The 57,671-nt window shown below is 35.8% G+C and carries 50 protein-coding genes and 2 pseudogenes; 4 read left to right on the forward strand and 48 right to left on the reverse strand.

Annotated features, from left to right (window positions below; all coding sequences use genetic code 11):
- Positions 1-186, reverse strand: a 186-nt coding sequence (tnpA, locus tag BMX21_RS19535; protein ID WP_242952891.1) for an IS66 family insertion sequence element accessory protein TnpA, incomplete at its 3' end; no start/stop codon positions are given.
- A 654-nt stretch (positions 187-840) separates the two neighbouring features.
- Between tnpA (BMX21_RS19535) and tnpA (BMX21_RS07445) the strand changes: the two genes are divergently transcribed.
- Positions 841-1,227 (forward strand): IS66 family insertion sequence element accessory protein TnpA, encoded by a 387-nt coding sequence (gene tnpA, locus BMX21_RS07445; protein WP_092042950.1) that lies wholly within the window; start codon positions 841-843, stop codon positions 1,225-1,227.
- Between the two features lie 139 nt (positions 1,228-1,366).
- Here tnpA (BMX21_RS07445) and BMX21_RS07450 read toward each other — a convergent pair whose 3' ends face one another.
- Positions 1,367-1,624 carry a tyrosine-type recombinase/integrase gene (locus BMX21_RS07450; protein ID WP_092042953.1) on the reverse strand — a complete coding sequence of 86 codons (258 nt, stop codon included), beginning with the start codon at positions 1,622-1,624 and terminating at the stop codon, positions 1,367-1,369.
- Between the two features lie 158 nt (positions 1,625-1,782).
- Between BMX21_RS07450 and BMX21_RS07455 the strand changes: the two genes are divergently transcribed.
- The gene (locus BMX21_RS07455) at positions 1,783-2,409 is read left to right on the forward strand and encodes an IS66 family transposase (protein WP_177173963.1); all 627 of its coding nucleotides are present in this window, start codon (positions 1,783-1,785) and stop codon (positions 2,407-2,409) included.
- An 80-nt stretch (positions 2,410-2,489) separates the two neighbouring features.
- Here BMX21_RS07455 and BMX21_RS07460 read toward each other — a convergent pair whose 3' ends face one another.
- From BMX21_RS07460 to BMX21_RS07545, 19 genes and pseudogenes are all read right to left on the reverse strand, one after another.
- Entirely contained in the window at positions 2,490-2,711 is a 222-nt protein-coding gene (locus tag BMX21_RS07460; RefSeq protein ID WP_092042959.1) for a hypothetical protein, read from the reverse strand.
- Positions 2,712-3,004: 293 nt separating this feature from the next.
- Positions 3,005-3,841, reverse strand: coding sequence for an FkbM family methyltransferase (locus BMX21_RS07465; protein WP_092042962.1), 837 nt, complete (start codon positions 3,839-3,841; stop codon positions 3,005-3,007).
- A 29-nt stretch (positions 3,842-3,870) separates the two neighbouring features.
- Positions 3,871-5,205: a glycosyltransferase gene (locus tag BMX21_RS07470; RefSeq protein ID WP_092042964.1), complete on the reverse strand. Its 1,335-nt coding sequence runs from the start codon at positions 5,203-5,205 to the stop codon at positions 3,871-3,873.
- Between the two features lie 178 nt (positions 5,206-5,383).
- On the reverse strand, positions 5,384-6,364 hold the full coding sequence (locus tag BMX21_RS07475) for a WlaTC/HtrL family glycosyltransferase (protein WP_177173964.1): 981 nt from the start codon (positions 6,362-6,364) through the stop codon (positions 5,384-5,386).
- A 199-nt stretch (positions 6,365-6,563) separates the two neighbouring features.
- Positions 6,564-7,436, reverse strand: a complete 873-nt coding sequence (locus BMX21_RS07480; RefSeq protein WP_092042970.1) for a glycosyltransferase — start codon at positions 7,434-7,436, stop codon at positions 6,564-6,566.
- Positions 7,423-9,228, reverse strand: coding sequence for an ABC transporter ATP-binding protein (locus BMX21_RS07485; RefSeq protein WP_092042973.1), 1,806 nt, complete (start codon positions 9,226-9,228; stop codon positions 7,423-7,425). Before BMX21_RS07485 ends, BMX21_RS07480 begins: the two co-directional genes overlap by 14 nt.
- 128 nt (positions 9,229-9,356) lie before the next feature.
- Positions 9,357-9,692 (reverse strand): annotated as a pseudogene (locus BMX21_RS07490) (glycosyltransferase); the annotation flags it as partial.
- Between the two features lie 68 nt (positions 9,693-9,760).
- Entirely contained in the window at positions 9,761-10,291 is a 531-nt protein-coding gene (locus tag BMX21_RS20035; RefSeq protein WP_242952896.1) for an IS3 family transposase, read from the reverse strand.
- Between the two features lie 95 nt (positions 10,292-10,386).
- Positions 10,387-10,494: pseudogene (locus tag BMX21_RS20040) on the reverse strand (IS3 family transposase); the annotation flags it as partial.
- Between the two features lie 167 nt (positions 10,495-10,661).
- On the reverse strand, positions 10,662-10,829 hold the full coding sequence (locus tag BMX21_RS19670) for a hypothetical protein (RefSeq protein ID WP_242952892.1): 168 nt from the start codon (positions 10,827-10,829) through the stop codon (positions 10,662-10,664).
- A 243-nt stretch (positions 10,830-11,072) separates the two neighbouring features.
- Complete coding sequence (locus BMX21_RS07505; RefSeq protein ID WP_177173965.1) at positions 11,073-12,197, reverse strand: glycosyltransferase family 8 protein; 1,125 nt, start codon at positions 12,195-12,197, stop codon at positions 11,073-11,075.
- Positions 12,198-12,299: 102 nt separating this feature from the next.
- Complete coding sequence (locus BMX21_RS07510) at positions 12,300-13,457, reverse strand: glycosyltransferase family 4 protein (RefSeq protein WP_092042977.1); 1,158 nt, start codon at positions 13,455-13,457, stop codon at positions 12,300-12,302.
- A gap of 108 nt (positions 13,458-13,565) precedes the next feature.
- The gene (locus BMX21_RS07515) at positions 13,566-14,555 is read right to left on the reverse strand and encodes a hypothetical protein (RefSeq protein WP_092042978.1); all 990 of its coding nucleotides are present in this window, start codon (positions 14,553-14,555) and stop codon (positions 13,566-13,568) included.
- Between the two features lies 1 nt (position 14,556).
- The gene (locus tag BMX21_RS07520; protein WP_092042979.1) at positions 14,557-15,288 is read right to left on the reverse strand and encodes a glycosyltransferase family 2 protein; all 732 of its coding nucleotides are present in this window, start codon (positions 15,286-15,288) and stop codon (positions 14,557-14,559) included.
- On the reverse strand, positions 15,285-15,836 hold the full coding sequence (locus BMX21_RS07525) for an acyltransferase (protein ID WP_092042982.1): 552 nt from the start codon (positions 15,834-15,836) through the stop codon (positions 15,285-15,287). Before BMX21_RS07525 ends, BMX21_RS07520 begins: the two co-directional genes overlap by 4 nt.
- Before the next feature lie 41 nt (positions 15,837-15,877).
- Complete coding sequence (locus BMX21_RS07530) at positions 15,878-17,116, reverse strand: glycosyltransferase (RefSeq protein ID WP_177173966.1); 1,239 nt, start codon at positions 17,114-17,116, stop codon at positions 15,878-15,880.
- A 310-nt stretch (positions 17,117-17,426) separates the two neighbouring features.
- Positions 17,427-18,491, reverse strand: coding sequence for a glycosyltransferase family 2 protein (locus BMX21_RS07535; protein WP_092042987.1), 1,065 nt, complete (start codon positions 18,489-18,491; stop codon positions 17,427-17,429).
- A 250-nt stretch (positions 18,492-18,741) separates the two neighbouring features.
- Positions 18,742-20,031 (reverse strand): DUF6056 family protein, encoded by a 1,290-nt coding sequence (locus BMX21_RS07540; RefSeq protein ID WP_092042990.1) that lies wholly within the window; start codon positions 20,029-20,031, stop codon positions 18,742-18,744.
- Complete coding sequence (locus BMX21_RS07545; RefSeq protein WP_092042992.1) at positions 20,012-20,554, reverse strand: hypothetical protein; 543 nt, start codon at positions 20,552-20,554, stop codon at positions 20,012-20,014. Before BMX21_RS07545 ends, BMX21_RS07540 begins: the two co-directional genes overlap by 20 nt.
- Before the next feature lie 360 nt (positions 20,555-20,914).
- On the opposite strand from BMX21_RS07545, the gene BMX21_RS07550 reads away from it, so the two are divergent.
- The gene (locus BMX21_RS07550; protein WP_092042995.1) at positions 20,915-21,976 is read left to right on the forward strand and encodes an acyltransferase family protein; all 1,062 of its coding nucleotides are present in this window, start codon (positions 20,915-20,917) and stop codon (positions 21,974-21,976) included.
- A gap of 59 nt (positions 21,977-22,035) precedes the next feature.
- Positions 22,036-24,324, forward strand: coding sequence for a hypothetical protein (locus tag BMX21_RS07555; protein WP_092042998.1), 2,289 nt, complete (start codon positions 22,036-22,038; stop codon positions 24,322-24,324).
- Positions 24,325-24,371: 47 nt separating this feature from the next.
- On the opposite strand, the gene BMX21_RS07560 is transcribed toward BMX21_RS07555, so the two are convergent.
- The 27 genes from BMX21_RS07560 to BMX21_RS07695 form a co-directional block, all read right to left on the reverse strand.
- A complete protein-coding gene (locus BMX21_RS07560) occupies positions 24,372-26,891 on the reverse strand; it encodes a YfhO family protein (RefSeq protein WP_177173967.1) in 2,520 nt (839 codons plus the stop codon).
- Positions 26,892-26,905: 14 nt separating this feature from the next.
- Positions 26,906-27,964 (reverse strand): acyltransferase, encoded by a 1,059-nt coding sequence (locus BMX21_RS07565; protein ID WP_177173968.1) that lies wholly within the window; start codon positions 27,962-27,964, stop codon positions 26,906-26,908.
- A gap of 509 nt (positions 27,965-28,473) precedes the next feature.
- Complete coding sequence (locus tag BMX21_RS07575; protein ID WP_092043006.1) at positions 28,474-31,173, reverse strand: YfhO family protein; 2,700 nt, start codon at positions 31,171-31,173, stop codon at positions 28,474-28,476.
- A 52-nt stretch (positions 31,174-31,225) separates the two neighbouring features.
- Positions 31,226-31,894: a flavin reductase gene (locus BMX21_RS07580; RefSeq protein ID WP_092043191.1), complete on the reverse strand. Its 669-nt coding sequence runs from the start codon at positions 31,892-31,894 to the stop codon at positions 31,226-31,228.
- A gap of 229 nt (positions 31,895-32,123) precedes the next feature.
- On the reverse strand, positions 32,124-33,719 hold the full coding sequence (locus tag BMX21_RS07585) for an AAA family ATPase (RefSeq protein WP_092043008.1): 1,596 nt from the start codon (positions 33,717-33,719) through the stop codon (positions 32,124-32,126).
- An 84-nt stretch (positions 33,720-33,803) separates the two neighbouring features.
- Complete coding sequence (locus BMX21_RS07590) at positions 33,804-34,778, reverse strand: translation initiation factor 2 (protein WP_092043011.1); 975 nt, start codon at positions 34,776-34,778, stop codon at positions 33,804-33,806.
- 9 nt (positions 34,779-34,787) lie between these two features.
- The gene (locus BMX21_RS07595; RefSeq protein ID WP_092043014.1) at positions 34,788-35,234 is read right to left on the reverse strand and encodes a DUF4869 domain-containing protein; all 447 of its coding nucleotides are present in this window, start codon (positions 35,232-35,234) and stop codon (positions 34,788-34,790) included.
- Between the two features lie 132 nt (positions 35,235-35,366).
- Positions 35,367-35,741, reverse strand: a complete 375-nt coding sequence (locus BMX21_RS07600) for a hypothetical protein (protein ID WP_092043016.1) — start codon at positions 35,739-35,741, stop codon at positions 35,367-35,369.
- Between the two features lie 509 nt (positions 35,742-36,250).
- Positions 36,251-37,045 carry a hypothetical protein gene (locus BMX21_RS07605; protein WP_092043018.1) on the reverse strand — a complete coding sequence of 265 codons (795 nt, stop codon included), beginning with the start codon at positions 37,043-37,045 and terminating at the stop codon, positions 36,251-36,253.
- Positions 37,046-37,160: 115 nt separating this feature from the next.
- A complete protein-coding gene (locus tag BMX21_RS07610; RefSeq protein WP_092043021.1) occupies positions 37,161-37,559 on the reverse strand; it encodes a hypothetical protein in 399 nt (132 codons plus the stop codon).
- Positions 37,560-37,644: 85 nt separating this feature from the next.
- Positions 37,645-39,420 carry an LIC_10190 family membrane protein gene (locus tag BMX21_RS07615; protein ID WP_143057221.1) on the reverse strand — a complete coding sequence of 592 codons (1,776 nt, stop codon included), beginning with the start codon at positions 39,418-39,420 and terminating at the stop codon, positions 37,645-37,647.
- Positions 39,421-39,446: 26 nt separating this feature from the next.
- Positions 39,447-40,478, reverse strand: coding sequence for a glycosyltransferase (locus BMX21_RS07620; RefSeq protein ID WP_092043027.1), 1,032 nt, complete (start codon positions 40,476-40,478; stop codon positions 39,447-39,449).
- A 142-nt stretch (positions 40,479-40,620) separates the two neighbouring features.
- Positions 40,621-41,058, reverse strand: coding sequence for a hypothetical protein (locus BMX21_RS07625; RefSeq protein ID WP_092043030.1), 438 nt, complete (start codon positions 41,056-41,058; stop codon positions 40,621-40,623).
- 64 nt (positions 41,059-41,122) lie between these two features.
- Entirely contained in the window at positions 41,123-41,929 is an 807-nt protein-coding gene (locus BMX21_RS07630; protein WP_092043033.1) for a glycosyltransferase family 2 protein, read from the reverse strand.
- A gap of 46 nt (positions 41,930-41,975) precedes the next feature.
- The gene (locus BMX21_RS07635) at positions 41,976-43,148 is read right to left on the reverse strand and encodes a radical SAM protein (RefSeq protein ID WP_092043036.1); all 1,173 of its coding nucleotides are present in this window, start codon (positions 43,146-43,148) and stop codon (positions 41,976-41,978) included.
- 33 nt (positions 43,149-43,181) lie between these two features.
- On the reverse strand, positions 43,182-44,102 hold the full coding sequence (locus BMX21_RS07640) for an alpha-1,2-fucosyltransferase (RefSeq protein WP_092043040.1): 921 nt from the start codon (positions 44,100-44,102) through the stop codon (positions 43,182-43,184).
- Positions 44,103-44,121: 19 nt separating this feature from the next.
- A complete protein-coding gene (locus tag BMX21_RS07645) occupies positions 44,122-45,657 on the reverse strand; it encodes a lipopolysaccharide biosynthesis protein (protein ID WP_092043043.1) in 1,536 nt (511 codons plus the stop codon).
- Positions 45,658-45,726: 69 nt separating this feature from the next.
- Positions 45,727-47,190, reverse strand: coding sequence for a DUF3329 domain-containing protein (locus BMX21_RS07650; RefSeq protein WP_143057222.1), 1,464 nt, complete (start codon positions 47,188-47,190; stop codon positions 45,727-45,729).
- 28 nt (positions 47,191-47,218) lie between these two features.
- Entirely contained in the window at positions 47,219-48,253 is a 1,035-nt protein-coding gene (locus BMX21_RS07655; RefSeq protein WP_092043050.1) for a glycosyltransferase family 2 protein, read from the reverse strand.
- Between the two features lie 120 nt (positions 48,254-48,373).
- On the reverse strand, positions 48,374-48,940 hold the full coding sequence (locus BMX21_RS07660) for a glycosyltransferase family protein (RefSeq protein WP_027203342.1): 567 nt from the start codon (positions 48,938-48,940) through the stop codon (positions 48,374-48,376).
- A complete protein-coding gene (locus tag BMX21_RS07665) occupies positions 48,937-50,346 on the reverse strand; it encodes a sugar transferase (protein ID WP_092043053.1) in 1,410 nt (469 codons plus the stop codon). The genes BMX21_RS07660 and BMX21_RS07665 overlap by 4 nt, the downstream gene beginning before the upstream one ends.
- Positions 50,333-51,628 carry a hypothetical protein gene (locus BMX21_RS07670; protein ID WP_143057223.1) on the reverse strand — a complete coding sequence of 432 codons (1,296 nt, stop codon included), beginning with the start codon at positions 51,626-51,628 and terminating at the stop codon, positions 50,333-50,335. The genes BMX21_RS07665 and BMX21_RS07670 overlap by 14 nt, the downstream gene beginning before the upstream one ends.
- Complete coding sequence (locus BMX21_RS07675) at positions 51,609-53,132, reverse strand: B12-binding domain-containing radical SAM protein (RefSeq protein WP_092043059.1); 1,524 nt, start codon at positions 53,130-53,132, stop codon at positions 51,609-51,611. The genes BMX21_RS07670 and BMX21_RS07675 overlap by 20 nt, the downstream gene beginning before the upstream one ends.
- Before the next feature lie 105 nt (positions 53,133-53,237).
- Complete coding sequence (locus tag BMX21_RS07680; RefSeq protein ID WP_092043061.1) at positions 53,238-54,008, reverse strand: glycosyltransferase family 2 protein; 771 nt, start codon at positions 54,006-54,008, stop codon at positions 53,238-53,240.
- Complete coding sequence (locus BMX21_RS07685) at positions 54,009-54,761, reverse strand: DUF5672 family protein (RefSeq protein WP_034489109.1); 753 nt, start codon at positions 54,759-54,761, stop codon at positions 54,009-54,011.
- Positions 54,762-54,778: 17 nt separating this feature from the next.
- Positions 54,779-55,732 carry a glycosyltransferase family 17 protein gene (locus tag BMX21_RS07690; RefSeq protein WP_092043064.1) on the reverse strand — a complete coding sequence of 318 codons (954 nt, stop codon included), beginning with the start codon at positions 55,730-55,732 and terminating at the stop codon, positions 54,779-54,781.
- Positions 55,733-55,765: 33 nt separating this feature from the next.
- A complete protein-coding gene (locus BMX21_RS07695; protein ID WP_092043067.1) occupies positions 55,766-57,598 on the reverse strand; it encodes an ABC transporter ATP-binding protein in 1,833 nt (610 codons plus the stop codon).
- Positions 57,599-57,671 lie beyond the last annotated feature (73 nt).

Below are 57,671 nucleotides of genomic sequence, written 5' to 3' on the forward strand. Positions count from 1 at the left end.
AGTGACTTCAGGAATCGCGAAAGATTTCTTGCGTAGACGTTTGACAGCAGTAGAAAACGAAGAATTAGGAATTCCATTTGCTTGACAAAACTGAGAATCGGATAGCCCGCTCTTTCTGCAGTCCATAATGAGTCTGTACCATTCCTCATCTGTTCTGCGAGGTTGTGGTTTCTTTGGATTCGACATAACAGCTCCTTCCAAGTCGTAGTGAAATGTTCATCATTCGACTTTAAACATAGTAAAATGTACGTTATTCGAATCCATTATGAACCTAATTAATTGCGGTAGCGATCCACCTAATTTTTTCGCGCTTACTTATAAAGTCTATAAAACCCGTTTTTACATATTTTTTAGAAGCGCCAGTTCAAGATTTGGATAATAAAATCAAAAAGCATTCTTCATCAAGCTTATCCCCAAGCGAATAATCAAAAGCTATAGCATATGATTATTGTTCCAAGCCATTATACTTAGAAAGCCTATATAAATTCTACGCTAAACATATACGGAATATTTCAACACTAACCCCTCTAGATTTTGATATATTTTTGCTGATTCTTAGCTGTTTTTCCATCCTTCCCACTTATCTTTTTAATAGTGGTCTTACCTAATTCTGATTCTGAATATTCGAACACTAACTCTCCTAACCTCATCCTTCTTTTGAGAGGTATATGTTTCCAATCAATATTCCTAAACAAGTCCTTTACCCGAAAAACGTAAATCCTCAATAACACGTACCTGTCTATTGTAACAAATTTATGAGAAGATTTCTCCAAACATCTTTGCTCGAATCGAATCGTGCGATTTGTGCAATTCGCGCTATCACAATTAGGAGATATTCTCATGAATGCAAAGCAAAAAATCTATCAGGCCACTATGACTAAGTGGGCGGCTCTGATCAAGGATCAAAAGGACAGTGGTCTCACTATCAGGCAATGGTGTGACCAAAAGAATGTATCCTTTCACGCCTACAACTACTGGAAGCATATCCTCAAAAAATCAGTTGTCGATTCAGTAATGCCAGATATCGTTCTCATATCTCAGCCCCTTGTCCAATCCTCAAACTGCGAAATGATTTTGCCCGAATCGGGCGAATCGCACAATTCGCGCATTTTACCAGACACTACAACACCTGTTTCCATATCACTTGGTGATGTTCACATTGAGATCGGAGCATCTGCGTCTGATGATGTCATAGCAAACATCATAAAGGCGGTGCGCCATACTTAAAGACGCCAACTTCAATTACTTCCCGGCAGTCTACGTAGTCTGCGGTTATACGGATTATCCGAGAAGAATCATTATTCGAGAAGTTTTGGGAAAACGCTGATAATCCCTTCATTTTCAATAATTCTTCTCAGATAACAAACTACTTCTTTTTCAGAAAATCCGGAATATCCATTTTGGATTCCTTCATCTCAATCTTGTTTCCAAACCAGGCATCATTCCATTCTTTCAGTTTCTTGTCTACAGAATCCTGCGACATTTCTGCATAAATTTGGGTGGTCTGAACAGACACATGACCTAATATATTTCTTATCGTGACGATATCGACTCCCGCTTCCAGCAGATGGCATGCTGTACTATGTCTCATGGAATGAGGAGGATAGCTGTCCTGCAGGAACAAATCATGATGTTTCTTCTTCGCAATGGTAACATACTTTTTATATATGCCTTCGACTCAAGATATTGTCATCAGTTCATGTGTCTGACTTGAAAAAACATGCCTTCCCGGATATCTTTCTATACGCCTATGCCTTATGTATTTTTGTACAGTCCCTGCTAGTGTGTACCTTATCTCAGAACTGGAATAAGATCCACGCTCGCAGGCCATATGCCTGGTTCATAAAGTCGGTGGGTGTATCAGCCGCCAAAGCCTTAGTTGCAGCAGAAGCTTACTCGATGATAACTGAAATGATACATATCGATAACGAGTTTGATGACCTATCAAACACTGATCGTAAAAAGCAGCGTCAGCTTGTTCTGCAAGAGAAAGTTGATGCTTATTTCGAGTGGGTAAAAGCTAAATACAATCAGGTTACTCACAACAGCGTTATCGGCAGAGCTCTTGCTTACAGCATTAACCAGGAAGAATACCTTCGTATGTTCCTTACTGATGGCAGAATCCCAATGGACAATAACTATGCAGAGCAAGCTATAAGACCATTTACTATTACCAGAAAGAACTTTGTTCTCATTGAGTCTTCAAATGGCGCAAAAGCTAGTGCTATGATTTTCAGCATGACCGAAACAGCCAAAGCCAATGGCATAAACACCTTCGACTATCTCGAGATGCTACTGACCGAGGTTCCCAAACATCAAAATGATAAAAATCTTGGCTTCTTGGATAAACTTCTTCCATGGTCGAAAGATGTTCAGAAAAAATGTCCAAGCAGATTTAAAAAATCTTAATTAACTTATCAAGGTACTAATCTATGAAATCGCCAGTAAATTGGCGGTTTCTTTTTTATTTGGTACTCATGAATGAGGGTTTACGGTTCATCTTTGAATTGCTTACGGCCAAAAGAGTCTGGATATATCAGCTCATTGATTCGCTCAGGAGAAAGCTTTACAGCTTCTTCATAAGTGAGTCCACAGTCCTTGCATCTGTTGAGGATTTCGCCAACAGTAGTTTTTGAACAGTCTACGGCTGATGCGATATCGCGTAGATTAATAGCCATTTCCCTCAGGCGAAGGATTTCGGTAACTTTCATAGTATTAAGACACCTCATTTCATACCCTTAGAATGTAATTAATTACATTCTAAGAAGTTCAATCTGAGATGTCATTTGTCCGAATATTTCAGGAACAGTTGTCCGCATGTTTCAAGAATGCATGTCCGGATAATAAAAGATTACGTGTCCGGATAATTCAAGAATCCTGTCCGGATGTTACAAGAATCATCACTCACTTTATCATTCTTATAACGGTCATCATAATCTCTCAATAGCAAAAACACCACTCTTTTTTGAAATACTTCAACTTACTTATACCATCATCACATCTTTTATGGAATTGCATATAACACCGTCTCTGAGGTGTTATTATACGCATACTGGCGTACAAAAAAATGATATTCAGGAACAAGTTCATGGAGATATGGCTGAATTCTCACAAAGTCCTCATTAGAATGATAAATGCAAACAGCCAGAATTGGATGATTACGTTTTATTGTATTTTCAGCTCCATGCAATGCTTTCCATTCGGATCCTTCTAAATCCATTTTAATAAAGGAGGCATCCTTACATTCTGGGCATTGATCTATACTTGTTACTGCTATTTTTATAGTCTTTGAATTCATTTTCCCTGAATTCTCTACCACAGTAGAACTCCCATTACTCAACATATCAAATTCCAAAGTTGCATCTTTATCCCATACGCCTTTTTGATTTATAACGACATCATGAAAGCTCTCCAAATTTCTGTGAAGCCTTTCTTGGAGACCTTCGTCAGGCTCAAAGACTACTATCCCCACATATTCACCATTTACAAGCTTTATAAATTCCGTTGTCGTATCTCCATCGAAGCCTCCACAATCAATAAAGGTCATATCATTTGTAAATGCGTCTTTTACAACTTTAGGAAAATACTGGTCATCATCGCACCCTGGAAAATCCTCGTCTTTTCTTGTCATTCTATACTTAATCATTCCAGAATATATCTTTTTTGATTCTTCATCGTATAGCTGCGCCATATTCTTAGCTATTACTTCTTGATTCTTATCAAAGAAACCTGTACTTTCTTTACATTCTTTTCTTTCCTGCCTTTTTCTAAAAAACTCTCCATACCACTTCATTTTACCGAACATCTTATCGGCTACCACATGTACACCACGAAAAAACATAGTGCCTCCTCTCTCCAATCTGATAATTATCAATCACTGAGTTTTCTAAAAATATCCATAACAAAATGTCCAACACTAAAAAAAAGAGCCTCATAATCCGCTGCTGTTGGTAAAAATGTCAATCCTAAGTTTTTCCTAAAAAACCTATTAATTACTTTGAACCACTTAAAATCATTAAAATAGTTACCATTCAATTTTCTTTGTTCACACTTATAACCAAACCTTAATTCCTGTAGTTTCTCATCCCAATCTTTGGTTTTCTTTTTCCAATCAAAATTTCTTGCGAAAAAATAAGCATTATCACCCAATTTCTTATTTAGTTCATTATCTAGCATCAATCTGATAAGTGCCTTCCTAAATCCAATATTTGTCAAAAAAGTTATACCCGTGACCCTATTAATAACTGTGGATAATAATCCATGTTTTCCGCAAGTTACAACTGGTATTCCATAAGAAGCAAAATCAATAGCGCTCGTGCAAAATGTCTCAGTTAATGCTATTGGATTAACGACTCCAACCGATATATTACTCATTGCTTCGCTATAGCCACCCATAATAAGGCCACAAAAAGTAACAGAAGATAGTATATTACCGTCCGAATCACACAAATACTTCATAAAACTTGCTTCAAACTTTTCCTCTGCAATTCCATATTTGCCCAATTTGGCATTTGAATCATATAACTGTCCTGAACCAATAACATATAAATGAGCATCTGGTATCTTTTTTACAACTTTAGTCCATATTTTTGCTAACCTCGCAAACCCTTTTTGAGGAACAATCGAGCCAATATATGCTACATTGTGAGATGAAATTGCTTTTTGATTTCTTCTTTGAACAGATATTCCGATATCATACTCTTCACACTCAGAAAAACATATAGAATTTTCTATACAAATAGTTTTCTCTAAAATATCCTCATCATAGTAATAATCGTATTCTTCGGACGAAATAGTTATTACTCGAACAACTTGTGGTGTATTTCTTATGCATTTCAATTCATCGTAGTTAAAATAGCACCCAGCCCTAACCAATACATTAGTATCTTTTGTCCTTAAACAACTATACCATTCATTAGACTTATTACAATTAACAATAAGTGCGTCTATTTTTTCTTTTTCTGCCTTTTCTAATAAGTCTACATTATCATCGCACAGTATATCCCGTGCACCAACAGGGTATATGTTAGAAGAATTATAGTGAAAAAAAACAATTTCATATTTATCACCAAAAAACTTGAGTAAAGAATCACCCATAAGTAGCATCTGATAATAAATTCCACCTATTCCAGGATTCCCTTTTTCCAAATGTGTAAAATCTTTATTGTCATTATAGTTATCACATATTTCTATGCCTATTTTCATTTTATTATTCCTTACTTTTATGCTTCTAGAATTACTTAATTGTCATTTTTCATAGTATGAGTCTTTCCTCTCAATATAATCTATTTTTTTATCAGCACGAGGACAAAATCCTGACGTATATTATATAAACAATTATTTCAACTTATGATAATAACCTAAGTCATATCTAGGCAATCTTCTAGACCTTATCTCGTGAGGCATTTTTAGAAGTCCAAGTCGAATTCGAATTAAAAATCATATCCATTTCTCTATTATTCCCTAAGACCACTTCAAACCATTCTGGATGTTCTGAAAACATGAGTGTTAATATTCCCTGTTCATAACAAATAAGACCTGTCGACATTATCCTCTTTAGATATTTATTATATTTTTTTTCAAAATCCTCACATGCTGACTTCTGAATAAACTCTACCCCCCCAAGAATCTGTGGAACTGGACCTATTTCTCGTCCGATAAGGGATAAAAAATAGCGTATTGAAAAAGATATCGGTCGTCTACAATACACTGCGTCTTCTAGTCTTGTTCTCTGAATATCTTTAACTGTGCTTATTAAATCTTTATTACTGCTACAGACAAACCTTACTCTGCCATCTTGTGGAACCTTTTCTATCTTTCCATTCCACCCATCCCAAAACTTTTGATGGTCATCAGTGAGTAGACCAGCATCAATCCAGCAAAGATACTCAGTGTCAACACCATTTAATTTTGCAGCCCGTGTTAATATATGTTGTTTACTAAGTACTACTATTGAATACAAAGCTCTATCCCAGTACTGCTCTTCTGTTGCTTTTTTATTCACATGAACATTTTGACTGAATTTCATTCTTTCTGCGGTGAGCTTAAATAACTTCCTTATCTGTTCTATTTCAGAATAAAGCGGTAGTTCTTCCAACTTCATTACAATAACTCTTGCGTTTGGCGCTTTAAGATTATCTGCACACTCTTTATCGCAAAACACAATAATATCTTTGAATTTATCACATATCTTTTCTAGGCTTTTCACATAATAACCGATATAATCTTTTTCCAAGTGTCTGTCTTCGCCCTTTGAAGAAAAATGATACTTACTCTCTTTTGAATCTACAAGATTGAATAACATTGTCACAAAAGTTATATTTTTGTATGATTTATTCAAATCTGATGTCAGATAATTATTCATAACATGTCTCCTTACTTTGCCTAACATCGATTTATTCTATTATCAAGTCTTTTCAAAATCACTTTCCAATTGAAATGATTGAGTGCTTACTGTATATTTAACTTTTCATATTCTCCTAAAACATTTTCTATTCGACTGCAAAATCTTTACACAAAACAAAAGAAAAAACATTGTAATAGTATACTTTTAAATTCAATTATTATTTCCTGTTTTTTACTTTTATATACTCTTTCTTTTTAAAACAAAATCTATATAATCTAATAATTCTCTTGGATATCCGTTTTGTTAAATTATCTTTTGTTTTAAAAGGATCAGGAACTATATCAGGCCTATTAACATAAAATATTTCCGGATATTTATAATCCTTTGGAAACTTATGGTCCCAATCATCAAATATTTTTTTTCTACGATAACTAATTGACTCATCTCCCCATGATGCTGATGAACGTCTAAGTTTGGTACAATGAAAATAAAAATGATCTAAAACAGCGGCATCATAAGCATCAATATTTCCCTCAAAATCCGAATATCCTTCTACTCCATAATCACCACTACAATGAAGACCTTGTATAGACATAGATAAAACTCTTCCATTTATACTTCCATGAATATCATTATAAGCATCATAATACAATTCTCTTGAAAAATCTCTATAGTGATACATATCAACACAAGGACAGATGAATTTAACATTTACTCTAGATGGTTCTTTATTATCAAGCACTTCTCTTAATTCTTTAATTCCGTCTCTCCACCAAATTTCGTCACCATCTACCAGTAATATGTAATCAGTATCTGTCATATCAAGCTGACGTTGTCTTACTTTAGGAAACTCTTCTATAGAAACAGCACCTACTTCTTCGAAATATACTTTATCCCTATATTCAGGTTTATCAATTATTGTATGAATCACTTCAACTGTCTTATCAATTGAACCTGTGTCAAAAATAAGCATTTTATCCACATAATCAATTACAGACATAATAGAAAACCATATCCATTGATCTTCGTTTTTTACAACCATATGTGCAGTTAAAGTTTTATTATATTTCACACTATCAATGTTTGACACTAACAAGAACCTCTTTCTTATCTCTATTTACCGCTTTTCCATTCTTTATTTCATAAATTTCATCACACCCAGCTATAGTTGATAGCCTATGAGCAACAATTATAAGAGTTTTATGTCCATGCAGAGCATCTATTGCTTCCATAACAGCTTCTTCTGTTTCATTGTCAAGAGCACTAGTTGCCTCATCAAGTATTAGTATATCAGGATCATTATATAAAGCTCTAGCAATAGCAATCCTCTGTCTTTGTCCGCCAGAAAGCCTTATTCCACGTTCACCAACAAAAGTATCCAAACCATCCGATAAAGATTTTATATAAGAATCCAATTGTGCTTTAGACAGTGCTTCCCATACTTTCTCCTCGGATATATCTTTGCAATCTATTCCAAAAGCAATGTTTTCTCTTATCGAAGCATCAAGTAAATAGACAGACTGCGGTACATATCCGACAATTCGGTTCCACTTAGATGGGATTGTAAATATATCTATCCCATCCATATATATTGAACCTTCTTGTGGCATCAAAAGTCCTAATAAAATATCTGATAGTGTAGACTTACCGGCCCCAGATTCTCCTATCAAAGCTATAGATGTACCTTTTTTGATAGTCAAGTCTAGCTTTTTAAGAACATTATCTGATAAACTATTATATGCAAAGTCAATTTTATCTACTGTTATTTTATCTTCAAATCTTTTATCCTTAACTTTTTGTTCTGCGGATGCATGTTGCTTTATATAAGCAATTCGCTCTTTCTCATCCCGTCTAGCTCCAACGATATTATTATAAGAAGCTTCAAGAGATGGCTGATAATAAATTAAACTAGTCATATTAGAAGATAATTTGTTAATGGATGGCAATAACCTGTACCCTGCTACTGCAAATGCTGACAAAGTAACTATTGAAGATTCTACATCCATCCCCCATCTTACACGGAATACAAGAACAAGTATTATTCCACTAATAAATAAAGTTTCTACAACACGTTCGGGAACTAAATTTAGAAAATTACCTACAATTTGTGCATCCCTGAACTTTTTTCTATTTGCGTCGAATTTATTAATAAAAAACTTGCCCCTCCCTGTAACATCTATCTCTTTAATTCCACCTACTGCCTGCATGGCATCTTGGTACATTTTGTTGTAGGAGTCTCTATACTTAATTCCTGATTCAGTTGATAATCTTTTAAAACCAAATACTATAATAAATACACAACTAATAGCTAAAATAACCAGTCCAACAGCCATAACAGGATCAGTAATAAAAATAAACACTGCAATCATAAACACTGTTATACTCTCACTAACAAGTGTCAAAAATGCTCCGATTATGTTATACACATTGTTTACATCATTAAAAATATTGGTTAACAGTTCAGAACTATTAACCCCTAGAAAGAATGAATATGGACGCATGGTACAATGTTCAAGCATTTCCGTAGACATTGCACTTTGTATGCTACATTGAAAAATATTCTGATAATTTCTTGATATTAGTAGTACAATATTTTTTAATATATAAACGCCTACTACTACAAGTCCCATCATTAACAAAAGTCCGTAAAACTCAGTTATTCCAAATGCTTTCACAAGAAACTTTACATACCACTTATCCATTAAAGCATCCGTATCTGTTAATGTGGTCATAAATGGCATAACAACTGCTATTCCCAACATTTCAAGCACAGATGAAACAATCATAGCTAAAAATAATAACGGTATTCTTTTTTTATATTTCTTCGGAATTATTACATTTAATTTCTGCAGCATCTGCAGAATTATTTTAAATTTGGTCATATGATTACCTTATCTTTTTATTTTTCTAACCCATGCCATTACTCTATGTCCAACATTAAAATACATCTCTTTATAATCTATAGATGATGGTAAATTTTTAATTTTACATTTATGTCTAAAGTAAGCATTTAAATATTTAAACCATTTAAATAATCACGTTTAGAAAATTTGGCATATGTTTTTATATTCTCTTCTATATCATTAAAAACATTCAACCACTGATCTATAACATTTCTGTAGTCAAACTCTTCAGTAACAAAAATCCTGGCCTGCTGACTATATTCTTTATTGACTTTTCCGTTCTTTAACAATTTTATAAGACTAGTCTTAAAATCATTTCTGGTATTAAATAAATATCCAGTTTTTCCATTAATGACAGTAGATAGTAATCCGTGTTTTTTCCTAGTAACTACAGGTATGCCACAGGCTTGCATTTCTACACCACTTATACAAAATGTCTCCGTAAGTGCGCTAGGATTCGCTTAGTCCTATGTCAATAAAAAGTACAAATTAAAATGAGAGGTTTACCTGCTTATGCAGCAGGTGCAACCATAACCCTCTCATATAGTTCTTCAAATTCGTTAGGAGACATATAGTCACAATGGCTGTGGATCCTAACGGTGTTATAAAAGTTTTCGATATACTCGAATACAAGCCTATATGCGTGCTTGTAGTTGATAATAGAAAAGCAGTTAAGCCATTCCCTTTTAATCAAGGAATGGAAGAATTCTATGCAGGCATTATCGTATGGATAACCGCTATGGGAATAGCTACACTGCATCTTTTCAGTAGCCTCACGCCAAGCGCTTGAAACGTATTGGCTTCCACAATCTGAATGGATTATCAAAGGCAGATCTGTGTTGCGGCAGGCTTTTGCCTTATTTATGGTTTCAATTACTGTAGATACCTCCATGGTATCTGCAAGAGTCCAGGCAATGATTTTCCTGGCAAATAAGTCCATGACGCAGTTGAGATATACAAAGCCGTCCTGAGTCCAAAGATATGTGATATCAGTACACCAGACTGCGTTAGGACGCTCTGGATTAAACTGTTCATCAAGAATGTTGTGAAGTTCATTGCTAAAATCAGGATCTCTGGTTGTGGTAGTCTAAGGTTTGATTCATTGAGCTTTAATACCCTTTTCGCGCATGTACTTGCCTACTGTGCGCTCGAAATTGTCTCACCGGATTTGCGTAGCTCCTGAGTTATTTTAGATGCTCCGTAATTCTGTTTAGAATCATCATAGATCTGCTGGATTTCCTTTTTGACAGTTTCTTTTCGCTATTTTGAAGGAGAGACTTTCCGATTGAGGAAAGCTCTATATCCAGAGCGAGATACGCCAAGAAATTTCAGCATTCCAGAGATAGAGATGCGGCGTTTTGTAACTTTAGATGCCTCTACCTTAGCAGTAACCTCGGTATATATGGCTTCTGTTAGTCGTTTCCCAAAATGCTGATGGCTTTTTTTAACACATCAAGTGCATCCTGAGCATCACGTAATTCACGTTTAAGACGAGCTATTTCCTTTGCTTCGTCAGATGAGTAGTTACCTGATCCTCTGGTAGGGATATCACCATCATTATCTTTGAACTGGGCTTCCAACCTTGCTAAGGTGCTGGTACCTATTCCGAGATTCTTGGCACATTCAACCTATGTGAGATCAGGATGTTCCTTGCGATAGTTGACAGCATCCAACTTGAACTGCTTTGTGTGTTGTTTGTTTTTTCTTGACATAATGAGTTTCTCCTCTTGTATTATATGCTATCTAAGGGATTAACTCATTTTAAAATGTACTAATTAGATGCTAACACTATATATTATGCCAATAAGATTAATAATACTAACTCACCTAATAAAACTATAATAACTTTTATGCAAAATCGGATTTGTACGTTTTGTTACTAAGTTTATCCCACCCAAAATCAAGCTAACATTAACTATTCCTTTAACACAATCTTGGCTAATTTTATACCTTATAGGTCCAAATTTTTCATATGAGATAAGACCACAAGGAGATAAGGAGATGCTAGTTTCACTTTTAAAACTTTCATAACCTAAATCTTTATAAAAAGGTGACTCTTTGTATAAACTAATCCATTTTAACAAAATATAACTAATCACGCCATCATATATATTGGGAATAGTAATTTTATCAATTGCTTTCCATTGGCTATCTGATAGTTTTAATCTCCATGGTCTATAATGAATCATGTGAATAACAGCTACGTCCTCAATCATTTTTTTTCTGTCCTCATATGGACAATCAGTATATTTCTTAAATCCGTTCATATCCTCGTTCATCAAGAAACTTGTTGTATAAAAATTATATCTACAGGATAATAGTTTCACCTTTCCTCTGCACACTTCATTATACGTATCTTGATCTGCCAATCCAAATTCAGGCCTTGACATCTTGGTATCAATCAATTTTCTAGAAAGATTTACTTCTCTCATAAAATCAAGATTCAAAAGCAAACATCCTGTATTAAAATATTCTCCTTCCATATTCATTCTCTTCTCATGGCCAATATTGTCATAAAATGTATCTCTAACTGCCCCTACATAATTGCTTTCAAGATCTATGTTATAAAGATAAGACAAATCTTTCCTTATTATCATATCACCGTCCAAATATATAACTTTATGAACGTTTAATGGCAAAATATCGCACAACAACAACTTATACAATACCGCTGGAGCCCACGATTTTAAAATGTCATCTGGAATTTTACCAGAAAAATCTTTAGTACTGTCTACATCTAAAAATATTAATTCGCATGAATGATATCCTTCCAAAACCGATAACATTTTTTGCTTATCTAAATCAGAAAGTCCGTCAGAAATAATATATATATCTGTATTTGTATTGGTGTTCTGAGATTCAATCAAAGAACGAACTGCTACCCATGTTTGAATCAAATAATTCTTGTCAGTTATAAAAACAAGAGATATTCTGTTTTTATTTTCCATTTTTCTCCTTTTGAAATCTGATTGAATTCCCATCGTCATTAGTAAGCATCATTATTCTTTTACGGCTTTCCTCGTGCCAATAATATATATTTTATTAATTCTTTATATTCCAATAGTCTTTTTATTCTTATCATTATTTTCTTTAATAGTATCTGCTAATTTTTGAGTTATATTCTTCCAATTAAAATTACTTTTTCCATAATTAGATGCATCTATATAATCATATCCACTACTTAACTTTATTATTGCATTATCAATTGCATCAGCCCATGCATCTATATTATCTGCAGGTACTGTAATACCATACTTTCCATGATTCGTATATTCTTCACAAGGTGGCACGCCTTCAGATAATATCAAATAGTTTCCTTCAGAAAGAGCTTCAACCGCTGCTATTTCTGATCCGCCCCAACGAGATGGCAAAGCAAATATACTTGATTTTCCCATCAGATTGTATAATTCATTTTTATCAGTTATATTTCCTGTAAAAATCACTTTGTCTTTTATATTAGGATTATTATCATAAAATTTTTGCAGCCATTCTTTTAGCTCTTTAGTTACGGGTCCTGCTAATACTAATCTCCAATTATTAACATTTTGAGCTTTAGCAAATGCCTCTAATAAAACTTCTGTTGCTTTCTGTTTTGTTCCTAATCTGCCTGCTGTTATTATTATTTTTTCTTTGGATATTTTTTTCGCAAGATTTAAAGCATCTGGTTCTACTTGAATATCTGCAAAGCCTGAAGGAATATAAATAGGCTTAATTCCAAAAATATCATCATACTTTTCACAAGCAATACTGCTTTCGGCAGATATTATATCTACCCCTTGATGCAAAAATGCTATTATTTTCTTCTTCCATTTAGCAAGCTTCGAATGACCGTCTAACCCCTGATAATCGATATCCAATTTTAAATAACTAATCCCTCTAGGATTCAATATTTTATATATGCAAAGACATATTAAATGTTCAACACTCATATGATACATATTAAGAACATCAATTTTCTTTGCATTTACAAATAGGAATCTGACTTCATCAAAAAACTCGCTATTTTCACTTCTCTTTTTTAGATATTTAACCTTAATTCCAGGAGTATATTCATCTATCCACTTCTGATAATCATCATTATTGTAAGTTACAAGATAGGAATTATATCCATGATATTTATACATTGAATATGGAATTTGTCCAACATCTTTTGTTATGCCCAATGCATTACAATTAACCATCATTGTAACAAACAATCGTTTTTCCATTTATATATACACTCCAGTGAAACTATATGATTCTATTACTAATCAAAAGCATAAAACAAACTACACGTTTTTATATTCCATTAATATAACCCAAGTTTAAATAAATAATTATTTATAAACCCCAAGATCAAAATAAAACTCGTTTTTATAATAATCAGACATTAATTTAGCAGCTAGTGTTGCTCCGCATTTTCCTGCTATTATGCTATCGCAATGTGAAACCACCCAAACATTAGTTAAATAATCCAGTCCATGCTGAAAACCTCCAATATTTTTACTAATCATTTGTGGAATATTCCCTTTTGTCACATCTTCGTCATCCAATCGGAAAACACTAATACTTGTGAAGCTATATTTTGATTTACTCTTGAACAAATTATATATTTGTGCATCCTCTGTAGTAATAAAAAAGTTATCATAATCCCATTTTTTAATCAATTCATTAACTGTCTCAATCGCCTGATCAGGAGTTGGTTGAATAGGATGTCCTATCGGTTTATTCCGTATATAATCTGTACCTCTTATAATTACACCGCAACTATAGTTATATCCAATCTCTTTAGCTTTATTCTGAATATAATCCATTGTTTGTTTATTGATTCTAATATATTTTTTCCATGCATTTTTCCAATATATAATCTTGCTATTATCTGCTTCCTCTAGGACTGAAACATTAGGGCAATCCCAGGTTGGTATTCCCGGCGAAAGAATAACATGATTTGCATGCTCTATATCTTCTAATCTATATTTGCACGGTTGTTCAAAGAAATACTCCCATGCATTTATATCCCCTAAATTTTCATCAGAATATGGATTAGGATAGTTTTTCATGTCTATGATTGGAATATATCCTCTATCCAAAGCATACATTATTCCACCTAATGCACTTATAACATAAGAAAAGAGACCAACATTAGAATCATTTCTTCTAATTACAAAGAATATTTTATCTGGAAAATCATTCCCTCGTGATTCTTCCCTCAAAGGCATTCTTTTAAGTTCTCTCTTTTTATATGTTATCTCACAATATTTTCTCTCAATATTATTAATTAATAAGCCTATTAAAGGTATCCTTCTAATAAATCGTATTATCGTCATACTATTTTCTAATCCTTGTAGCTACTATGTTTTTAAGAAAATATATTATTTTTTTTATCTTATTTCCATATGCTGAAGTTATTAACAAATTATACCAAGCATTACGGTATCCATTATTAGATATTCCATCTTTTAAATACTTTTCAATTATTATATTGCTATAGTGAAATTCAAACCCTAATTTAAACAATTTATAAATAAAGTCCCAATCAAGTGCATACCCTATTTTTTTATTTGTTAAATCAAATAAAAAACTTTTTTGTATATCACTTCTGACGAAAGAAGATCCATGCCTATAGATGGGGCCATACTCCATAATAGAAAAATCAGCTGTTCTTATTACTTTTTCCCTATCCTCTGACACCTCTATACTATCACCATAAATAACATCTTTTCTTTCACACAAATTCATGAATATAGTAGAAAAAACTTTACTATCAGCATATTCATCGCCTGAATTTAAAAATCCAATATAGTCTCCATTAGATATTGATATTCCCTTATTCATGGCATCATATATTCCATTATCAGGTTCAGATATAAGATAATCTATTTTACTTCTATATTTTTCTAATATCTCTAGGGTACCATCCGTACTAGCACCATCAATCACTATATATTCAATATTAGGATAATCCTGTACAAATAGACTATTTAAAGTCGACTCAATATGCTCTTTGTCATTTCTTACTACTGTTATGACACTCACTTTAGGAAGTTTACTATCACTCATATCATTAAACTATTTCTTTTCAAAGTATATTTCTTAACAAGTTTTCTTTCATTAACTATTGCAGCAGGATTTCCTGCATACACATATCCTTTTTCACTCTTCCCTTTAAAAACAGATCCAGCGCTTATTACACATTCATCTTCAATGCTAGAATCATCTAGGATTATTGCACCTATTCCTATCCAAACGTTTTGACCAATATGTGTCTTATTGGAATGATACTCAAATGTTTCAGAAGACTTGCTATGGCTAGCTGTTACAATTTTAGAATAAATTGAAATAGATGTATTATCGCCTATATCTAGTCCACCTCTACCATCCAGATAACAATCTTCGTTAATTATAACGCCTGTTCCAATTTTTATGTTTTTGGGATAGATAATTGTTGTTCTAATGCCTATTCTGGAATTCCTTCCTATCTTCATGCCGCACATAATATAAAACAACCATCTAATGGGCCAAAACGGTATTTTATTAACGATTCCATTAAGCCAAAGCCATCGCAAATCTCCATATAACTGAACAAAAAGTCTAAATAATTTATTCATTCTATAATTCCTTATTATTGTTATCTAGCTTTATTGAACCTTTAATGTACAAGATATATGGCTACCAATATCAATTCGTTCATTAAAGCAATAAATCTATCAGCACTTTTTTCAAGATTAAATCGTCCTTTGATAAACAACTTTTCATTTGATGATATATAATCTCTCAATTTACTATTACTTGCAAGTTCATCTATCCTGTAGGCAAATTCCTCTGCAGTAATACAATGCAAGTACTCTTTACCATCTTCAGCCGGAATCCCTTCTATTCCTACGTCTGTAGTCAATACAGGTATTCCAGTGGACATTGCTTCAAAGATTTTTATCTTAACACCAGCGCCCTGACGGAGAGGTGCAGCAAGGCAGATGGCATCCTTGAAATAATCCCCTATGCTTTCCACAAATCCAAGTACATGAACTCTGTCACTCTCTAATGCTTTTATCTGCTCCGTTGGATGTGAACCTATGATAAGTACTTCAACTTCTGTATCTTTTACAAGCGGTAATACATCCGTAACCAGCCATGTGGCAGCCTCAACATTTTCCATGCGCCCCATTGCTCCATAGAATATCACTTGCTTTTTATTCCCTTCATAAGGAATATCTATGAAACTATCAAAATATGGTTGCCACTCTGTTAGTTTTGTAGAATCGATGCCATTGTCCTTTAACAGCTTTAGATCTTTAGGATTGTTAAGAATTACTTTATCGCATTTTGAACAAGCTTCAAGTTCTATCTTTTTTAGCCTCTTATATCTTACATTTAGGTATAAGCTTTTTACCACATTATTACTTCTATTACTGATCTGTCTTTCAAAATTCAAAAATTTAACATCTTCTTCAATTCCAATATACTTAGCGCAAGGAAAGTACTTCTTAACAATATCAATCAGCACTACCATTTCTGTCCACTGCAAAATCACGATATCCGGCTGATATCCACTTGCAGCAAACTTTTTTAGCTTTTTATCAAACTCAATAATAGTGTAGTTTTGATCTATTCCTGCATATCTGTTCCAAGGATTAAGCACAGATTCAACATTGATAAGAATATCAGGAAGATGCCAGATTCGTCTTTCAATCAATTCATGATCTATATCATATTTATCCAGATCAATTTTATCTTTTTCATTTGCCCAATAAAAAGTAAGTAATTTAATATCAAAATCGCTATTTGCTTTGAGATATTTCAAATAATAATTATGAATCTTACCTCCAGCATGACCAACTCTATCATATGGAACACAGGCTGATATCCATAATATTCTTTTTTTGTCCATTTTACCTTGCCTCATTATATTCCATGCTTAAAATGTAGGTTTCCTATAATAAATATTCAACTCATATTGCTTACATTAAACTGAAGATCTAGTAGGTTCCAGATCTTTCATTTTATAAGATCATAATCTATATTATATGTTCGAAAATCCATATAAGCTTTTTCTTTTTTAAAAGAATGTTAGCAATTTAATATTATAAACGCTATTCGCCTTTTAATGTTTAAAGTAATAATTATGAATATTACCTCTTGCATGCCCAACTGTATCGTATAAATTGCAAGCTGTATCCATAATATATTTTTTTATCCATTTACTGCAAGCTACGCTTTATTATTTTCCTGATCAGCATTGCTATCGGAACCTCGATATGCAATTTGGAAGAGCAATATATCAGCAGTATCAATACTTGCATGCTTTTTTTATCTTTACAGTACTTGTTGAACTGATGTATGTATTTCAAGCTACCTCTGTTGGTAGATAGTCTAATTATTAATCCAGCCTTTTTTACTGCCTCCTTGGCAGTCGCATTATCACTTCCTGTAGAGAGAATATAGCATAGCAGAGCCATTTCATCGCATATCAGTGCCTTTAGGTATTGGCTAGATCTTAATAAGGTGGCACTAGTGGTATTATTGGTTATAGCCTTTAGTAAATGACTTATTTGATCAAAAGGCATCTGATTCAGCTTCAGTGCGTGAAAATCCTTTGAATGTGAGGTAGAGGACTGCCTGATGACATTTCTGTACAACGCTTCTTTGACTACTGCAATTTTTGCTGCAAAGAAATTACACTGCATAAGGAACACTATGTCTTCTGTTACACATCCATCTGGGAAGTGGATGTTGTACTGCTGTATAAAATCACGCCTATATATTCTATTCCATATTGAGCATATTGACCAGGGATACCACGCAGATTCTGTATCCATATCGCCTTTGGGGAATGTGTCTATGATGTTTCCATTTTCATCAATAGAATAGAAGCCACACATTGCTATGTCTGCTTCTTTTAAAGTTATTGCCTCAACCAATTTTATCACATAATTAGGATCGTAATAGTCATCCTGATCAAGGAAGCAGATATAATCACCGGTCGATTCTTCTATTCCCTTGTTTCTTGATGAGGAAATGCCTATTTTTTCGTCATTATTGTAGAATTTAATAACTCTTTGATACCCTTTTTCTGAACTTATGATATTTAGTTCACTGTAAACAGTTAACTGATCTATTGTTTCTTCTTTGAAGCTTTTGTCGTTTATTAATATCAGCTCTATATTGCCGTAGGTCTGGTTTATTACAGAGTTTATACTCGCTTCTAGCTGGGACTTGGTGGCATTATAGACTGGAATTATTATTGATACTTTTTTGGTAGACATCTATTATTTCCTTATTTCTCTTCTAGGATATACTTGTGTCGCTCATCCTTACCATATTCTAGATACTTTAGTTTTTTACATTTTAGTACTCGTTAACTGTTCATCTATATATAAAACTATTCTTATATTTTCCAAACTATATCGGTGAGCTGGTATATAATTATTGCCATGAATTCCATAATAACAATCATCAGTGATAATCATTCTAACTGATTGTGATGTTGCATATATAAAAACGAGATTACTAAGTTCATGAAATATGGGATTCGTATACTTTACAGTTACAATAAAAATAAACTACCAAGTCTGTCAAAACCAAAACAAGTGCAAAACACCCAATAAACATGGGTCTTTGTCCGCTGGCATAAATTGTTGGAGACCATCCCATCATCATCATCGTTCCTATTCCACCAAGATAAAACAAAAACGGGACAACATTCAAACTTCCCTTTTTATATAAGATTATCTCACATCCCAATATAGCAAACGCCATTACATTGATTATCTCTTTGATTGATGCAACTAATGGAATATTAAAATCAGTAGTTTCTACAGAGTATAATTCAAATATCTTGCCTAAAAGATATTTATCTCCACTATACTGTGTCCCAACTCTATGTACACAATTTAGTGAAAAGAAAATGAACACTAACATTGATGTCACTTTTAAAAAATGTCCGCAACCACTTTTCTTAATATAATAAAACAATGATCCTGATATAATTAACATCAAAATAGGAATGCACATTTCCATTCCACTGACTACATAATTCATACCAAGAAGAAACTTGTCCAGATTCGAGTACATCCCCCATCCTTGATAAAAGCGTAATATTTCCGCATTATATCTCGTCCTGTTACCAGGCATCAATATAAAAAATGCACTCAGAATAAAACATATAACTGTAAACGATAGAAGTGTAAAATTCACCTTTTTTCTCAGCACAATATCTATCCCTAAAGTACACAGAAGAATGAAGCACATAAATACTGCAATCTGCTCAAAACTGGATGAATATAGAATACACAAAAAAACAGCCACCTTTTGCAGCCGTGACATTCTCCTATTATTTAACTCGCTAATAAATGCATGAATAACCACAAGAGCGCAAGCCGTTCCCCATAAATACAATACATTTGCGCATTTCCAAAATAGGGTACTCTCTATAATTCCACCAGGGATAAAAACAAATATAGCAACTACAATAAAAGAAAAAAGAAAAATAGTGTTACATTTTCTATCAAAATCAAATATCTTAACGCTATATGTTACCAATACCATCCACATAACAGCGTTGATAACTGCAAATACTGTCTCTGGAATCTGAAGAAGCAAAACCAGACATCCCTGCGGAATAACTCTTCCTCCCCAATTATTCGAAAAAAAGTCACCCCATCCAATAATACTTCCATACCGTTCTATCCCGGATGCAAATACAAGATCATCCATTCTTGCGGTGATATATAAGCTCAATATAAAAAAGACACAAAAACTAAAAAAACAAAAAAGTTTATCGGTTTTATTGCTTTTTAAAAACATAAAGCGTTTCCGCTCCTTCCGGATTTACTGTAAGCATGCCATACTGGATCTCGTCGTTATCGAAATCCCCCTTTACTCTTGAAAAGAATCCGCAATATCCCTTTTCTTTTCCTTCTAGAACAGATTCTACGTCATCTCTTCTCGTCAGTTTAGTGGGAATAATATAGCAAGAATCATTTTCTATTAAGCAAAAATGCATATCATTGTAAGGACCTTCACTATGTAAATCCGCTCCATAATTATAATATTCATACATGTTGTCTTTCTGAACAAACCAGCCAGATACATAATAATATCCGTCATCAGATAATTGGAACGGATTTTCTATTTCATATGTTATAGAACTATCATCACCAATGGAAAACTCTGAAATATCCCTGACAACAACATGATTATTCTTGTACACCTCATATGATAACAATACCACTAATATAATTGCCATCCCGGACAAAATGGAATAGATCAGTATTCTTTCTACATGTCGATTGATATCTTTAATTTCAAGTGCAATTCCAGAAAACAAAATTCTACTCCTTTGAATGATTCTTATACCCAAAAGCTTCTTCGCTTATATACTTATTTGTAGGCAAACACCTATGCTATTATAGCACAGAGACTTTCCCCGCGCTAATTCTATTTTTCTCTTGTTTGCTATTGTGTTTATATTGTTATCACATCTCCGTAGTATTATGCTACATTCTTCTGTGATAGAATAAAAATGGTGTGTCTTTATGTATTGTTTTTGAATTACAAGTGAAAAAAATGACACCAACGCTTATGATTATGATAGTAACAGCTACTGTCATAACGTCAAAGAAAAGTAAAAACTGCTTAACAGTTTAAGTAAGAAGGTACACATTTATGTTTTGGGGGAAAATAGTAGATGAGTTTCGTAAAAACAGAAAAAATAGCTATAAGCAAGGATAATTCATATGAAGTATTGAGAGTGATAGCCATATTAATGGTTCTATTAAATCATCGGTACCCGTATGCAGTGGCTGAAATTGATAGCCCTGCTACTCTAAACTATTATATTAAATGTGTGATTTCTGTGATTATAAAATGTGGTTCACCACTTTTTTTTATGATTTCAGGAGCATTATTACTTGGAAAATCAGAAAGCTTTAAAAGAATTTTTCTTCACAGGATATTACGTATACTCATTATAATGTTATTGTGCACGCTGCTAGTTATGATTCAAGATAAAAATTATTCTCGCCCGGATATTATTTTTTCTACAGGGTTAAATTGGTATCTTTATTCATATGTTGCATATTTGTTTATGCTACCGTTGCTTAGAATTATTGCACAGCACATTACAAAGGAGCAGATGAAGATTTATATTTATTTAACAACACTGTTTTACTCGGGCTATGGCGTACTTATATTTTTAAGATATTCGTGCAAAATTTTGGATAATATGATGTTCTATACAACAAATTGGGCTAGCTTTTGTTGGAATATGATATTTCCATTATCTGGATGGATGATATGTAAATTGGAAGAAGATAGCAATACTGATAATAATATACTTAATATATTTTTGAGCTGTGGAACAGCTATCAGTTTGTTAATTGGAGTTGCCCTGTTCAGTATAGAAGTGCACCATTTTCAAGGGGAAAATGTGGAGATGATGAGACAGCATTTTATTTATTTGCCTACACTTTTTATTTTCCAAATGTGTTATCGATTCTTTCATCACCATAATATTTCATCAAATGTGCTGTCTAAACTGATTTCTATTATATCAAATTCCACTTTTGGAATATTTATTTTAGAAACGCATACATCTATATCAAGACATATAAATACTTTTCTGCTGAGCCATATTTCTTGGGGGCAGTATGAAGTAGAATGCTTATCAGTATTAGTCGAATTAATGGTTTTTACAACTATTACTGTGATCATTAAGAGCGTTATCCCGCCACTTAGAAAGTTACTTTAATGCTATGAAAATGTACCCATTATTTTTACACAAGAAATCTAAACCAACTAGAGGATATTATGATCAAACTTAAATCATCAAAATCAAAGTACATTATACTCGCTTTAATACTTCTAATAATTGCACTAGGCATCTTCAGAAAGTGCTTTAATACTACTACAATTATGATAATGACGCCGAATGATCTGATCGTTTCAGAGGACGGACTGGAATATTATGATGATTCTCATGACTCCTTTGAGATATCTGATCATTCTGCTGTTGATAATGTGATCGCAACGCAAAAGATGCAGCTTGATAAAGGTAAATATCAGTTTTTGGTATCCTATGTTACTGACAGCGAGGATAACACTTGTGAGCTTAGATCGATAAATGAAATGGATGATACGGGAAAGAAGGGCGTAGTCTATGCCTCATCAAGCCTCCCGTCAGACAAGAATGGCGTTATATTAACTGCTGACTTTCCTAACGATGTTACCGATGTTGAACTAGTCGTTAATTATCAAAGCGGATCTCTTAAGATTGGCCAGATCCATATGCAGAATATGTCCAAAGATTTTGATGCGTTGTGGTTTTACCTTTTTGCAGTTGCATCACTTCTTATAGTGGCATATATCTATAATAAACTTAAAAATGTTAATGATGAAGATGGATTAAAGATCTTTGCTCTTTTACTTGGTCTTATTATCTATATGTCATTTCCACTTATGAATGATTTCCTGATAATGGGGCATGATATAGAATTTCATTTAGGAAGAATCCGTGGAATCTATCGAGCTTTAAATAGCGGAAGTTTCCCTATGTGGCTCAATATGTTTCAGTCCAAGACATATGGATATGCATCATCTATAATGTACCCTCAACTATTTTTATACATTCCGGCTGGTTTTATGTGCTTTGGAATGTCACTTATGAATGCCTATAAGATTTTCTATGTGCTAAACAATGTGGCAAGTGTTTTTATTGCATACGTTTCTTTCAAGAGAATATTCAAAGATCGAAATGTTGGACTTATTGTGACGTTTGGATATAACCTTGGCTTATATCATCTGAGTAATATTTATACAAGGGCAGCAATTGGCGAATTTCTGGCGATGACTTTTATGCCATTATTTGCATATGCTATTTATGAACTCTACGTAGGTGACTATAAGAACAAATGGATATATCTTACAGCTTCAATAACAGGTATCTTACAAAGTCATGTTTTATCAACATATATCTGTGTGTTTTTTGCAGCAATTACTTTTGTTATTCTCCTTCCACGTATTAAAAGCAGCTTCCTTCAGAGGCTTTTAGAGATATTAAAGGCTGCTATCATTTCTCTTTTGATTAACTTATTTTTCATTGTTCCATTTCTTTCTTTTTACGGAGAGGACTTTTTTGTAAAGACAGTAGGTGATGATACGATCTATTCTGAAGCTGCGTATCTTTCCCAGATATTTGCAATATTTATCAGAGCTCCTTTTCTGAGCCAAAAGCTAGGCACTACCAAAGATGAGATGCCGCTATCTTTAGGACTTGTTCTCTTTATAGGCATAGTTTTAAGTATTATATTTATAGCTAAACATTATAAGGAATGGATTAAAAGTTCTTCAAAGAGCGCAGTGGTCAAGGAATGCATTTATTATATAGTTTTGTCTATTATCTCCATTTACATGTGTTTATGGTGCTTTCCATGGAGAATTGTTGAGAAGATTCCTGTTTTGAATATTCTATGTAATATTCAGTTTACGTGGAGAATGTTATCACCTGCAACTTTATTTGCTTCACTTGTACTTGGCTGTGTGATCATCTTCTTAAGATGGATCTATCCAAGACCAAAGGTTATTTATGGTATAGCTATTTTGTTGATAACTCTCAATTCACTTTACTATATGGAAAATGTCAGAGAGATGGATACTGCTAAGAATAAAGTTTTTGCTTCTGTACTTGGAACCTCAGACTGGCTTTATTCGTATGCTGACAACACACAGTCCGTTCTAGAAGATAGAGGAAACATTGTAACCTCATCAGAAGAAGGAACAGTTATAACCAATTTCTACAAGAGTCAGGATGTAACTTCTTTTGACTATGCACTACCTAAGGGAGTGAACGAAGCAGTTATTGATATTCCTCTTTATTATTATCCTAAATATATGATTTACACAGATGGAAAGGTATCTGATGCAGATAGATCTGCAGATGGATTTGTATCTACAAAAGTATATGAGAACAAAGGAACGATTGAAGTCAGATATACAGTTCCTGCCATTTGGAATATGTCTTATATAATTTCTTTAATTGCAGTTATTAGCTGCTTTGTGTATATTGTTTCTCGCTATATAAGGCGCCAAAGAGCAGTGTGATTTTTATCACACTGCTCTCAAAATATCTAAACATCACATTAAGTTCATCAATACTCATACTTAAAGCTGATCACATGTTCGCCTGCAGGTAAATAGACCGCCATAAAACTATAATCCGCTTTAACAACTTCTATTTCCTGTCCATCGCAATAGCACTTCCAATTCTGACTATATGGAAGATTGATCATAAGATAGCCATCGCTATTCTCATCTATAGTACCTTCAATACTATCATTATCTCTATAGGTAACATTCAACGTATGTTCGCTTCTGGTTTGATATAAGCTATCAAAGTCTTCCAGTCTGTTAACTACAAGCTTCATTTCATCAAAAGTAAATTCTCCACCTTGATCAAACGAAAAGGTCACTTGACCATCCACTGCAACAGAAGAAATATTGATCAGATAATCATAGTTCCCCTGAAGATATGTCTCGGCTGAAATAGGTCTTGTTCTGATCTTTCGTTCCGCTAATACAATATCACTCCATAAAGTTGTATCAGATCTTAGGTTATCAATCTGCATATAGAGTTCTTCATATGGACTTTCCAAGCTTATTGGATCAAATTCATATGTAATCGTAGCCCCTTTTTCAGCGTATATCTTACCATCTGATATTTCAGCACCATTGCAAGAGATCACTTCGAAGCTCCATTCTTCCTGTGTCCCCAAAAATAGATCATCTGTTTCTGTCTTCACAGCACTGGCAGGGGCGTTATCAACGATCACTGCCTCCATTAGCACATTCATTCTATCAAGATAATCTAATGCCTCTGCATCACTAACACTAATCGCTTTATCAAAGAATAATCCCTGTGGTAAGTAGTACTCGTTTGTTAAAACTTCTTTATCGTAATAGCTTTTAGAATAAACTTTGGTACTAAACAGACTCTCGAGTACCTGCCTGTTATCTAATCCATTGATCTCAAAAGACCCGTTAAAAGCGGGAGAAACTCTAAGATTTACAAATAGATCAAGAATACTTCCATTACATATGCTGTAATACGAATATGTAGAATTAATCCCCATAAAGCATGGTGCATCAAGTGATGAATCATTGTAATCAACCCTGCAGTATTCTAAATTATTAGCAGAATAACTATCGTCAGTGGATAGCTCATATATAACAGAGCCAAAGAAATCAGAACGAATTTCACTATATGTTTTAAAAGAATTTGATACTCCTTCTCCGCCTATCTTCATTGGAGCGAAGAACATAAAGCCCATGATAGCTGTTCCCACTATTATAATTGTGGAATAAACTTTCAAGTTACGTTTAAAACATAACAGAATCGTTACCGCCACGATAATCGTAAATATAATGATTCGTACAATTACTTGAGAGCGTTCTCCGGTTCCTGTTAAGAAGTGTGATACTAAAGAAACTATGAAAATGATCATTCCTATAATGATCTCTTTTCTGCCAATATCCTTAGCCATCTCCGGCAGGAACTTAGCAGTAGTATATGTCATTATAAAAAAGGCAATGTACATCCATCTGCTTGTATTATAGGAGAATCCATTCATAAGTGTTCCTACAAAAGGGAAGAAATATCCGAAACCAATGATACAAAAAGCAAATGCATACTTACGATATGTCTTCTTCCTAATTCTGAGAATAATCCATATACTTACCAGTACAAATGTCACCGGAAGTCCAAATCCATATTCATATAGGCTATAGGAAGGAATAATAAGATTTCTAAACCGTATCACTATATCCTGCATAGATGGTAACTGGATAAGATTTTCGATAATACTATCACTCTCCTGTGTTCTTGGAGACTGAAAATAATGTTTTAATACCGGCAATAGCACAAACAGGGAGCAAACTACACCAACAAGAAATCCCCCTGCAATCTTAAGATCATCTATAAATATATCTTTATACGCCTTGGAACTTTTAGATAATCCATATGTTCTGATTAGACAATAACAAACACAGGCAACTATATCGTAGTATAGGAAATAAAAACCGTTTAATGATTGTACAAATACTACTATCGAAAGAAGTATAAGCCCTGCCTTATTTTTACCATCATATATCTTATCAATTCCAAGCATTATCAAAGGAAACCAGACAGGAGCTGTAAGAAATCCATAAGCTGATAATCCATTCTGCAGCATATAAAAGCTGATTCCATATGAAATTCCGGCAGCAACCAATACTTCATCAGAACAATTCTTATATCTGCAGTATGCGATAAAAAATGCTCCTGCAAACCACATCTTCAGAAGTACTATAAAAGAATACACATATGCCATCTGATAATTACTAAAAAACATCGATGGTATTAAGAATATATCTCCAAGTCCATAATAAGACAGTGTTCCGATTACATCATCACCAAATCCAATAGAAGTATCATAAAGTGATGCATTTCCTCCCAAGAGACTTCTGTAATAATGACTTAAATAATTTAACGACGGGAAGAACTGATTATAACAGTCGCCTGCAGCAACAAGACTACTTCTACGCAAAATGCAAGGTGAAAATACAACTAATGCAACTATTATAAAAACAACTGAATATTTGAGATACATCAATAATTCTTTTTTGTTTTTCAAAAGTTTGTCTCCGCTCATTTTATAACTTTATTTAAAACCGGTATTTTCTCCCATATCAAGGACAACCAAAAACTTACCAGATAAACAATCGCTGTCCATAAAGGTCTTCCTATAAGAAAATGACCTTGATCTGGCATTATGCCGCATGCTCTGATAAAATTAATTACTGTCCAATGGAGAACAAAAATGGCTATACCATTCTCGCCCATATGAGAAATAAGATTCTTGACTCTATCGTTCTTGATATCCCATTTTGAAACTACCACTCCGAAAAAGCAAAAGATCGGAACACAGATCACAAGTTCACAAAATCCTACATAAGCCACTTCGCTTGCAGCTAACACAGGTATAAATTCTCTGATCAGGATATTCAGAATAACTCCAGCAACAGCACCAAAAAACAACAGCCACTTATTAAATCGCTCTAAAACTGGAAAAACATATCTATAGAGCCAATGTCCCAATACAAAAATCAAAGGAATTCCAAATGGAAAATACTCTTCCATCTGTCCGACGATATGAGAAGTAATAAATGATGTAGTCGGAAATGCCTTTAATATTGGAACGATTACAGAAAAGACTAAACTTAGTAGTAGAAAATATTCCTCTTTTTTCCTATCCTGACAAATATCATAAAGAAAAGGATAAATAATGTATATACCAATCATGCTATATAAAAACATGTTGTCGTTGCCTTGAAAATCATCAAATATTTCTACAGGAAATGGATGTTTATATACAATACATCCTGTAACCGCAACAGCAACCATTAGTGCAACAATAAGCGCTAGTCTTATTACAATAGCAGCAACAAGCCTGGGAATTCGTGATGTCCATATTCTCCTAATATTAGGTTTTTTGTCAAGAAGTAGCATTCCACTCATCAAAAAGAAAAATGTCACACATCCATGAAGAGGTTGCCCTGTTATCTCAATTATCTTCCTGTCAAAATCCGGAAGATCATCCCAACTAAAACATGAGCAGACATGCATACTCACAACTTCAAGCATTGCATATATTCTTAAAAGATCAATCCATAATATCCTTTTATTTTTGCTTTGAACTTTTTTCATATATTGATTCCACCACTGTCTTTCTATTCTCTTGAAATCCACACCATATTCTATCACACGGGCTATGTAACAACAAACGCTGCCAGACAAAATCTGGCAGCAACATATATGCATGTTTATGTTTAGCTTATTTATGCAAGAAAACTATACCTTTCTTCATAATAAAAACAAAAAAGCGTGACAATATCTCCAATCTGAAAACATAAGCAAATATCAAAGTCATAACTGTATACAATATAAGACAGCTAATCCAGAGATCCGGAAATATTCTCAACACTCTCTTTGTCACAAAGCTTTTTATATCTAATCCCGATCGTTCTAAAGAAGCTGAGATTAGAAAACCACTTATTGAAAATAATATTATTGTAGGTTGATAGAAATCTACTATAGACCGAAAAGCTGTTATCTTAACAAATTCATTAGGAATAAGTGTTCGCATATATCCCGTAAAATGAAGATACATTACGCAAAATGCTGCGTAATATCTCAATAAACCAAAAGCATTATTTTTATTCATATAATCTCCCGAGCACCTCTGTCACCACTACAATGTCTGCTGGTACCGAGTTTCCATCAGTTATAATCCGAATCGATACCTCCTCGCCCTGCTCATAGAATCCTAAATCTATAACTTTCTGGCAGGAAGCATTGCCATACATGGAAAAAAATGCATCGTTTACATAGATCTGAAGTGTCCTTTCTTCCATGTTAACACGATTCATGTAGAAATATAGTTCACCGCTAGCATTTGCTGTAACTATGTATTCTGCAGATTCAGTGGATGAGCTCAAGGTATCTATATCTGCATAAGAGAAGACCTTGTAATTATCATTAGCTGTTTGAGATAAGGACTTATCAGTGGCAATGCCTGTTTGAACAGATGTCTTACTAGAAGTATTATCACTTTGAGAGTGAGAATCATATGAATTACTGAGAAGATATTGCAATATCTTCTCTTGCACCTCGAAGGGATTGTCATCATCATCTATTACTGCAAGTAACTCTTCCACGTTGCTTGAAGTTATTATATTATCTCGTAATACATACTCATTCTCTATGATATTGTCCGCAAATGCTCTCTGACCCGGTCCTGGTTTAACACTGCCATCTGTAATAATATACTTGATGCCAAGAACAGCATCTGCACATCTGGTGTTACCGGATTCGTAGGGAGCATACAGACCGTTATCATTGAATCCCATCCTATATAGAAGGATTCTATTCTCTATCTGAAGCAGGCTGTTATAGGATGTAACACCTTTGTATTCAAAGTGCAGACTTTCATTCGGTGTCATGGGTACTAGCGATTCTATGCGATAAGAATCATCACCGTTATCATGGATGTACTTAAGCTTGGCCTCTATCTCGGCGGTCTTGGATTGATACTCATAGACGCCCCTTGCCATTATAGATGAGGATGCATATACCTTTATAAAATTAAATGACAAGTCAGCTGTCAATATGAATCCTAATAAGATCAGAGCAAATTTGCGAAGCTTTATAGACTTAATTGCCTTAGTAAGGAACCAGATTACAACTAATGTTGCAAGAACTATGCCGATATTCATCACTATAATTTTGGAGTTCATAAACCTGCTGCCAAATTTACCTGCGATAAGTAGCATAAGAGCGGTTACAAATAGCGCACCCATAAGATAGAACAAATCTATATTCCTTATTTTTATGAATCTCAAAAATTTTAGACGTAGCTCTAACATTTTGACATCACCGCGTTGCCAGAGATTCATCAACTCTTCATAGGCCAAAATGATGCATATGAAAGAGAATAGGAAAGAATATCTGTACAGATATCCATAGGGCTGTGTGCCACCATGAGCTATAACATTTAGATGCTTGTCGCAGAAAAACAAAACCATAACCAATAAGCTCACCGCGCCTATGATTCTCTTTTTAATAGATATCCTTGGATTAAAGAAAAACATGATCACGATGATAAGTAAGGCAGTGCCAAAATATATGTTGGGAAGCCCTTCCATGATCTCGATACTGTCATAGCTGCCGCTAAAAAGCTTAGAGATTAGCTTGATCGGAGATAATGAGATCTCCTGCGCGCTGGACAGTGGGAGGAAGCGTGCGAGTGCATCAGCGCTTTTACCGGAGTGATCTTTGTTACTGCCGACAAGGGACATGAAAGCAGGAATCAGGAACCACAGGTCGCATACTATTCCTAGTACTACGCCTTCTAATAGGCGCAGAGCTTCTTTGATATGTATTTCTTTTGATACAAATAGTATAACTGTGAAGATTCCTGCGAATAGCAGGATCATTGCGCCGATGTAGTAGTTGGCGTAGAGGAGAGCCATTACTGATAATAGTAGGTAGATTATAGGTCTTTGGTTATAAGCATGAATGCTTTTTATGTTTTTAGAGTTATCATTTTTGGCATTATCGTTTTTTGAGTTATAGTTTTTAGAGTTATAGTTTTGGGCATTATCGATTTTAGAATTATCGTTTTTTGAGTTATCGTTGTCATAAGCATTATCTTTTTCACCATAATACCTAAGGACTTTGACATAAGCTGCGGCAAATAAGGGCATGACGATAACAGCATCAAGCCACATGGAGTTGGTCATATTGGCAACTACCCAGCCGCTGAATGCGAAGGATGTGGAGCAGATAAGGGTTATACCGTCTTGTGCGCTTAGGACTGCGTCTTGATCGCTAGGGCGGCTGACACCACGACTTTTAATATCTTCTGAATGAATAGATCTTAGAAATACCCACGTAGTGAATCCGATGGCTGCGATCTTGAGCATAGTCATAAATGTGACTGCCACTGGGAATAACCGCTCAGGTACCAGAGCGAAGATGATAAGGAATGGACTTGTCAGATAATAGGTCCAGGTTCCAAGCATGTTGGAACCAAGGCCTGAATGAGCTGAATACAGAAAGTTGTCCTTGCCGTGCAGAACTGCTCTATAATAAGCATAGAAGTCCATATACTGCTGCTTCATATCCTCGTAGAGGAATGTCCTGTCGCCAAAAGGTGTTATATGGTTTACAGCGCATAGCATGAGGAATATCACGGCAGGGATGCAAAATGCCAGAGTTCCTGCGATCATCCTGTTGTAATATGCGATAACCTCATGCCTTGGTATATTATTCTGGCGTGGTATTATATTTATCTTGATGTTTTTATTATTTTTAGATTCTTCAACTTGATTCGAAGTCTTATATTGTGTACTCATTTTTCTCAAGAATGGTCATGTATTTTAATCAAACTATGCTATACCATTGGACTCATCTCACTATTTTCTCAAAATCCGCTTTGCCGTGCTTACATATAGGGCAGATGAAATCAACCGGAAGTTCCTCACCGACATATTCATATCCGCAGATCCTGCATCTCCAGATAGTCTCGCCCTTTGGTGTGGTGCCTACTGCCTGGGGCTTTGGCTTAATGTCACTCTGATAATATTCATATGTACATGAAGGTGCATCAGACAGAACTGTCATAAATGTCGGCTCACAGATGAAAAGTGTATGTGAACCAAGATCTACCTCCTGCTCTACCTTAAGGGAGAAGTATGCATTGGTACCTGCGGTGATGTAAGGGATACCGTTCTCAGCAATCTCATATACCTTAGATTGACTTCCTGCGTTCAATGCTTTTGATAAGGCATCGATAGCATCCGGTGCGAACTTATCAACGTCTCTTCCGGATTGGAAACCAAAGTGTTTGAAAAGGTCAAAGCCAGCCTCTTTGCTGATAACAGATATGTTACAGGCTCCTGACTCTTTGATCATGTCGTGAGTAAAGTTAGCCTTATTGATGGCAATGGATATTCTATTAGGCTCTGATGCAACCTGAACTGCGGTGTTGGTGATACATCCGTTCATCTTATCGCCTCTGACTGCGGTGCAAACGAATAGACCATAGGATAACTTGTACATTGCTTTGGTGTTCATTTCAGCCATAACCTTTTCCTCCTTTTGAGACTGTGAGTGTTATACTATTACAGTTTACTATTTGGTTTCTATTGAATTTGCTTTATCATCACAGCGACATTTTTACCTTACACCTCTTTTTATAACACGCCACACCATATTTTATTAGTGTATCCATTCCATCATCTATCAAAGACCTTGAATAATTCTTTTCCTCAATTTGTCTCAAAGTCTAGTAATTCTTTACAACTCACTTCGAATCCAACGGAAAGATCATCTTTTCAATTTTACATTCATGCTTTTTTGTCTTCGAATCGTAATTAATACCGCATAGGATAACTTCACCATTAATGTTTTCAAAAATCTTAGGATAATTTCTATCCGCAATCTGTTTAATCGCGCCGTCAGCACTAGTGTCCATCTTCAATTCAATAAGAAGTACCGGCAATCTCTCGCCAGGATTAGGAATATACACTACATCTGCATATCCGCGCCCTGAAGGAAGCTCTTCAACTTTAATATAGTTATTAGCACAGCTGATGTATGCAAACTTAACGACAGAACGTAGCGCCTGCTCATCGTTATAGAACAACGGAGATATTCCAAATGTTCCTGCGCTATGAGCTTCTTCCACCGCCTTTGCAACCGCCTCTTCATTTCCATCTATAGTGTCTGCTATAAGCTGATCAGAATTCCTGATGATTCTGGTCGTAGCATCATGACTTCCAATACGAACTGTACTGATGAACTCCCTTCTGATTTCTTCATTTGGAATTCTTGCTTTTCCTGTATTAGCATCATAAGCTAAATATCCCAAATGAATAAGGAGTGACAGCACATCATCTCTATTCTGAACAGATGTCATATCATTTTGGAATGTAGCGGTATCTACAGGCATCTCATTCCCACCAATCATCTGAATAATATCTGCCTGTAATCCATCCTTATCCAAATTGATATACTCAAGCAAAGCCTCATATGTCTCTGTCTTGGACCAATATGAATCATATACACCGGTTCTTACTGCCTGACACACAGAGTTTGGATTATAAACATCTCCAACTTGGGCAAAAGAATATCCGTCGTACCATTTCTTAAGCTTTGCTTTATTAACTGTATAGCTAGATGCAAGATTATCAATGTCATCTTTGGTAAAACCCACATATTCAGCAAATATTGAGGGCTGTATCATTGTATATTCTCTGAAATCAGAAATCGCAGATTGATGCCCATATTTCTTGATCGGCAGGATTCCGGTCATAAAAGCACCTGCAATTGCTCTATCAGTCACATTGCCATTCTTAAATACTTCTCTGAGGAAATCTATATATTCTTCCTGAAGCTTAGTCTTCTCCTTATATTCTCTAAAAAGAGCATCCCACTCATCTATTACAAAAAAGAATTTATCAGAAGAATACTCTGCCACATTAACAAGCAATTCGCCAAGAGAATTCCCCTGCATATCAGGATACTCTTCTTTTATTTCATCTATTATCGATGCTCTGATTTTTTTAACGATACCATCTATGTTGTTAGAGCTAGAAATAAAGCCTGTAATATCAAGATAGATCACCTGATATTTATTTAAATGCTTTCTATATGAATCAAACTTTGAGATCACTTTATCATCAAAAAGAGATGATGAATCGCATGTTTTTCCATAATATGCGCACAACATCTTAGCTGTATATGATTTACCAAAACGGCGTGGTCTACTGATACATGTGAGTTTATCTGTAGTATTTATTGTCTTGTTTATAGACTCGATAATACCGGTTTTATCCACATATATTCCATTTAATATGGATTTGAAATTCTCGTTTCCCGGATTAAGAAATAATCCCATAGTTCCTCCAACAAAACGGTTTCTTGCTAAATAATTCGATGTACTACTATTATTATCTCAAGCCGAAGCTCTTCTTCAGCTATGTTATTTCATCAAGGATCCACCTGTTTCTTTATTTATTGCGTTTATCACCGTCTTTACATTTTTGTCATGTAAGTAATTTGAATTCAATGTGCTTTTATTGTAAGCAAGTGGTGTATCCTTAGTTTCATCTATCAATAGCCTTGTAAAAAAGCGTTCCCAGCTAATATACTTCTCGCTTTCTATGAAATCGGAAGGACTCTCCAATATACTTTTGAGATCTTTTGCCTTGATCAACCCAGAATTCAAAATTAACCACTCAAATGATTCCGGCAAAAAGCAAACAAAATGTTTAGCCCATTTCAATGACATAACGCGTTCCATTTCAGGGCCAAACGCTGCACCATCTGCAATAACCAATATCTTTTCTTCTTTTGTTTCTAATATGTATTTAAAAATGTTGGATTTTCCTTTGGCAGATACACACTCAATCCTCTCTTTTTGACATACCTCTTTAAAAAACTGGTATGCCGAATTAGAGTCTTCTATTATCACTTTATCAGGTCTGCCTTCAAAAGCCTCTTTGTTATACAAATGATATAACTCGCTATACAGCCTTTTTGTCCCTTGATAAATGTTGCCTGATGTATTCCTAATGCCATAGATTTCTTCAATACTGTAAGGCAAATTGAACAAATTCTCCCTAGTTGCAATAACATAATAATTGCTACTGTTTTTAACCATCTCAGCAAATTCTGTAGTCTTTATGAAGCCATTTCCTTCATCTATAAAAACAATGCATTCATTAAAGTCTTTTAAATCTCTCTCCCAATTTCCACGCTCTAAAACAACGCATTTTCTTTCGCACAAAACTTCTATTCCGCTCTCTAATCCATCAGATAGATAGCTTTTGATCATCTCTATGAGCGTAGTCTTTCCTGTAGCGCTATTGCCCCTAAGTATTGTAATATTTCGACGTATTGTAAATTTATACCTCAAGCGATTATTTCTAACAATAATCTCATAGCTTCCCTTCATACTATTCACCTACACAATATAGAATCCAGCATATCTTACCAATTCGCTCATATCATGAACTACTGTATCATTATTTAATATCTTTATAGAAAACTTGCCTTCTCCGAAGTTCATAATATGCCTAAGATTGATTGTAATATCTTTATCAGTCTTATCTGCTATCTTGAGTATCCACTTTGCACAATTATCTCCACAAGTAGATGCATTAAACACTTTCTCAGGTTGATTATATATAAGGAGAAGCGTTTTGAGTCCACCAGACATTTTAGTCGCAGGAATCACTCCCAATGCCTTACTGTTAATTGCCTGTCCGCTGAGGACTTCTGCCTTATCTACAGATTTAATCATCTCTTTGGCAAAATCATCGTAAAGCCACGAATCATAATATGTATTATCAAAATACAGTGATGTATTGAAAATTGCTTCTGGCATATCGCCATAAACTATGTTTAGCATCTGTATACTCTCGTCCTTTCCAATCTCATTTATAATAATCTTAACTGGTATTTGTTCAAATACTTTTTGTATGAATCTGAAATATAAATACCTATTTTCATTTTACATCATTTCTATTGTTTTATAATAATATTATAAATAACCATCAAACAGTTTATTTATTATTCTAATACTATCTTCATCTAAATCTGATATCTTGGGGGCGTTTTTACTTTTCGTATCAATCAATGCCTTATTCTCAGCATTTCTTAATTCAAATTTTTTCTTCCTGATTTTTTCCGAATTAATGTAAGAAATCAATTCTTGTACTTCATCATCTCCCCTAATGTTAGTTAGTAAACCTATAAATTCACTCTCTGATAAATAATCTTCCAAATAACCGCGCAAATAGACGAGTCTTTCATTCTTTACAGATAAATAATTTCGCAAGCTCTGTCTAGCTTTCTTTACTCTATCATGCAAGAAAAAATATCTAATATCTAAAAGCATCTGATAATCCTTATCCATAAAAAACCTTCTGATAAAAAATGCGAATAAATGTCCCTCATCTAGATCTTTTTTTGCTGCTACATATTTCTCAGATTCATTTCTTTAAACCAATAGATAAGAGTCTGTTATTGCATTTATTTTATGATATAAAAATAAGAGGCCTCTGGCATGATGGTGGGTAATATACCAGTCCTCTAATGTACTTTTACAATTGAAAAACCACCTGTGTTCCTGTAGAGTGTTAGCGACCAAACCAAAACTTAAAGGAGTACCCAGGACATGGCGTGGACTGGATTGGGGTGCCGTTCTTGTTGAAATTGAAGCAAGGACTCATCGTGTTGCCTGTCCTATACATGGGGTAGTAACAGCTTATACTCCATGGGCATATCCTGGTAGCGGTTTTACTCGTGACTTTGATTTAACAGTTGGCTAGCTAGCTGTTTACCTGCCACGAAGTGTTGTGTCTGAATATATGCGCGTCGACTGGGAAACTGTAGGCCGCTGTATAAACAGGACACTTAATGATATTAGCCAATCTTTTTAAGAAAATCTCTTCCTAACCGCGTAATAGAATATGATTCTGAACGGTTTACCTTCTTCAGTCTACCCAAATTTATTTTATCAATTCTCGCATTTTTCTTATTTTCTTCTTTCACACGCTTTTCTAAGTAAGATGCGATCATGTCAAGATTTTCGTCTCTTCGATCATCGTTATTACTATAAAGAAGTCCAAAACGCTCAAGCTTAGCTTTAACCATATTTAGTTGATCGTATGATATACCTCTTCGTTCACAAACGCTTTGCCAGTTTTCATCATAATCATGACTATACATTTTCAAAACATCAATATCTAATACTGTAAGCTGATTCAGTGTTTCTAAGAATAAAAGCATAATGTCATCTGTGGTATCATCTTCCATCGAGTTTATATATCCATTAATATGATATGTTATCTTCTCCTCTTGTTTTTCGTTACAAATATTATCTAAAATCCAATCGAGATATTGATCTCTAAATTTGCTCTGTAATTCTGCTGGCAATGCATTAAGCCTTGAATCTAAGTCGTCTATCCGTTTACTAAGTACATATATTGCTTGCTTAACATTTCTCTCAAAACGCTTTTCTAAATATGTAAGTCGTATACTATTCAGTCTAGGTGTTATTGCAGCAAGTGCTGTTCCAATAGCAATAGCTGTCCCCTCTTCAACGATATGCATTCCCAATTCAGTTGTTGCTGTCTTAAATAATTCACTCCCTAAAAATTCTTGACTTCCATTTTCAAAAATAGTGCTAACTAAATCTGCTAATTTTCCCTTACCCATAAAAATCCTCCTACTATATTTAATGGACAGTATTGCAAATTTTTATATTTAGCTTATTTACATAATTATCCAAAGCCAACCATTTCGTTACTAATTAACCATCAATAACAAAATACTATTTCTTCTTCCCTTTCCTCCATCTCTCAATCCTATCCGCGCCAACGCTCTTATTCTCCATATTATAAATCGTCTTCTGATAAGGAAGATATGATATCACCGATGATCTGCTAAGTCCAGTAGCACTCATTATTCTGTCTATGCTCTCTCCCTGTTCATATAATGAAATTACTTCTCTTGACTGTCTAATAGAATATCTATTAGCTGTAATAAGAATCTTCCTTGCCTTTAATACTGTGATATTGAACTCTTTGGCTACTTGACGCAAAGATACATGATCATAGTCGCAGCCATGCCGATCATCATACGGCTCTCCATACCACTTTGCTACACGTTCAATCAGATTCGCCATATCCTCTTCTATATTCAGTTCTGGTTTTAATCTATGTCTTGCCATTATAGTACCTGTTAATACTATCAATTTCCATGAGATGATCGACAACACTATTATTCTCAATACGATATTTACTATAATCATTTACTTATGGACATTTCCCAACCTTAGCTTTCCATCCATCTTCAAACTTATCCCCCATCATCTCACTTCTTTCAAGCATTACACCATAGCAGACGCCTGGAAACTTGTAATAGCTATTTACCTCATCATATCCTGCAACATAAATAGTATAGCCATTATAATCCAAACTATCCTCATCACGATTATCAAATGGTTTCTGTGATATATAATAGGGATCCCTTATATGTTGCTTAACGAATGACAGGTCATCCTGCGTATAATTATCAATGAAGTCACAGTAACATACACAGATACATCCTGTCAGTATCACTCCAAAAACCTTCCATACAGATGAACCTCCAGGTGCGTCTTTTTCCTTATACTGCAGTACAGCCATAAATGCTCCTATTGATACAAGCGGTGCTGTCAAAAGGAAGGCAAGGCCATATCTGATAAATGGTGCTGTCAGGAACCAAAATGCAATATTGATATATAAAGCGGCCAAAAACACTATGAGCATGCCATCTATCTTAACCTTACGCTTCAAAGCATATAATAATGATACAATGTACATTACTACGCTTAATATGACTCCATATAATATCATCTGTCCATAATCAGACTGACCTTCCCACCATATAGGAAGCCACTGCGATATAGGCATATCAAGTTTGTCTACATCAAAAAGGCACCTTCCCCAAACCGTAATCTGGGCTGAATCGATTTGGAGATATTCAAGAGGAACTTTCCACTCAACATTAAACAGGTCAATAGATCCAAAAGGGTACAGGAGCCAGCCTGACAATATCACATTTCTTATTAGGTATGGCAGAAAGCTTAGGAATCCTACTAAGGTAAATGTCCAAAGCTGTCTCCACTTATGTCCCTTTATAAGCATTATAAGTGGATATAATACTATCAGTACCAGTGCTGCAGCCGAAAGTTTCATACTGGCTGTAAAAAGCGCATATACTGATAGCATTCCCAATCTGTATATTGTGTTATCATCATGTTCTGTCTGTTCGTACATATCAAGCCATACGCACAATATATAGTGACATACCATGAGCGCACTATAATCCGTTGCCGGAGACATGAAACCAGTTATATTGGTGAATATATATATAAGAAATGCAATTCTGGCAAGATCAGCAAGATGCTTGGAATGGTACTTCCATCTTCTAAGTCCATAACATGAATATATAAAGCCTATTACTCCAATCCAACCTGTAACTGTATGAAGAGCTAAGTCTCCTCCTGCATTTGCTCCAATACCAGGTATCCATGCAAATGTGTACAAGGCGCATAAAGCAAGATATGCGCTATTATATCCAAGATGAAGCTGTATATTGGCAAGACCTTTTATCACGCCATATTCCTCGATATAGTGTATTGCCTGTGCGTGATATATTCCTGTATCTGTATGAAAATCACCTCTCGATGTATAGAATGCTATAAATATGATGAAGATCAGATAGAATAAGCCTTCATAACTTATCCCAATACTTCTGATCTTGTCCAGACACTGTAGCAAAGTTCCTCTAACTTGTTTAGACAGTGCAGTTGTACATACAGCCAGAAGCAATAGTAAAATATGACAAGCAGCTGCTACGCCTGAAAAAAGGCTATAAACCTCTGCATATACTGTTGATGCGGCAAATCCAATCATTATATATGGTATAATCTGAGATCTATAACAATCTTTTATACCTATAACTCTGCATAGCAGTTGGTTCACCAATATTCCTATTGCTAGCGTTAGTAATGTAATATATATCCAGCTAATAATGACAACTAACATAAAGGTCCTCTTTTAACTAATCCCTATTACTGTTTCCAATTGCTCCTATCTGCTTCTTCTTTATGGAATATTCCTTTTATAGTTCCTATTCCATATACCCATAAAGTTATCCAGCACATCACTGGATGGAGCAGCCAGACTTTAAGATCTTTCTTATATGCAAAACCTTTAATTGACTGTAATAGTAGCGGTATTATTGTAATACATTCTAATGCGAATAATACAATTTTTCCTTTTCCCACCTTGCTCCATGGATACTTACGTCCTTTACTATCAGAAAAGTATAGGAAGTCCTGTATTCTTCTATTCTGTTTTCTCTTAAATGTCGCAAGATCCGGACAGAAAAGATGTACAATTCCTGTTTTTACTTTAGCAACTCTAAGGTTATGATCTTTTTTGAACAGTTCCCATAGAACGTCAATATCAAAGAGGTAATCGCCTTCAAAATTCTCAAGAAGTTCTTTTCTCTTCATGAAAAATCCGTTAGCGCCTATTGTTGGGATCATATCTTCTCTAAATTTAATTGACAGGTAGTCTCCCCTGTCTATCTCTTCTCTTTCAACTTCTGTCCACTTTCCTGTTATACAGCAATATCTGTCATAATTGCCTGTGAACATACACAGTGGATCATTCATTCCTATAAGGGCACAATATCTATTTATTGCACTATCCTTAGTTCTATAAGTATATTTGATAGGCTCACTGGCAATGATCTCCGGCTCCTCAAATGGTTTCATCATGCGAGTGATCCAGTTTGCTTTTGGAATAATGTTATCAGAATCAAGAAGAAGTACTACGTCGTTAACAGCTTTTCTGACACCGACAGCTTTTCCGGCTTCTGCTGTCCTTAGCGGATTGGGATATACTGCTATCTTAAAATCACATTTTTTCTTATACTCTTCAAATGCTTCTAAAGTACCATCTGTAGAACCGCCGTCAGCTATAATGAGCTCAATTTTATCGTGGGGATAATCCTGAGCTATAATAGCTGCCATGTACTCTTTTAATGTCCTCATTGAATTAAATGTTGGTGTTACTATTGAAATTGTTTTGATCATTTTCTATTCCTCTACCATCTAATATACAATTGTGTTTCCTTGTTCAATAATGCTCAATTACATATCACAAAGTCTATCCGTATTATTTTCTTCTGAACCATTCCCTATGTCAAGTTTCTTGAGCATCTACCCGATCCAAGGCTCATCCCGCCATATTCTTTACACATATCTTCCCTATCTTAAACCTGACCTTAATCCTATATGTTATGCAATAACCTATGAATGTACAGTCATTACCTATCGTATCCAGCATCAAATGAAGTGCATATCCCATAGCTATCCCTACTGCGACCGGATGCCTTGTTATAATCGCAGCTATTATCAACGCTGCAAGATATTCATATGCATGAAAGATAACGCATATCGTATCTTTCTTAGCAAAATACTCTCCACTAGAAAACTCTTTAAGAGTAGGCTTGACTTTTGTTCTAGCACAGTACATTCCATATTCTATCGCATGATCTATATCACACATAAAAGCAGACAGAAAAGATGCTGCCGACAATGTCATGTTTCCTGTTATAGCATACGCTCCGGCTCCAAGGATTATGCCACTTACTATATGTTTATCAGGAGTCATATCATCTACAAATCCTCTCTTTTCAAAATCCCTATAAAGACTTCTCCCTTTACAGGTCTTTGCATCAATTATAGTGCTCTAATTCTTTTTGCATCTTGTCTGCTACGCGGTACTGATGAAGCGTTCTTATGATTCTTAATACTATTATTGTAATAGGGAATGCTACTTTATTATTAACAAGTGACAGGTATGCTTCTCTGGTATTACGAGCATATCCTTTTAATCCCGCACTTGATGTCCCTCCATAGAACATCTTAATAAGAACTTTCGGGATATAGCCAAGCTTCAATCGTCCATCAGCAAGTATTCGTATCATAAACTCATAATCCGATGAGCTTCTGTATTCTGTCTTATAAAGTCCGTATCTGTCATATACTTCTCTCCTGATATAGAGAGTAGGGTGAGCAGGCATCCAGCCAAGGCGGAGATTTCCATTTGGCATATGCCAGTAGCGCTTCCACACATCTCCATCTGCATATACAAGATCCGAGTGTACTGCATCATAATTGCCATCTTCAAGTATATGAACATAATTTGACACAGCATCTCTGCAGGTGAACTCGTCATTGAAGACAGCTATTATATCTCCAGATGACATACCTATACCCTTGTTCATGCCATCATATATTCCCTTATCAGGCTCACTTATCCACTTGCAGGTGAAATTGCCATACTTCTCTCTATCCTTACTGATCTTGTCTGCATACTCTCTGATAAGATCTACAGTACCATCAGTAGATCCTCCGTCTACTATCACAAGTTCAATATCAGGATAATCCTGAGCAAGGGCACTCTCTATTGATATTAGAAACTGATCATGACAATTGTAGGTTGTCATGATCAGAGATACTTTTTTAATCTTATGTTCCATTTTGTTTTGTTATTCTATGACTCTTTGTCATTATGTAAAGTTTATATTACTTTCTGCTCTGCTGCCTTTCTATATCTTCAGCTACAATCTGCTCTCCTGTCTTATTCTTTAGCTGTTCCATAGATGCTGCAGACAGACCATTGTTAACAGCTGCATTAAAATCACAGGTACTGCACTTATCAAGTTGTTCTTTGGTAACTTTACCATCGCGATAATCTCTTACTACCTTAAGCTCGTACATGCTATATTTTTTCTTCTTCCAGAATCTCAGGAATTTGTGATGGATAACCCACAGTGCCGGTGTCCATATATATTTGTGCATTGCAGGTGATACCGAACCTATCATCCAGCAGTTTCTGTCACAGTGTCTTACCTTAGCACGTACCTTCTCAGCATCCTCACTATTCCAAAGTTCATCAAAGGTCTGAGTATTAAGATTGCCCATAACCTCTTTATCTTTAGTTCCATTACATGGCATTACATCACCATAAGGATCTATGAAGAAAGTATCAAAGCTCATATCACATGGCAGGAGTCTCTTCTGACCATATATATAATTTATAAGTCCATGGTTAAAATATGCTCTGAACCATTTCTTAGGACTGTTGGAATTTAGAAGCTCATTGATAAGATCCTCAAAATGCTGCCCTACCATAGGTCTATCATGAATGATATTCTTAGCTTCTACAAAATAGAAGCTGTTATGAAGAGATGCTGTAGCAAACTCCATATCAAGCTCATCAGACAGTTTATACAAAGGTACAAGATCTGCTGCATTCCTATCCTGCACAGTCATTCCAAATCCAACATCTTTAAGCCCCATCTCACGGAGCTTTTTTAGAGTCGTATAACCTCTATTGAAGCCATCAGGAAGGCCCCTTATCTCGTTATTGGTCTGCTCCAGACCTTCTATAGAGATACGGATACCGATATCAGGGAATTCCTTACACAGATCTATGATCCTGTCTGTAAAGAAACCATTGGTTGAGATAACTATTCTGTCACTCTTCTTCTTAAGTTCTCTTACTATATCCTTGATATCTTCTCTAATAAAAGGCTCTCCACCTGTTATATTCGTAAAATACATAGGAGGGAGCTTCTTGATAGTCTCTATGGATAGCTCTTCGTCCGGCTTAGAGGGTGCTTTATAGCGGTTACACATATTGCAGCGGGCATTACATCTATAAGTAACTATCACTGTACCATTCAACTTTTTCATATGATCATTATTCTCTTTCTATATCTTGTTAACTTATTTTATTATACCATTTTCATCGATAAGCACCCAGTTTTGCCAATAATCATGCATAGGTTCTGTTTGTATCTCCTGATTATTGCGCATCTTGTAGGTTCTTATCATAACCTTATCTTTCCTCGTATTAAGCCTAGCTCCCCAGAAGGAGAATGTTGAGTTAGCGCATATATTATATTTGCACTTACTCATAAGCTGCATATCAAGAAGGCTGTCAGGTCCATCATTACCGGTTACTATGGTATATCTATCCCTATCAGGGTATTTATTCATGGCATACTCAGGATCATTTGAGAAGATATAGAAGTGAGCATCCGGAGACTTATCAAGGACATAACTTACTGCTGCGTCATAATATTCATCAGTTGCTATATTCCCAAAAAGGTCAAGGTTAGCCTTCTGAGTTATATAATCTCCTCTTCTTAGATGTATACTGACTGATTCACCGCCATTTATACTCATCATCTCTTCCATTAAGGCTTCGTTTCTCTTCTGCATTCTATCATCAGAATGAGTCGGGAACACGAAATCATTTTGAAGATCTGGCATTATGTCTGCATAATACTTATTGCACAAAAAGAACCCTTCAAGGTATTTATCTTCAAAATCCAATACTTCAGGATGGTACATCCTGCTCTCTTCAAAGATCTTACTTGTAGCCGGCACAAGCTTATTTAATGCCTTGACTAGCACATTCCGTTTTATATATTTATCTCTTTCATCTACCAGGCATATATCCATTGGTAAATTCTTAAACAGTTTAAGCTCACACTGCCTTGGCGCTGCAAGTCCCTTTTGATTATCAGCATCAAACCATGACAGGTCGAGCTTCACATTCTTACCAAGACTTTTTAATTTTCTATACATGGCGTACTGCTGCATCTGATTGCCAAGTCCGCCTGCTACTCTGACTATTATCATATAACCTCTTTCAAAAGGCTTATTTATTAGCCTTCCTACGATAGATGATTCCGATCAAATATTTAAGTTCTTCGCTCCTGCCAAATGCCGCTATAAAGATAACATTATATATAACTGTTATCATAAGAGCTGTTATGACAAAAGCGGGTATAGATATTACGGGAAGGGTATACCTGCCTAGGAATATACATATTACAAGCGTTCCCAACAGTACAATATGATATTTAAGAGAATCAATAAAGTATTCTCTTACCTTCATATCAAAACAATCATGATATATGATCACAGGTCTTACAAAATTGGCTATAACTCCGGATACCACCGTTCCAATATATACACCGACCAGCCCTATCTTTATCGCCAGAACTATAGATATGATAAGGTTAACCATACCTTGTATCATTGCAAGGTACTTGTCCTGTTCAAATTTGCCGGCGGCAGTTTTGAAGTTATTGACAACGATCCTCTCACCTTTAAGATAATACTCAAGGACGATCCATGCCAGTATATACTGCGCCATCGCCCATTGCTCTCCGTACATGATCACTATAAGAGGAGTGAGCAATATATAGAATCCTACTGCAGAAAATCCATATATCCATACCGCAAAGAATCTGTATACCTTGAACATCTCGTACTGGCGCCTCTTGGATTCAGTTGCGATGAGGTTTCCAAATCCCGGCAGTGCTGCATTGAATATAGTATTAACAAAGCTTGAAATAGTGTTGATAACCATATTGAAGTTACCGACAAGACCGGTAGTTGCTACATCTATAAATGCTGTGATTATAATAGAATCTGTCTGAAGCCTTGCAGTATCGCCTATCTTAAGCCATAGAAGAGATGCCGTTTTTTCTTTGACTATATCTGTCTGTTCCTTGGATAGAGGCTTTACATCCTTATCTTCAAGATATGGATACATCCTATCAAGATAGCGACTCACAACAATCTTCTGAAGTAGCTGTACACAAGCGTCTGTAAGAAGATAAGCATAAAAGCTTGATGTCAGAAAGAGAATTACTATCTGTGCTGTAACTGAGACCATCTTGGTCACAGTTGTTATATTGGTCTGTATATAGGATTTCTGCTGGGCATTAACAAGACTGTACTTATATGCTACAAGATATGATGTCGCACTGTTAAAAAGGAATATCAGATAATACAGTGTCAGGTCTCTGACAGACACATCTGCGCTATCCTTGACTATATACGGAAGAAAAGGAGCTATAGCAAGACCTATAACTCCAACTGTAGCAGCTATTATTCTGTATGCCTTCTTGTAAAGGGACATGTATGACTTGATAGTCTCTGTATCATTCTCAGCAATCGGCTTATAAAGACTGAAATTAAGAGCTGTTCCTATACCAAGCTCTGCCAGAGACAATGCTGATAATATTCCTGTATAGAATTCATTTACGCCCAGTAGCGTCTCTGACAGGCGCAATATGAACAGTTTCCTTGCACCAAAGCCTAAAAGCGCTGTTATAACTGTACCAAGATATCCAAAGAATATATTTCGAACAGTATTTTTAACTCTTCCTGAGGTATTTGCCATTTCTTCCCTCATTTAAATTCATTATTCTTTATTAAAAGTCTTTTGATCAAAGCATTAGCTTAGGCTTTCTCATTGCCCATAAGTACCAGCCCATTCATCATAAGGAATAGCTATAATAGAATTCACTCCAAAATATTTAGTATACTGAACATTAGTCCAGTATGAAGGATCATCCGACAGTTCCATCTCATAAGCACAGGTATATCTGCAGTCAAAATCTGTATGAAACTTCGCTACAACTATGTCCTGATTACCTGAAGCTATCTGCTCTTCAATATATGCTATACGTTCATCATAATCTCTTCTGATACGCTGAAGGTTAACTGCGCCCTCAACTATATCAAACAGAAGATATATTGTCATAGCACATGCAATAGATATATACACAAAGTGAAGTATGATGCCTGCTGATCTTGTTTTTCCTTCTTCAAGTGGTGAATCCATATGCATATTGTCAGTAATACCCTGGATGCAGGCGATAACAAGGAATACTCCCGGGCCAAAGACCGCCCTTATCTCCGGAAGGGATGTAAGTGCCAGTGCATACACCGTCGCAAAGTGAAGGAATAAAAACAAGAGTCTTCTTCTCATCACTACTACGTAGTCAAGCATACTGCTATCAACACCATCTGAAACCTTTATAATAACTGTCCAGATCATAGTAGCTGCAATGATCATAAGAAGTACCATAAAGGCATCCTTCTCATATAATGTGAGTTTCTGAGTTCTTGCTACTATTGCCATGATTCCTGTATAATTGTCATCTGCAGCAAGAGCTGCTCTAGTTCTTACACCAGGCCCAAGTACCAAGAATCCAAGTCCGATAATATTTCCAACCAGAGCACTATATAAAAATGCAGGTATCCTTACCTTTTTAACTTTTCTATATATCATATAGATGATGATAAACAGGATACTTCCACCTGAAGTATTCTCATTGCACCATCCGGCTAACCATCCCGATATAAATAGAAGAACAGCCCATAATATCTCTTTATCAATTCTTCCGTTCTTATCAAATCGTTTTAGCAGATATCCTGTAAGGGTCATGAAGCCAAGTATTATAGTCATCCCCCATAGATAAACAAAAGCTCCGCATTCCCACAGGATAGTCTGTGAGAAAGATACTGCAAATATCCAAAGCCCCAGCTGAGATAAAAGCATCACGAAAGGATCGTACTCTTTTCTGCCATCTATATTAAGATACATAAGCACAGATAATGCTATGAATACAATGCTGTTTGCAAGCTTTAGAAGAATCTCCGGAGCATTCAGGAATATACGAAAGCACATGAATGTTACACTTCTGCCATTCCAGGTCATATACTGATGATATTCCTGTCTGACAAGATCCAATAACCCTGTAGCTGATCTTGCCTGACCTGCATAATCAAAATCATCCGACAGCATAGGAGTAAAACAATTCATTGCAAATATGAACACGAAAGATACTATCACTATAAAGTAAAAACATATCTTTCTTTTTTTTAAATCTATGTTCTTAAGGCCTGTATTCTTAAGATTTGATACCATTTTATTATTTCTCTTTCTAGAGTCAAAATCACTTATTCTTCTTCCAGGTTCCATACAGCTTCAGATACAGCCTCGGAGAAAACCTGAATATCGACGCTTTAAGCTTATAACCTTTAGAAAGGCCTGCAAATGCTCCATCCTTGTTACAAGCATGACTTAGAGCTTCACGGATCTTAGCTATAGCATCTTTGGTATTATCATCATAAGGTACCTGTGCAATCTTGCCTGCAACAAGCATAGCAGACACAATCTGCGTAGTTGCAAGCTGTGCAAAAATAACATTACTGATATCGTCTTTATAAGGTGTAAGTAGCTCCTCAGCCCTCTGCCAACATCTGATCTGATCCATATAGCTGGGTTTATAGGAGCTGTTCATGGCACCATTTTCATTGTCATAATACTTGTAGGATCCGGCATCAATAGAAAGGACAGACTTGGCATTACCGATCTTGATAGCAAGCTTTACAAGAAGCACCATGTCTTCGCCAATTGTAAGGTCATCTTCAAATCTCATACCTTCCATGATGTCTTTGCTATAGAGCTTACTCCATACATGTGCATCACGATTGAGTATTCCATGTTCTAAGAAATAAAAACCACTTATCGGCTGAGTATCAATTATCTGATCTGTCATGGTAATGACTGATATAACTGTAGGATTTGCAACTGTAGCGCCTTCATCCCTAGCTATGCTGATTGCATTCTGCCTTGATTCTATGGGGCTTATCAACCTTTCTAAATAATCAGGTTCTATATAGTCATCAGCGTCTATGAAGGTTATCCATTCTCCTTCAGCATAAGAGAGACCTTCATTTCTTGCATGAGATACACCCATATTCTTTGTATGCTTAACAAATACGGATGGAACAGCGCCATAGTCTGTAACATAACTATCACAGAGCTTACTGCTTGAGTCAGTTGATCCATCATCAACCAGTATTAGCTCAAAGTTCTTATAAGTCTGCGCAAGAATAGACTGCACACATCTAGGCAGACAATTTTCTGCATTATAAACAGGCACTATTATTGATATGAAATTCTTACCTGGTTTTGAGATTTCCATTAAATAACCTTTCTGTAATAAACGAATTTAGAAATTGCCTTATGCCAGTTATAAAATACTATCATATATGGTATTTTATAACTGACAAAGAGCAATTTCCTAATTCGCTTACTATTATTGTCAATCGCTGAACAGATCTATCCAATACCCTCCCAGTTCCATGGGATTACGGTTTTTGGTTCCAAGATCTTTTAGCAGTCTGATACGCTTCTCCGTCTTTGGTGCAGAAGCTACTAGCTTTCTTTTAGTCGCTTCATGTATCACGATAATGTGATCAGAACGCCTGGCAGCCATGACTTGTTTCCAACTGATTTTCTTGTCTTTTTCAGACCTGTCTTCATAGATCATGATAGTCTTCCTACCCCTGTAAACTATAGGAAGCCTTCCTTCAGGGAAGAAAATCCTGTCACATCCAAGTTTTCTGGCTATAGCTCCTGATTTCCATTTCTGCCACCATGCAGAAAGCACTCTGTCTCCGGGATCCCCTTCCATAAGAAGGAAGCTTACACCATCGACATCCATATCACATTGGTTGGTAGTATTGCCCATCACCATGATATGATGCTCCATATCTCTTCTGGAATTCTCATTCCCAAGATACTGTATCAGCTTTACTGTAAGCTCATATATTCCGTTTGTGGACTGGTCACCTTTGACCAACCTGAAGCAATCTATTGCAAGATTCATGACGCTCCGCTTCCCTTAAATACTACACTAACGGTTTTTAATAATATCTTCAGATCAAGTCCCAAGGACCAGTTATCAATATACTGAAGATCCAGTTTAACGATCTCATCAAAGTCTTCTATATCGCTTCTGCCACTAACCTGCCACATTCCTGTAAGGCCGGGAGTCATTGATATACGACGTCTGTAATACTCGTTGTACTGTTCAAACTCAGCTTCTGTTGGTGGTCTTGTACCAACAAGGCTCATATCACCCTTAAGGATGTTGAGGAACTGAGGGAACTCATCAAGTGATGTCTTACGAATAAAGGCTCCCACTTTCGTAATTCTGGGATCATCCTTCATCTTAAACATAAGACCTGTCATCTCGTTCTGAGACTCAAGTTCCTTTTTTCTCTCCTCAGCATCTATATACATAGATCTGAATTTATATATCTTGAACCTTCGCCCATTCCTTCCAATCCTCGTCTGAGAAAAGAATATAGGTCCGGGTGAATCAAGCTTAATAGCAAGACCGACAAATACTGTAAGAATTCCGGTAAAGATAATACCTACAAGTCCCCCAAGAATATCGAACATTCTCTTTAAAATAAGTGCTCTGTAACGGCCTGTTCCTTTGGAATAGGTAACTACGCTATATCCGCCTATCATATCGACAGATGTCCTGCCTCTCATACCCGGAAGCTCTACGCAGTAGTTAACTCTTACGCCCATATCCTGGAAAGCATTGATTACGTCTTCCAGAGCATTCTGTGTACTGTCAGGTGTATAGATAAATACATCATCAAGAGGCATGGTAGTCACAGTTTTAAATAGTCCTTTTCTGTTGGCTATAATACTAACTCCTCTTACAACTTCATCTTTCATATCCTTATCAAGGCACACAGCTCCAACTATCCTATAATTGATATCAAGATGATGCTGAAGATGTCTTATGGTCTTCTCCAGGAACTTCTCTTCTGTAAGAACCAACATTTTAACAGCTGTATCAGCATTCTTCCAATATGCACCAAGAAAAGTCTTGGCACAATGATGAGCCAGAAGAGTAAGAACATAATCAAGAATTGCAAAATAGAACATTACAAGTCTTGAAAAAGTGCTACCTATATTCAAAAGATAGATGATAACAGTAGTACCAACAAAGATCACCATCTCATATTTTATAAGTGCATAGCTCTCCTGTGGCATACGCCTTTTCATGAAGTCCCTGTTATAATCAACACCAAAAGAATATACTGATGCTACAAATATGATAACTACGCATACCAAGAAGTGAAGGTTTTTGGAATACATATCTCTAAAATTCTGAAACCTGATAAAAGTTGCTGCATAAAAGCTTATAGCTGCAACTACCATATCCAAAAACCACATCAAATATTTAATTGAAAACTTATTATCCCCGTTCATTCCCATGCTCCTCCCGAGCAAGATTCATAATATATAATCCCATCAACAAAAGCCCAAAATTGCGCCCGGCATATACCGAGACCAAATGCGCTTCTACAACAGTATAAATGCACATGCAAGATAGCACAACAAGTGTCTTGCCATCTTTTTTGAACATAGCAAAAATATATACAAATATTATTAACCCAATCACGCAAAATGCAGGTATCCATCCATACCAAAAGAAAAGCCTGCAAAAGCCCATATCATAATATATCTCATACTTGTCATCTGCAAAGAGATGCCAAGAATATATTGCACCAAGATGATCCTCTCTACTCCAAAATAGATACGTTATACGCCCTGTAAGCCCCCTGTCTATTATACGGATTAGATCTTCCAGCTTCTGGTTTATCGGAACAGCTTCTTGGCCCATAGCTCTAAGTGCGTCAAACGCAGGAGCCTGTGTCATTGTATATGCACTAAAAGCCGCTGCTCCTATAGAAAAAGCAACCTCGAATATCAGCAAACCAATCGCAGTAATATAGGGAAACTTATATTCTTTGATCTTAGTCACCCGGACTATAACAGCACCTATAATAGCAAGGAGCGTCACTCCGGCCCCGATCTCACTTCCCGTCATCCTCCATAAGATGATATCAGCCAAAACCAGTGCCAGATAATAATACCACTTCATTTTCTCTAAATACAGATACAATGCAAGTAGTACTATCATAAGAAACATACAATGAAGTGCATTAGGATCCCCCATTCCGAGTACATACTGCAGCTGGCCAGTAGTTCCGGAGAGTTTTTGAACTTCACCAAGCACTCCCAGCAAGGCTAGAAAGACCAGTATCGTGCATCCTCCAAGTGTCTCAAAGAAGAAAAGCTTAAGCTTTTTAGTAACATCCAGATTCCTGCAGGCTGCAATTACCATAAGGAATCTTAACATTTCATTTCTTCCTGAGGTTTTATAATCTATGGCAGCAATAAGTCCGGCTACAAGTAAAAGCCCCCATTGCCACCAGCTATAAAAACCTGTTAACCCTTTTTTAAGATTGCCTGGATTGTCTTTAAAGCCTTCATATATACCGAGGATCACTATTATAACATTTATTAAAAATGTAATCCTGAATACCTGGCCTTCATATCCAAAATGAAGCGCACTCTTATCTATGATAACTATTAGGATCTCTATAGTCAGCATTAGGTCAAAGAGAGCATTTCTAATTATGCTTATTCTTTTTCTGTCTGATGTTTTCCAATTCTCATCCATCATATCAGTTGCCGTTCTTGCCACCAAAGTCTGTAAGATGACCTATTACCTTGCCTGCTGCTCTGAATAGGAACTTAACATCATCGATACTTCTGATGCCTGCAATTCTTCTTGCAAGAAATTCAGGATTGAATGAAACTTTGTATACACTCTCGACAGCTTCTTTGATCTTCTCAGATCCCATTGGTGTCTTCATAACAGGCATTCTCTGATCGAAGTCCTCATATCTCTCTGTTAGTAACCAGCCATTTTCTTTGCACTCTTTATAAAGAGGTGTTCCCGGATAAGGGATGAGAACTGTTGCCTGAAGAGTATGTGCCCAACCTTTGATAAGAATCTGACGACCAAGCTTTACTGTGTTCTGAACCATCTTCTCATCTTCCCATGGATATCCGAACATAAGAGTTATATGAGGTGACAGACCTGCTTTCTTAGCATTCTTGAGACTTTCGATCATCTTGTCTATATTCTCTCTCTTATCGATCCTGTCAAGTGTCTCCTGGTTGGCACTTTCAAGTCCGAAGAGGACAAATCTAAAGCCTGCTTCACGCATGAGTCTGTACTCTTCATAAGTAAGAGCATCAAGACGCATATTACAGTCCATGATGACTTTCTTGTTATAGCCGCGTTCTATCATTCCCTGACAGAAAGTATGAAGCCATGTGCCTATCGGGAATGCTCCTGAATCATCCATAATCTCTTTGACACCATACTTGTCTATCAGCATTCCGATCTCATCAAGAAGGCTCTCCGGAGATCTTGTAAGATACTGTGGATATAAAGTTGTCCAGCTGCAGAAAGTACACCTGTGATGCCAGCAGTCACGTGCTGCCATGGTATATGTTCCCGGTGTTCTGGAATAGTTACCATTCTTCTCACTATAAAGTTTCCATTTTGTAAGATCTCTGTCTATGATTGGCAGATCATTAAGGTTCTGATTCAGAACAAATGTGCCTGTAGATGCAATACTATCTGCAGATGCTTGTGTATCAGTTCCTGCTGCTGTTTCTTCTACAGCATTTTCTCTTCTATACCAGATACCCTTTGGAAGATCTGATACCTTGACCTTGCCATCATTGGCTTTAAGATTATCAAGAAGGTCAGCCATAAGGAAATCATAATTACCGCCAGTAAGTACATAATCCGCCTTACAGGAGTTCATTGTCTCCTCCGGAAAAGCTGTAACATGATCACCTACTACTACTATGATCATATCCGGCTTCATCTTCTTATATTCATCAATGATCTCCCAATGGAATCTTACAACCGGCGCCTTGGTCTCAATCATCATCACATCAAGGTCACGTCCCATGACTTCTGCAGTAAAGTCCTTGTAAGTCTTCTCTTCTGCAATTCCGTCATCCCAGAATACTTCATAGCCCTTGCTCTGAAGAAGAGTAGCGCAGGATGCCGGTACCATCGGATAGATATATGTAGGGCTGTTGAACCACTGGAACTGACGATTCTGTCCCAGAAGCGGTACTCCCTTTACGTTTTCAAGCGGTGGATATGCTATTGATACTCTCATTTGTAAATCTCTCTTTCTATAAATCCGTTTTTAGTAAGATAGTTAAGTTCTTTATATTAAGTAAATCATCTTTTTGTTATCAATCAGATTATAAGTCTCTTGAACTTAGTGAGGCTTTTTAAGCTGACATTTTAGATATTCTGTATACTTCTTTTCACATTTAAGGCCAAGCTTTTTATATACATAAAAGTACTCTTTTCGTACAAGGTTTGGATGGGACAGGCAGTAGCTTGTCATCTGGCTGTCACTTCTTCCTATGCTCATAAGTGGCTTATTGGTATAGGTAAAGCTGCCACCACCTGCTCTTATCTGGCGTATATAAAATTCCATATCTATAAGCCATTTAAGCTTTGGATCATAGAACCTTCCGTTATTCCTGTAGATAGTAGCACTTGGAGCGCCTATAACACTTTTGGTATAAAGATTTCTTATATCCTGTTTGATAAGAAGTACATCTTCATCAGTTATGTGCCTTGCATATCTCCAGTCGGCGGACACTTCCCATGTTCCCGAAAAGGCAAGCGGTGCATCTGACTCTTCAATAAGTGATACGTATTCTGAAAGCGAATCCTTATCTGTAAACCAGTCATCATGAAGCATCATCTTGATGTACTGACCCTTGGCATTTTCTATTGAAGAGTTCCAGTTATCTCCGGGCCTTCCTGTTGATATATGCTTTTTATAAATAAGTCTGTCGCCGAGGTCGCCTTTGTATTTATTGACAATGTCTTCAAGTGATGATGAATTATTATCTATAACATCGTCAGATACTATCACTTCATAGTCAGTGAAGCTTTGCGCTACTATGCTGTTTAAAAGTCTCTCAAGGCCATCCCTGTCCCTGTAGGCAGGTATGCATATTGAAACCTTAGGCATTTAGGTGTCCTCTTTCTTCCGGCCATACCGTATTCTTCTGTACAATACCTTGATCCAGGGAGTCTTATCAAACTTAGGGAAGTCTGCGTTCTCGCCGCCCCATTTATGGAAGGTGAAGGGCTTTATCCCTGTGGTCTCTTCAAATGTCTGTTCTCTTCCAAAGTATCTTGCAACTTCTATAGGCGCATATTTACAGCCGGCAGCTTCAAGCTCCTTATGATGATGGCAGCAAAGAAAACCGTCTTCGTTGTACCATCCATAAAAGCTCTCCCAGGGAAGGTTAAGCTGTCCGGGAAGGTCTAAGAGTTTCTTACTTCTTAAACCGACGCTGTTACCAACTCTTATTATCTTTCCATCAGGATCTCTGTATTTAACAGGATCATCATCAGGCGGAAGCGGCCATGGAGACCCGATATAGTCATAGTCAAGGAACTCATCTCTCCAGCTCTCAGGATATATTACAAAACCGTCATAGTGAACCAGAAGAATATAGTCTGTATTTATATATTTACCAAGCTCATATACGCAGGCATAGTTGAATTTGTTGATCTCATCTATCTTGTCTATATGAGCATAGCGGATCTTCTTTGGAAGCATAAAGGGCTTTTCATGGGTTATAAGAACCGCATCGCCAAAATCTATGCCGCGCATGCTATAGAGCATGGCTTTGATCGTAGGTTTTATCTTAACACTGGTAAGAGCTACAAGCGTCACATTTGGAAGCTGAAGTTTACCATTTTTATACTCAGGCATATCAATCCTCAATATTTCTACTTACTTAGTCCAATTTTTCTCATCACATGATGATAAGCCTTACGGCAGAATCTTCCCAATGTAAGATCAAGCTTTGCCTTAATACGCATCCATCCTGTGATAGGCGGCATTACAAGGTATTCATAATAATCAAGATTATCAATAAGATACTGAGGATATCTATTATCTACTTCAACCCTTTTAAACTCAGCATCTCTTCCCAGAAGATCTCTGCCTAGTATCAGCTGATCCATTGTCTCTGCCAAAATCTCTCTATCATTATATTCCTGATGAGCTGCTGCCTTGACCTTAATGCCTATTCTTTTGGCAGCATTAGTTTCTCTTATACCGCCCATATATCCAAAGTGCCAACCGCCATTTGGAACTCTCACAGACCTTGGATCTGTAGTTGCAATCTGATCACGAAGTCTCACAATTCCATCCTTAGGAAACTGACTTATACTTGTGATCTTAGTTCCAAGCCACTTTCTCTCTTTTTCCGGAATCTCCGGGAACTCGCCTTCTGTTTCCAGAAGTTTGCCGGATACTTCCATCATATTTATAAATGCATAGAAGTTGTCCTGTGCAAAATGATATACCTTGCCTGGATCAAACTCAGCAAAGACTCGTTCAAGAGCCTTAGGATCAGGAATCTCATCACAATCGCTGAGCATTATTATATCTTCTTTGGTTGCATCTTTTAGGCCTTCTATCAGATGATTCTTCTGAAATACATCTCTTTCAAAAGCATTTATATCCGTAGGATTCTCATCTACGACTATATAAGTGATCTTATGAAGAAAATCCTTGAACCTGTCTTTATTTTTCTCAAAGCACAGCTCCTTGGGCTGGCCAGAAAATGTAGTTGTAGCCTCTTCTATAACAAATCTGTCTACATATTTGTCAAGGATATGGAGCCGCAGATCCAATATATCTACTTCGTTAAAAAAAGGAAAGCAATCGTATACCATTTTTCAAACTTATTCCAATCAAATTATTGTCTATCAGTGCGCTATATGACGACCTTCAAGCGTCGTCTCCATTATCTTCTCATCGTGAACTTCATAGATTATATCACACTTTTCAATAGTGTTAAGTCTGTGAGCGATTATGATCATGGTCTTACGTCCATGGAAGCTATTGACAGCATCCATGACCGCTGCCTCTGTTTCATTATCAAGTGCACTTGTTGCTTCATCGAACACAAGTATCTCAGGATTGTGATAAAGAGCTCTTGCAATACCGATTCTCTGTCTCTGACCACCGGATAACCTTACGCCTCTGTCACCTATCCTGGTATCAAGGCCCTCAGGAAGTGTTTTGATGAATTCATCAAGTTGTGCTTCCTTAAGTACCTCCCAGAGTCTGTCTTCATCAATCTTGTCAACATCTATTCCAAATGCAATATTGTCACGGATACTCTCATCTATAAGATAGATAGACTGAGGAATATAGCCTATCTTGGAAAGCCATGACTCATAGTTACTAAAGACGTTCCTGTCATCACAGAGGATATCACCTGCCTGTGCATGTAGGAGTCCTAGAAGGATATCAACTATAGTAGATTTACCGGCTCCTGATGAACCGATGATTCCTACTGACTTTCCTTTTGGGATTACCATATCTGCATCCGAGAAGATATTCTTATCAGAGTCTGGATAATGGAAAGTGATATGTGAAAGTCTTATCTCCTTATCAAGTACAAGCTCAGGTCCTGAGATCTGTTCACGCTTTGCTCTCATCTCACTACTGGTCTTCATTGATTCCGTAAGGTTATCAAATACATAATCAAGGCTGGGTTCTTCATAAGCTATCTCGGCAAGATATGTATTGATACGGTTAGCTGATGGTAGCAGTCTCATAGCAGCAACAGCAAATGCAGACAGCTGCGGCACAAGAGTATTAATACTCCCGCCCCTTACTATATATACTGCTATATAGCCAAGTACTGCAGCTATAAACACAGTCTCAATCAGGAATCTTGGAGCTGCATTCATTACAGAATATCTTGTTGCAAGACGTGCACCTATCTTACCTGACTCATAATAATTTCTGATAAAAAAATCTTCGCGGTGAAGTACCTTGACATCTTTAAGTCCGTATATAGCCTGAATACGCCACTTGGCAATACGTGATTGAATACTTTGATTCTTCTGTCCGATACTATTAAGTCTTGGCTTCATGAGCCTTATGATGATAAGTGTCAGTACAAGAAATACAGCTACTATAAAAAATGTCATCTGCCAGCTGATAAATACAAGTACTAAAGCAAGACATACCGATACTACTATCTCCGTTGTAAGTGAAAGAAGAGCAAGTATTAGTGCAAACATCTTGGGTATATCACTATCTGTTATACGAAATACAGTAGGAATATCTGCCCCCAGATAATCCTCATATGGTCTGTTCAAAAACTCTCGCATGACACGGCTTATCATGTCATTCTGACCTGTTGCTATAAAAGAGTTCTGTCTTGATGTCAGCATCAACAAAAATATATTTTTGATCACAAATATCAGTATCAGCGCTATTAGCATGAATACTATGATGCTGTTATCATCATCAAGTCCTACCATTTTCATAAGTGTCTGTGTAAATGGCACTTTCTCATTGATCTTCTCAATGGAGGTATGGAGCTTATCCGGATCCATAAGAGACTGAACCACTGTTAGTATTGAAGACACTCCGAGTGTTTCAAGAAGACCTCCTATAAGGATCATTACAGCAAGGATCACTGACTGCTCCTTCTGTTTTCTATCAAATATGTGACGTAGTTTATGAAGTATGCTAAGGGAAGCTGTTCCGCTTTTTTTTCTGTCTTTTGTTACGATTCCCATATATAGAACCTTTCAAAATGTTGTATATACAAATTTGTATTGCTTTACAAACTGTTTAAATTATTATTTAAAA

Origin of the sequence: Butyrivibrio sp. TB, assembly GCF_900110805.1 — a bacterium.
GTDB lineage: Bacteria > Bacillota > Clostridia > Lachnospirales > Lachnospiraceae > Butyrivibrio > Butyrivibrio fibrisolvens_C.

Bases quoted from the DNA above. Each gene is read 5' to 3' on its own strand.
- tnpA (WP_092042950.1), top strand. From the start codon at position 841: ATGAATGCAAAGCAAAAAATCTATCAGGCCACTATGACTAAGTGGGCG.
- BMX21_RS07460 (WP_092042959.1), bottom strand. From the start codon at position 2,711: ATGAAAGTTACCGAAATCCTTCGCCTGAGGGAAATGGCTATTAATCTA.
- BMX21_RS07465 (WP_092042962.1), bottom strand. From the start codon at position 3,841: ATGTTTTTTCGTGGTGTACATGTGGTAGCCGATAAGATGTTCGGTAAA.
- BMX21_RS07470 (WP_092042964.1), bottom strand. From the start codon at position 5,205: ATGAAAATAGGCATAGAAATATGTGATAACTATAATGACAATAAAGAT.
- BMX21_RS07475 (WP_177173964.1), bottom strand. From the start codon at position 6,364: ATGAATAATTATCTGACATCAGATTTGAATAAATCATACAAAAATATA.
- BMX21_RS07485 (WP_092042973.1), bottom strand. From the start codon at position 9,228: ATGACCAAATTTAAAATAATTCTGCAGATGCTGCAGAAATTAAATGTA.
- BMX21_RS07505 (WP_177173965.1), bottom strand. From the start codon at position 12,197: ATGGAAAATAAAAACAGAATATCTCTTGTTTTTATAACTGACAAGAAT.
- BMX21_RS07510 (WP_092042977.1), bottom strand. From the start codon at position 13,457: ATGGAAAAACGATTGTTTGTTACAATGATGGTTAATTGTAATGCATTG.
- BMX21_RS07515 (WP_092042978.1), bottom strand. From the start codon at position 14,555: ATGACGATAATACGATTTATTAGAAGGATACCTTTAATAGGCTTATTA.
- BMX21_RS07520 (WP_092042979.1), bottom strand. From the start codon at position 15,288: ATGAGTGATAGTAAACTTCCTAAAGTGAGTGTCATAACAGTAGTAAGA.
- BMX21_RS07525 (WP_092042982.1), bottom strand. From the start codon at position 15,836: ATGAATAAATTATTTAGACTTTTTGTTCAGTTATATGGAGATTTGCGA.
- BMX21_RS07530 (WP_177173966.1), bottom strand. From the start codon at position 17,116: ATGGACAAAAAAAGAATATTATGGATATCAGCCTGTGTTCCATATGAT.
- BMX21_RS07535 (WP_092042987.1), bottom strand. From the start codon at position 18,491: ATGTCTACCAAAAAAGTATCAATAATAATTCCAGTCTATAATGCCACC.
- BMX21_RS07540 (WP_092042990.1), bottom strand. From the start codon at position 20,031: ATGTTTTTAAAAAGCAATAAAACCGATAAACTTTTTTGTTTTTTTAGT.
- BMX21_RS07550 (WP_092042995.1), top strand. From the start codon at position 20,915: ATGAGTTTCGTAAAAACAGAAAAAATAGCTATAAGCAAGGATAATTCA.
- BMX21_RS07555 (WP_092042998.1), top strand. From the start codon at position 22,036: ATGATCAAACTTAAATCATCAAAATCAAAGTACATTATACTCGCTTTA.
- BMX21_RS07565 (WP_177173968.1), bottom strand. From the start codon at position 27,964: ATGAAAAAAGTTCAAAGCAAAAATAAAAGGATATTATGGATTGATCTT.
- BMX21_RS07575 (WP_092043006.1), bottom strand. From the start codon at position 31,173: ATGAGTACACAATATAAGACTTCGAATCAAGTTGAAGAATCTAAAAAT.
- BMX21_RS07580 (WP_092043191.1), bottom strand. From the start codon at position 31,894: ATGAACACCAAAGCAATGTACAAGTTATCCTATGGTCTATTCGTTTGC.
- BMX21_RS07585 (WP_092043008.1), bottom strand. From the start codon at position 33,719: ATGGGATTATTTCTTAATCCGGGAAACGAGAATTTCAAATCCATATTA.
- BMX21_RS07590 (WP_092043011.1), bottom strand. From the start codon at position 34,778: ATGAAGGGAAGCTATGAGATTATTGTTAGAAATAATCGCTTGAGGTAT.
- BMX21_RS07595 (WP_092043014.1), bottom strand. From the start codon at position 35,234: ATGCTAAACATAGTTTATGGCGATATGCCAGAAGCAATTTTCAATACA.
- BMX21_RS07600 (WP_092043016.1), bottom strand. From the start codon at position 35,741: ATGGATAAGGATTATCAGATGCTTTTAGATATTAGATATTTTTTCTTG.
- BMX21_RS07605 (WP_092043018.1), bottom strand. From the start codon at position 37,045: ATGGGTAAGGGAAAATTAGCAGATTTAGTTAGCACTATTTTTGAAAAT.
- BMX21_RS07610 (WP_092043021.1), bottom strand. From the start codon at position 37,559: ATGGCAAGACATAGATTAAAACCAGAACTGAATATAGAAGAGGATATG.
- BMX21_RS07615 (WP_143057221.1), bottom strand. From the start codon at position 39,420: ATGTTAGTTGTCATTATTAGCTGGATATATATTACATTACTAACGCTA.
- BMX21_RS07620 (WP_092043027.1), bottom strand. From the start codon at position 40,478: ATGATCAAAACAATTTCAATAGTAACACCAACATTTAATTCAATGAGG.
- BMX21_RS07625 (WP_092043030.1), bottom strand. From the start codon at position 41,058: ATGACTCCTGATAAACATATAGTAAGTGGCATAATCCTTGGAGCCGGA.
- BMX21_RS07630 (WP_092043033.1), bottom strand. From the start codon at position 41,929: ATGGAACATAAGATTAAAAAAGTATCTCTGATCATGACAACCTACAAT.
- BMX21_RS07635 (WP_092043036.1), bottom strand. From the start codon at position 43,148: ATGAAAAAGTTGAATGGTACAGTGATAGTTACTTATAGATGTAATGCC.
- BMX21_RS07640 (WP_092043040.1), bottom strand. From the start codon at position 44,102: ATGATAATAGTCAGAGTAGCAGGCGGACTTGGCAATCAGATGCAGCAG.
- BMX21_RS07645 (WP_092043043.1), bottom strand. From the start codon at position 45,657: ATGGCAAATACCTCAGGAAGAGTTAAAAATACTGTTCGAAATATATTC.
- BMX21_RS07650 (WP_143057222.1), bottom strand. From the start codon at position 47,190: ATGGTATCAAATCTTAAGAATACAGGCCTTAAGAACATAGATTTAAAA.
- BMX21_RS07655 (WP_092043050.1), bottom strand. From the start codon at position 48,253: ATGGAAATCTCAAAACCAGGTAAGAATTTCATATCAATAATAGTGCCT.
- BMX21_RS07660 (WP_027203342.1), bottom strand. From the start codon at position 48,940: ATGAATCTTGCAATAGATTGCTTCAGGTTGGTCAAAGGTGACCAGTCC.
- BMX21_RS07665 (WP_092043053.1), bottom strand. From the start codon at position 50,346: ATGAACGGGGATAATAAGTTTTCAATTAAATATTTGATGTGGTTTTTG.
- BMX21_RS07675 (WP_092043059.1), bottom strand. From the start codon at position 53,132: ATGAGAGTATCAATAGCATATCCACCGCTTGAAAACGTAAAGGGAGTA.
- BMX21_RS07680 (WP_092043061.1), bottom strand. From the start codon at position 54,008: ATGCCTAAGGTTTCAATATGCATACCTGCCTACAGGGACAGGGATGGC.
- BMX21_RS07685 (WP_034489109.1), bottom strand. From the start codon at position 54,761: ATGCCTGAGTATAAAAATGGTAAACTTCAGCTTCCAAATGTGACGCTT.
- BMX21_RS07690 (WP_092043064.1), bottom strand. From the start codon at position 55,732: ATGGTATACGATTGCTTTCCTTTTTTTAACGAAGTAGATATATTGGAT.
- BMX21_RS07695 (WP_092043067.1), bottom strand. From the start codon at position 57,598: ATGGGAATCGTAACAAAAGACAGAAAAAAAAGCGGAACAGCTTCCCTT.